This window comes from Stenotrophomonas cyclobalanopsidis (assembly GCF_008710035.1).
Taxonomy (GTDB): domain Bacteria; phylum Pseudomonadota; class Gammaproteobacteria; order Xanthomonadales; family Xanthomonadaceae; genus Stenotrophomonas; species Stenotrophomonas cyclobalanopsidis.
The window spans coordinates 109,001-164,587 of record NZ_VYKI01000004.1 but is presented as its reverse complement, the minus strand read 5'-3'; the positions used below and the strand labels follow the sequence as shown (position 1 = coordinate 164,587).

General features: G+C 67.4%; 51 protein-coding genes and 1 pseudogene. 18 read left to right on the top strand and 34 right to left on the bottom strand.

What is annotated here, in order from left to right:
* Positions 1-52: 52 nt before the first annotated feature.
* The 3 genes from FJU31_RS05225 to FJU31_RS05215 are packed head-to-tail and all read right to left on the bottom strand — an operon-like array spanning position 53 to position 2,461.
* Positions 53-706 carry a hypothetical protein gene (locus FJU31_RS05225; protein WP_150453792.1) on the bottom strand — a complete coding sequence of 218 codons (654 nt, stop codon included), beginning with the start codon at positions 704-706 and terminating at the stop codon, positions 53-55.
* Positions 706-1,884 (bottom strand): glutathionylspermidine synthase family protein, encoded by a 1,179-nt coding sequence (locus FJU31_RS05220; protein ID WP_150453791.1) that lies wholly within the window; start codon positions 1,882-1,884, stop codon positions 706-708. Before FJU31_RS05220 ends, FJU31_RS05225 begins: the two co-directional genes overlap by 1 nt.
* Before the next feature lie 7 nt (positions 1,885-1,891).
* On the bottom strand, positions 1,892-2,461 hold the full coding sequence (locus FJU31_RS05215) for a DUF1190 domain-containing protein (RefSeq protein ID WP_150453790.1): 570 nt from the start codon (positions 2,459-2,461) through the stop codon (positions 1,892-1,894).
* 370 nt (positions 2,462-2,831) lie between these two features.
* On the opposite strand from FJU31_RS05215, the gene ilvD reads away from it, so the two are divergent.
* Positions 2,832-4,670: a dihydroxy-acid dehydratase gene (gene ilvD, locus FJU31_RS05210; protein ID WP_150453789.1), complete on the top strand. Its 1,839-nt coding sequence runs from the start codon at positions 2,832-2,834 to the stop codon at positions 4,668-4,670.
* 55 nt (positions 4,671-4,725) lie between these two features.
* Here the strand turns inward: ilvD and FJU31_RS05205 are convergent, their stop codons facing one another.
* The gene (locus FJU31_RS05205) at positions 4,726-5,016 is read right to left on the bottom strand and encodes a hypothetical protein (protein WP_150453788.1); all 291 of its coding nucleotides are present in this window, start codon (positions 5,014-5,016) and stop codon (positions 4,726-4,728) included.
* A gap of 124 nt (positions 5,017-5,140) precedes the next feature.
* Here FJU31_RS05205 and FJU31_RS05200 point away from each other — a divergent pair, with 124 nt between their 5' ends.
* Positions 5,141-5,752 carry a hypothetical protein gene (locus tag FJU31_RS05200; RefSeq protein ID WP_150453787.1) on the top strand — a complete coding sequence of 204 codons (612 nt, stop codon included), beginning with the start codon at positions 5,141-5,143 and terminating at the stop codon, positions 5,750-5,752.
* A gap of 38 nt (positions 5,753-5,790) precedes the next feature.
* Here the strand turns inward: FJU31_RS05200 and dinG are convergent, their stop codons facing one another.
* From dinG to aroE, 3 genes are all read right to left on the bottom strand, one after another.
* Entirely contained in the window at positions 5,791-7,893 is a 2,103-nt protein-coding gene (gene dinG, locus FJU31_RS05195) for an ATP-dependent DNA helicase DinG (protein WP_150453786.1), read from the bottom strand.
* A gap of 258 nt (positions 7,894-8,151) precedes the next feature.
* On the bottom strand, positions 8,152-8,511 hold the full coding sequence (locus tag FJU31_RS05190; RefSeq protein ID WP_150453785.1) for a hypothetical protein: 360 nt from the start codon (positions 8,509-8,511) through the stop codon (positions 8,152-8,154).
* Between the two features lie 3 nt (positions 8,512-8,514).
* Positions 8,515-9,360, bottom strand: a complete 846-nt coding sequence (gene aroE / locus FJU31_RS05185) for a shikimate dehydrogenase (protein WP_150453784.1) — start codon at positions 9,358-9,360, stop codon at positions 8,515-8,517.
* A 48-nt stretch (positions 9,361-9,408) separates the two neighbouring features.
* Between aroE and FJU31_RS05180 the strand changes: the two genes are divergently transcribed.
* Positions 9,409-10,272, top strand: a complete 864-nt coding sequence (locus FJU31_RS05180) for a TolB family protein (RefSeq protein ID WP_150453783.1) — start codon at positions 9,409-9,411, stop codon at positions 10,270-10,272.
* A 97-nt stretch (positions 10,273-10,369) separates the two neighbouring features.
* On the opposite strand, the gene FJU31_RS05175 is transcribed toward FJU31_RS05180, so the two are convergent.
* The 4 genes from FJU31_RS05175 to FJU31_RS05160 all read right to left on the bottom strand — a co-directional run bounded on the left by FJU31_RS05175 (position 10,370) and on the right by FJU31_RS05160 (position 13,000).
* The gene (locus FJU31_RS05175) at positions 10,370-10,639 is read right to left on the bottom strand and encodes a gas vesicle protein GvpG (protein ID WP_150453782.1); all 270 of its coding nucleotides are present in this window, start codon (positions 10,637-10,639) and stop codon (positions 10,370-10,372) included.
* Between the two features lie 33 nt (positions 10,640-10,672).
* The gene (gene hemB, locus FJU31_RS05170; protein WP_150453781.1) at positions 10,673-11,662 is read right to left on the bottom strand and encodes a porphobilinogen synthase; all 990 of its coding nucleotides are present in this window, start codon (positions 11,660-11,662) and stop codon (positions 10,673-10,675) included.
* Positions 11,663-11,681: 19 nt separating this feature from the next.
* A complete protein-coding gene (locus tag FJU31_RS05165; protein WP_150453780.1) occupies positions 11,682-12,599 on the bottom strand; it encodes a bestrophin family protein in 918 nt (305 codons plus the stop codon).
* A gap of 152 nt (positions 12,600-12,751) precedes the next feature.
* Positions 12,752-13,000, bottom strand: a complete 249-nt coding sequence (locus tag FJU31_RS05160) for a hypothetical protein (RefSeq protein WP_150453779.1) — start codon at positions 12,998-13,000, stop codon at positions 12,752-12,754.
* A gap of 183 nt (positions 13,001-13,183) precedes the next feature.
* Here FJU31_RS05160 and FJU31_RS05155 point away from each other — a divergent pair, with 183 nt between their 5' ends.
* Positions 13,184-13,708 carry a hypothetical protein gene (locus tag FJU31_RS05155; RefSeq protein ID WP_246161217.1) on the top strand — a complete coding sequence of 175 codons (525 nt, stop codon included), beginning with the start codon at positions 13,184-13,186 and terminating at the stop codon, positions 13,706-13,708.
* Here the strand turns inward: FJU31_RS05155 and FJU31_RS05150 are convergent.
* The 9 genes from FJU31_RS05150 to FJU31_RS05110 all read right to left on the bottom strand — a co-directional run bounded on the left by FJU31_RS05150 (position 13,639) and on the right by FJU31_RS05110 (position 26,129).
* Positions 13,639-15,435, bottom strand: a complete 1,797-nt coding sequence (locus tag FJU31_RS05150) for a DUF885 domain-containing protein (protein WP_150453778.1) — start codon at positions 15,433-15,435, stop codon at positions 13,639-13,641. The genes FJU31_RS05155 and FJU31_RS05150 overlap by 70 nt on opposite strands.
* A gap of 172 nt (positions 15,436-15,607) precedes the next feature.
* Entirely contained in the window at positions 15,608-15,946 is a 339-nt protein-coding gene (locus tag FJU31_RS05145) for a hypothetical protein (RefSeq protein ID WP_150453777.1), read from the bottom strand.
* A gap of 64 nt (positions 15,947-16,010) precedes the next feature.
* Positions 16,011-16,193, bottom strand: a complete 183-nt coding sequence (locus tag FJU31_RS05140) for a hypothetical protein (RefSeq protein ID WP_150453776.1) — start codon at positions 16,191-16,193, stop codon at positions 16,011-16,013.
* A 297-nt stretch (positions 16,194-16,490) separates the two neighbouring features.
* Positions 16,491-16,850 carry a hypothetical protein gene (locus FJU31_RS05135; RefSeq protein ID WP_150453775.1) on the bottom strand — a complete coding sequence of 120 codons (360 nt, stop codon included), beginning with the start codon at positions 16,848-16,850 and terminating at the stop codon, positions 16,491-16,493.
* Positions 16,851-16,854: 4 nt separating this feature from the next.
* Positions 16,855-21,591, bottom strand: coding sequence for an RHS repeat-associated core domain-containing protein (locus tag FJU31_RS05130; protein ID WP_150453774.1), 4,737 nt, complete (start codon positions 21,589-21,591; stop codon positions 16,855-16,857).
* 228 nt (positions 21,592-21,819) lie between these two features.
* Positions 21,820-22,356 carry a DUF6869 domain-containing protein gene (locus FJU31_RS05125; protein WP_150453773.1) on the bottom strand — a complete coding sequence of 179 codons (537 nt, stop codon included), beginning with the start codon at positions 22,354-22,356 and terminating at the stop codon, positions 21,820-21,822.
* A 123-nt stretch (positions 22,357-22,479) separates the two neighbouring features.
* Complete coding sequence (locus FJU31_RS05120; RefSeq protein ID WP_150453772.1) at positions 22,480-22,989, bottom strand: cytochrome c oxidase assembly factor Coa1 family protein; 510 nt, start codon at positions 22,987-22,989, stop codon at positions 22,480-22,482.
* A gap of 25 nt (positions 22,990-23,014) precedes the next feature.
* On the bottom strand, positions 23,015-25,240 hold the full coding sequence (locus FJU31_RS05115) for a S9 family peptidase (protein ID WP_150453771.1): 2,226 nt from the start codon (positions 25,238-25,240) through the stop codon (positions 23,015-23,017).
* Between the two features lie 199 nt (positions 25,241-25,439).
* Entirely contained in the window at positions 25,440-26,129 is a 690-nt protein-coding gene (locus FJU31_RS05110) for a glutathione binding-like protein (RefSeq protein WP_150453770.1), read from the bottom strand.
* A 111-nt stretch (positions 26,130-26,240) separates the two neighbouring features.
* On the opposite strand from FJU31_RS05110, the gene FJU31_RS05105 reads away from it, so the two are divergent.
* Together FJU31_RS05105 and FJU31_RS05100 are read left to right on the top strand one after the other, a co-directional pair.
* Positions 26,241-26,867, top strand: a complete 627-nt coding sequence (locus FJU31_RS05105; protein WP_150453769.1) for a TIGR00645 family protein — start codon at positions 26,241-26,243, stop codon at positions 26,865-26,867.
* A 198-nt stretch (positions 26,868-27,065) separates the two neighbouring features.
* A complete protein-coding gene (locus FJU31_RS05100) occupies positions 27,066-28,070 on the top strand; it encodes an energy transducer TonB (protein WP_150453768.1) in 1,005 nt (334 codons plus the stop codon).
* Between the two features lie 77 nt (positions 28,071-28,147).
* Here FJU31_RS05100 and FJU31_RS05095 read toward each other — a convergent pair whose 3' ends face one another.
* Entirely contained in the window at positions 28,148-28,402 is a 255-nt protein-coding gene (locus FJU31_RS05095; RefSeq protein WP_150453767.1) for a hypothetical protein, read from the bottom strand.
* A 77-nt stretch (positions 28,403-28,479) separates the two neighbouring features.
* Here FJU31_RS05095 and FJU31_RS05090 point away from each other — a divergent pair, with 77 nt between their 5' ends.
* Complete coding sequence (locus FJU31_RS05090; protein WP_150453766.1) at positions 28,480-29,268, top strand: AraC family transcriptional regulator; 789 nt, start codon at positions 28,480-28,482, stop codon at positions 29,266-29,268.
* Between the two features lie 93 nt (positions 29,269-29,361).
* On the opposite strand, the gene FJU31_RS05085 is transcribed toward FJU31_RS05090, so the two are convergent.
* From FJU31_RS05085 to FJU31_RS05070, 4 genes are all read right to left on the bottom strand, one after another.
* Positions 29,362-30,546 (bottom strand): ABC transporter permease, encoded by a 1,185-nt coding sequence (locus tag FJU31_RS05085; protein WP_150453765.1) that lies wholly within the window; start codon positions 30,544-30,546, stop codon positions 29,362-29,364.
* On the bottom strand, positions 30,543-31,289 hold the full coding sequence (locus FJU31_RS05080) for an ABC transporter ATP-binding protein (protein WP_108766759.1): 747 nt from the start codon (positions 31,287-31,289) through the stop codon (positions 30,543-30,545). Before FJU31_RS05080 ends, FJU31_RS05085 begins: the two co-directional genes overlap by 4 nt.
* Entirely contained in the window at positions 31,286-32,824 is a 1,539-nt protein-coding gene (locus tag FJU31_RS05075) for an alpha/beta hydrolase (RefSeq protein WP_150453764.1), read from the bottom strand. Before FJU31_RS05075 ends, FJU31_RS05080 begins: the two co-directional genes overlap by 4 nt.
* Before the next feature lie 117 nt (positions 32,825-32,941).
* Positions 32,942-34,102 (bottom strand): GGDEF domain-containing protein, encoded by a 1,161-nt coding sequence (locus tag FJU31_RS05070; protein ID WP_246161216.1) that lies wholly within the window; start codon positions 34,100-34,102, stop codon positions 32,942-32,944.
* 225 nt (positions 34,103-34,327) lie between these two features.
* Here FJU31_RS05070 and FJU31_RS05065 point away from each other — a divergent pair, with 225 nt between their 5' ends.
* On the top strand, positions 34,328-35,485 hold the full coding sequence (locus tag FJU31_RS05065; protein ID WP_150453763.1) for a lytic polysaccharide monooxygenase auxiliary activity family 9 protein: 1,158 nt from the start codon (positions 34,328-34,330) through the stop codon (positions 35,483-35,485).
* A 63-nt stretch (positions 35,486-35,548) separates the two neighbouring features.
* On the opposite strand, the gene FJU31_RS05060 is transcribed toward FJU31_RS05065, so the two are convergent.
* Positions 35,549-36,298: a ferredoxin--NADP reductase gene (locus FJU31_RS05060; protein ID WP_150453762.1), complete on the bottom strand. Its 750-nt coding sequence runs from the start codon at positions 36,296-36,298 to the stop codon at positions 35,549-35,551.
* A gap of 84 nt (positions 36,299-36,382) precedes the next feature.
* Between FJU31_RS05060 and FJU31_RS05055 the strand changes: the two genes are divergently transcribed.
* From FJU31_RS05055 to FJU31_RS05035, 4 genes are all read left to right on the top strand, one after another.
* Entirely contained in the window at positions 36,383-37,351 is a 969-nt protein-coding gene (locus tag FJU31_RS05055; protein ID WP_188115453.1) for an ABC transporter ATP-binding protein, read from the top strand.
* On the top strand, positions 37,348-38,157 hold the full coding sequence (locus FJU31_RS05050; protein ID WP_150453760.1) for an ABC transporter permease: 810 nt from the start codon (positions 37,348-37,350) through the stop codon (positions 38,155-38,157). The genes FJU31_RS05055 and FJU31_RS05050 overlap by 4 nt, the downstream gene beginning before the upstream one ends.
* A 392-nt stretch (positions 38,158-38,549) precedes the next feature.
* Positions 38,550-39,488 (top strand): 2-dehydropantoate 2-reductase, encoded by a 939-nt coding sequence (gene panE / locus FJU31_RS05040; protein ID WP_150453759.1) that lies wholly within the window; start codon positions 38,550-38,552, stop codon positions 39,486-39,488.
* Complete coding sequence (locus FJU31_RS05035) at positions 39,488-40,402, top strand: NAD-dependent epimerase/dehydratase family protein (protein WP_150453758.1); 915 nt, start codon at positions 39,488-39,490, stop codon at positions 40,400-40,402. Before panE ends, FJU31_RS05035 begins: the two co-directional genes overlap by 1 nt.
* Before the next feature lie 118 nt (positions 40,403-40,520).
* On the opposite strand, the gene FJU31_RS05030 is transcribed toward FJU31_RS05035, so the two are convergent.
* Both FJU31_RS05030 and FJU31_RS05025 read right to left on the bottom strand, forming a co-directional pair.
* Positions 40,521-41,318 carry a TatD family hydrolase gene (locus FJU31_RS05030; RefSeq protein WP_150453757.1) on the bottom strand — a complete coding sequence of 266 codons (798 nt, stop codon included), beginning with the start codon at positions 41,316-41,318 and terminating at the stop codon, positions 40,521-40,523.
* Positions 41,319-41,380: 62 nt separating this feature from the next.
* Complete coding sequence (locus FJU31_RS05025) at positions 41,381-41,854, bottom strand: hypothetical protein (protein ID WP_150453756.1); 474 nt, start codon at positions 41,852-41,854, stop codon at positions 41,381-41,383.
* Between the two features lie 89 nt (positions 41,855-41,943).
* Between FJU31_RS05025 and hrpB the strand changes: the two genes are divergently transcribed.
* Both hrpB and FJU31_RS05015 read left to right on the top strand, forming a co-directional pair.
* On the top strand, positions 41,944-44,448 hold the full coding sequence (gene hrpB / locus FJU31_RS05020) for an ATP-dependent helicase HrpB (protein ID WP_150453755.1): 2,505 nt from the start codon (positions 41,944-41,946) through the stop codon (positions 44,446-44,448).
* 209 nt (positions 44,449-44,657) lie between these two features.
* On the top strand, positions 44,658-45,047 hold the full coding sequence (locus tag FJU31_RS05015; protein ID WP_150453754.1) for a hypothetical protein: 390 nt from the start codon (positions 44,658-44,660) through the stop codon (positions 45,045-45,047).
* Positions 45,048-45,114: 67 nt separating this feature from the next.
* Here FJU31_RS05015 and FJU31_RS05010 read toward each other — a convergent pair whose 3' ends face one another.
* Both FJU31_RS05010 and FJU31_RS05005 read right to left on the bottom strand, forming a co-directional pair.
* A complete protein-coding gene (locus FJU31_RS05010; RefSeq protein ID WP_150453753.1) occupies positions 45,115-45,654 on the bottom strand; it encodes a pseudouridine synthase in 540 nt (179 codons plus the stop codon).
* 81 nt (positions 45,655-45,735) lie between these two features.
* Positions 45,736-46,593 (bottom strand): class I SAM-dependent methyltransferase, encoded by an 858-nt coding sequence (locus tag FJU31_RS05005; RefSeq protein ID WP_150453752.1) that lies wholly within the window; start codon positions 46,591-46,593, stop codon positions 45,736-45,738.
* Positions 46,594-46,762: 169 nt separating this feature from the next.
* Between FJU31_RS05005 and FJU31_RS05000 the strand changes: the two genes are divergently transcribed.
* Complete coding sequence (locus FJU31_RS05000; protein WP_150453751.1) at positions 46,763-47,719, top strand: aldo/keto reductase; 957 nt, start codon at positions 46,763-46,765, stop codon at positions 47,717-47,719.
* A 112-nt stretch (positions 47,720-47,831) separates the two neighbouring features.
* On the opposite strand, the gene FJU31_RS04995 is transcribed toward FJU31_RS05000, so the two are convergent.
* Both FJU31_RS04995 and FJU31_RS04990 read right to left on the bottom strand, forming a co-directional pair.
* On the bottom strand, positions 47,832-48,737 hold the full coding sequence (locus FJU31_RS04995; protein ID WP_150453750.1) for an NAD(P)/FAD-dependent oxidoreductase: 906 nt from the start codon (positions 48,735-48,737) through the stop codon (positions 47,832-47,834).
* Positions 48,727-49,182 carry an Rrf2 family transcriptional regulator gene (locus FJU31_RS04990; protein ID WP_150453749.1) on the bottom strand — a complete coding sequence of 152 codons (456 nt, stop codon included), beginning with the start codon at positions 49,180-49,182 and terminating at the stop codon, positions 48,727-48,729. The genes FJU31_RS04995 and FJU31_RS04990 overlap by 11 nt, the downstream gene beginning before the upstream one ends.
* A gap of 183 nt (positions 49,183-49,365) precedes the next feature.
* Here FJU31_RS04990 and FJU31_RS04985 point away from each other — a divergent pair, with 183 nt between their 5' ends.
* Positions 49,366-51,486 carry a methyl-accepting chemotaxis protein gene (locus tag FJU31_RS04985; RefSeq protein ID WP_150453748.1) on the top strand — a complete coding sequence of 707 codons (2,121 nt, stop codon included), beginning with the start codon at positions 49,366-49,368 and terminating at the stop codon, positions 51,484-51,486.
* A gap of 71 nt (positions 51,487-51,557) precedes the next feature.
* Here the strand turns inward: FJU31_RS04985 and FJU31_RS04980 are convergent, their stop codons facing one another.
* Positions 51,558-52,460, bottom strand: coding sequence for a LysR family transcriptional regulator (locus FJU31_RS04980; protein WP_150453747.1), 903 nt, complete (start codon positions 52,458-52,460; stop codon positions 51,558-51,560).
* A 105-nt stretch (positions 52,461-52,565) separates the two neighbouring features.
* On the opposite strand from FJU31_RS04980, the gene FJU31_RS04975 reads away from it, so the two are divergent.
* Together FJU31_RS04975 and dkgB are read left to right on the top strand one after the other, a co-directional pair.
* The gene (locus tag FJU31_RS04975) at positions 52,566-53,780 is read left to right on the top strand and encodes an MFS transporter (protein WP_150453746.1); all 1,215 of its coding nucleotides are present in this window, start codon (positions 52,566-52,568) and stop codon (positions 53,778-53,780) included.
* Between the two features lie 86 nt (positions 53,781-53,866).
* Positions 53,867-54,676: a 2,5-didehydrogluconate reductase DkgB gene (gene dkgB / locus FJU31_RS04970; protein WP_150453745.1), complete on the top strand. Its 810-nt coding sequence runs from the start codon at positions 53,867-53,869 to the stop codon at positions 54,674-54,676.
* Between the two features lie 82 nt (positions 54,677-54,758).
* Here the strand turns inward: dkgB and FJU31_RS04965 are convergent.
* A pseudogene (locus FJU31_RS04965) lies at positions 54,759-55,451 on the bottom strand (alpha/beta fold hydrolase); the annotation flags it as partial.
* Positions 55,452-55,587: the final 136 nt, after the last annotated feature.

Here is a 55,587-nt window from a genome sequence, read left to right as displayed (position 1 = left end):
ATTCCTGTAGAGCCGAGCCTATGCTCGGCTGCCGGCCAGCGGCCGGCACTACCTACTCCTGCAGCAAACGCCGGTGCAACCGCTCCACTGCACGCTGCAGCAGCACTCGGTTACGGGCCAGCTTCATCCACTGCGGCAGGCGCGAGAACATCGAGGCGTTGTGCACAACGCCATGCTCGCGCAGGGCCGACGTCGCGTACTCATGCAGCACCTGCAGGTGCTCGGCGTTGTAGGCCCACAGCAGGCCTGCGCGTGTGGGCTCGACCAACCGCAGCGGCAGGCCGAAATGCGGATCTGCCGGCTCTCCATCGCGCAACGGGCAAACGCTGACCTTCACCTCGCTGGTGCGCCCGCACTGCGCGCACTTGGCCGGCAGTACCTCCGGCACGGCCGTGGAGGCCGACGGCCGATGCTGGTGCACGCACACCCACTGGTGACCGCAATAGCCGCACGGGCGGCGGCCATCGATGCGTACCGCGCCCACCCAGGCACCGCTGTCCAGCGCCACACTGCAGCCGGTGCAACGGAAGCGCGCCGTCCAGTGGTGAGGCTGCCAGCTGGCAACCACCCAGCCCGGCGTGTCACAGCGATGGCAGCGCACCGCCACGCGCCCGGCGAAGGCGTGCAGCGTGCGGCCATCATCGAAATGCCGCCCCGGCACCGGCGTCGTTCGCCCGCGCCGGCCCAAGGGCCGCCGCACCGCCATCAGACGTAGATCCGCGTCGGCGCCTCGTCCACGATCGCATGCGGCACGAAGCGCGCACTGTCGCGGGTGATCGCGCTGTCGTCCTCGCGGATGCCGATGCCGCAGGCGTGGTCGCCAATCACCCAGCTGCCGATCAGCGGGTAACCGCCTTCAAAGCGGGTGAGCGGGTGCGCACGCTGGATGATCGCCGGGCCTTCGTACGGGCCGTCGCTACGCTGGGTGCTGCCATCGGCCAGGTGCATCTCGATGTTGGCACCTTCGCGCGAGAACAGCGGCTTGCGCACCCAGCCTGAGGCCAGCGCGCTGCCATCATCGAAGTGCGCTTCCAGCAGGTTCGGGTGGCCGACGTTGCGCTGCCACAGCAGCGGCAGGATGCCCTTGTTGCTCAGCACCGCCTTCCACGCCGGCTCCAGCAGCTGGATGCCCGAACCGGGCAGCGCGCGACCAAATTCCTCGGCCATCAGGTCTTCCAGCGGGTACAGCTTGAACAGCGTGCCGATCACTGTGTCGTCAAGCGCTGTGAAACGGCCATCCACGGACAGACCAATATCCTCGATGGCGATGGCCTCGCCCTGCAGACCGGCCTGGGCGGCGCAGTCACGCAGATAGTCGACCGTGCCACGGTCCTCGTCCGAACTGCCCACGGCGCTGAAGTACAGCGGCGGCGGCAGGCGCGCGGCGAGCTCGCCGAAGCGCTCGACCAGGGCCTCGTGCATGCCGTTGAACTGGTCGGCGTGCTGCGGCAGGCGGCCGGCGTTGCGCTGGTCCTCCAGCCACTGCCACTGGAAGAAGCTGGCCTCGAACAGCGAGGTCGGCGTGTCGTAGTTCAGTTCGTACAGCTTGGCCGGACCGGTGCCGTCATAGGCCAGATCCAGGCGCCCGTACAGGTGCGGCTGGCGCTGGTGCCAGCTCTCGGCGATCCAGTCGCGGTAGTGCGCGGGGATCGCCAGCTGGTCCATCAGCCGCTCGCTGGCGATGACATCGCCGACCAGGTCCAGCGCCATCTGGTGCAGCTCGGCGCTGGGGTCTTCGATGTCCACTTCAATCTGGCGCAGGGTGAAGGCGTAGTACGCGCTTTCATCCCAGTACGGCTGGCCGTCGATGGTGTGGAAGCGGAAACCGGCTTCCTCCGCGCGCGCCCGCCAGTGGGCGCGCTCGGCAATGCGAATTCGCTGCATGGGTCGATCAGCCGCCGAAGCTGCCGCCGCTGCGGCGGGCGCTGGTGCCGCCGAAGCCGCTGCGGCTGGCGGTGACGGCGCGGTTCGGCTCGCTGCTGACCGGGGCCAGGCCGGCCTTGCCAGCGCCGATGCCGCTGGCGGTGTTCATGCCACCGGTGCCGCCCGGGGCCGGGCGCGCCCAGCCAGCGTTCTTGTCCTGGTAGGCCGGGGCCGAGGCCGGCGCCTGCGGGGCCAGGCCGCCGCGGTTGCTCAGCATCTGCGACATGAAGAAGCCCATCATCATCGGGCCGATGAACGAGGTACCGGCCGAGGTGTGCTGTTGCACGCACTGCTCGGGCTTGTAGTCCTGCTCACAGGCTTCCTTGCTGGCGTACTTCGGCGCGGCGTCGGCCGCCTTCTGCTGGGCCTCGGCAAAGGCGTTGCGGCACGAGGACGGATCGCCCGTCGCCTCGGTGCAGGCCTGCACGGAGGTGTACAGGCCTTCCTGCACCTGCACCTGCTCTTCCTTCTGGCAGGCGGTGAACAGCAGGGGTGCAGCGCTCATCAGCAGCAGCGCGGTGGTGCGGGAACGCTTCATGGCGTCATGCCTCGGAATCGGATCAGTGCCCCAATGATGCCAAATCCGCATCAACAACCGGAATCGGCAAAGTGGGAAAGATGAACGGAATTTCATTTTCGTTGACCACCGGGGTCAGAGCCCATCGCGCCGCGATGGGATCCGACCCCGGGCGACGCACCGCTCTGGTAGGTGCCAACCTTGGTTGGCACACCTCTGCGGCGACCTGCCATGCCCGGCGAGCGCAGCGGCCACATGCGGGTATTTCAAGGCCGCCGGGCATGGCCCGGCGCTACCGCTGCAAGCGACGAAGGTGGTTGCAGCAGCAACCGAAAAAATTGTCCATGATCAAGCGACCCCCACGTTGTACGGCCCGCCCGTTCCGCCAGCCATGCCTGAATACCGCTCCCGCACCTCCACCGCCGGCCGCAACATGGCCGGCGCCCGCGCCCTGTGGCGCGCCACCGGCATGAAGGACGGCGACTTCCACAAGCCGATCATCGCCATCGCCAACTCCTTCACCCAGTTCGTGCCCGGCCACGTGCACCTGAAGGATCTCGGCCAGCTGGTCGCGCGCGAGATCGAGAAGGTCGGCGGCGTCGCCAAGGAATTCAACACGATCGCCGTCGACGACGGCATCGCCATGGGCCACGACGGCATGCTGTACTCGCTGCCCAGCCGCGAGATCATCGCCGACTCGGTCGAATACATGGTCAACGCGCACTGCGCCGACGCGCTGGTGTGCATTTCCAACTGCGACAAGATCACACCCGGCATGCTGATGGCCGCCCTGCGCCTCAACATCCCGGTGGTGTTCGTCTCCGGCGGCCCGATGGAAGCCGGCAAGACCAAGCTGTCCGAGCACAAGCTGGACCTGGTCGATGCGATGGTCATCGCCGCCGACGAAAGCGCCAGCGACGAAAAGGTCGCCGAGTTCGAGCGCAGCGCGTGCCCGACCTGCGGTTCCTGCTCGGGCATGTTCACCGCCAACTCGATGAACTGCCTCACCGAAGCCCTGGGCCTGTCGCTGCCCGGCAACGGCTCGACCCTGGCCACCCACGCCGACCGCGAGCAACTGTTCCTGCGCGCCGGCCGCCTGATCGTCGAACTGTGCCACCGCTGGTACGGCGGCGAAGAAGAGAGCGCGCTGCCGCGGGGCATCGCCACCCAGGCCGCGTTCGCCAACGCGATGACCCTGGACATCGCCATGGGCGGCTCGACCAACACCATCCTGCACCTGCTGGCCGCGGCGCAGGAAGCCGAAGTGGACTTCGACCTGACCCACATCGATGCGCTGTCGCGGCGGGTGCCGCAGCTGTGCAAGGTGGCGCCGAACACGCCCAAGTACCACATGGAAGACGTGCACCGCGCAGGCGGCGTGTACGGCATCCTGGGCGAACTGGCGCGTGGCGGCCTGCTGGATACCCGCGTGCCGACCGTGCACAGCCGTACCCTGGCCGACGCCATCGAGCGCTGGGACGTGGCGGTCAGCGGCGAATCCAGCGTGCACGACTTCTTCCGCGCCGGGCCGGCCGGCATTCCCACCCAGGTGGCTTTCAGCCAGGCCACGCGCTGGCCCACGCTGGACGTGGACCGCGCCGAAGGCTGCATCCGCAGCGTCGAGCACGCCTACTCGGCCGAAGGCGGCCTGGCCGTGCTGCGCGGCAACCTGGCCGTCGATGGCTGCGTGGTGAAGACCGCCGGCGTGGACGAGTCCATCCACGTGTTCGAAGGCAGCGCGCGCGTGTTCGAGAGCCAGGACGCGGCCGTGGCCGGCATCCTGGCCGACAAAGTGCAGCCCGGCGACGTCGTGGTCATCCGCTACGAAGGCCCGAAGGGCGGCCCGGGCATGCAGGAAATGCTCTACCCCACCAGCTACCTGAAATCGAAGGGGCTGGGCAAGCAGTGCGCGCTGCTGACCGACGGTCGTTTCTCCGGCGGCACCTCGGGCCTGTCGATCGGCCACGTCTCGCCGGAAGCCGCCAGCGGCGGCACCATCGGCCTGGTGGAAGACGGCGACCGCATCCGCATCGACATCCCCGCCCGCCGCATCGACCTGCTGCTGGACGACGCTACCCTGGCCCAGCGCCGCGCCGACGCCGATGCGCGCGGCTGGAAGCCGCGTGCACCGCGACCGCGCAAGGTCACCAGCGCGCTGAAGGCTTACGCCCTGCTGGCCACCAGCGCCGACAAGGGCGCGGTGCGCAACACCGCCCTGCTGGGCGATTGAATTGCCGTGGGGTCGGATCCCTTTCGCAGAAAGGGCTCCGACCCCGGCACAGCATTCAGATCACGCAAGGCTCGCCATCAAGGCGGCACGCCCCTGCTGAAATGTGGATCGAACCGCCGGACTGCAGCTCAAACACTACGCGGATGAGACCTTCGGCGCGATCTTCGCTCGCCGTCACGTCGTTGATCGATGCACTCGGTCCCCAGGGTTCGCTCCTGTCCAGCATCACGTGCTCCACCGCATCGAACTGCATACGGCGCTCGGACTGAGTTGAATCGCGCAGAACGAGTTCAAGCGTGGCGGCGATCCAGTCACTGTGGGTCGCGATGATGGTCCAGTCGTGCATGTGGCTTCCCTCCGCGTGTTCAGTCGCGTCATGGTAATTCGATCTTCGAGGTTGCCGGCCAGCGGCCGGCACTACCCGCGCGATCTGCTACGGTGTCCGGGTACTCACCGACATGGAGGTTGTGATGACGTTGCTTTCGCTTGCCCTGGCCGCCGCGTTGGGCGCCCCGCCCGAACCATCGAAGGCGCCGGACTGCAGCTACGACCGCGATGCGATGCTGGCGATGGAACCGGATGCGTTCGACCAGGATCTGGAAGGCGGGTGGCGCCCGTTGGCCGAGCGTGATTGCCAGCGCGAAGCGGCCGACCTGCTTGCCGCCTACAGCGCCCTGCCCAAGGCGGCGGGCCACACCACCATCCTCTGGCATGAAGGGCAGATGCGCGCCGAGCTTGGGCAGACGGCCCAAGCAATTGCGCTGATGCAGCGCACCTACAAGCCAAAGGATAAGGATCCCGGCTACTGGAATGCCTATGTGGACGGCACGGTCGCGTTCCTGCAGCGCGACCGTACAGCGCTGGAAAAAGCGCGCGCAGCGCTGATCGCGATTCCCACCCCGGAGCAGATCGCCGGGGCGCTGAAGGATGGGCGCTATCACTTCACCACCGCCGGCGGGCAACAGGTGGATGCGCCTTGGCCGCCCAACCTGGACGTGCTGGATGGCTTCCTGCGCTGCTTTGACCGCGACTACCACCAAGCGATGGGCAACCCGGCCTGCCGGAATCCGGAAGGCGGTTGAGGCATTCGCCGGGCATGGCCCGGCGCTACCAGAGCACTTCAGCCGATCACGCGCTTGAACGGCGGCAGCGCGTCGATGATGCGCTTGCCGTAGCGGCGGGTCAGCAGCCGCGAATCGAGGATGACCACGCGGCCGGTGTCGGTGGACGTGCGGATCAGGCGACCAGCGAACTGGGTGAGCGTGCGCAGCGCGTGCGGGATGGCGATCAGGTTGAAGGCGTTCATGCCGCGCGCTTCCACCCATTCGCTCAGCGTGGCGGTCTGCGGGTCGGTCGGCACCGCGAACGGCACCTGGGTGATGACCACCGTGGTGCAGGCTTCGCCGGGCAGGTCCAGGCCTTCGCCGAAGGAGTTCAGGCCGAACAGCACCGAGCCTTCGCCGGCGGCGACGCGGCGCAGGTGTTCGTCGATCAGCCGGGTCTTGGACATGTCGCCCTGCACCAGCACCTGCTTGCGGCGCGCGGCCGACATCAGGCCGGCCACCTTCTCCATCTTCCAGCGCGAGGTAAAGAGCACCATCGAGCCCTTGGCCCAGTCCAGCTCCTGGTCGAGATAGCGCGCCACTTCGCGCGGATGGCCTTCGCGGTCATCGGGCGTGACCGGGAACTTCGGCACGATCAGCTCGGCCTGGTTGGGCAGATCGAACGGCGAGGCCAGCGAGACCATCTCTGCGTCGGGTGGAATGCCGTTGTCGATGGCCAGCGACTGGAAATCGCCACCGCCGGTCAGCGTGGCCGAGGTCATCACCACCGAATCCACCTGATCCCACAGCAGCTTGCGCAGCACGTGCGCGGCCGATACCGGCGAGCCATGCAGCACCAGATCGCCGTCGCGGGTGGCGGTGACCCAGCGCGCGGTGGGCGGCGCGCCGTCCTTGTCCTCGCGGCGCCAGGCCTGCCACAGGTTGTACTGCTGCTCGATCATTTCCAGCGCCATGCCGAGGTTGCGCTGCAGGCGCTCGCGCGCGGCGTCGTCCGGCTTGCCCTTGGCCACTTGTGCCGTGGCAGCGTGGGCCCAGTTGTAGAGGCTGCGGGTGTCGTCGGCCAGCGCTTCGATCGGCTCGCGCCAGGCCTCGGGCAGGCGCCCGTTGGCGGCGCGCCACATCGGGTCTTCGTCAGCCGGGGCCGGCATCCACACCGCTTCGACGTGGTCGCGGAAGGCGCGCAGCTGCTTGGCGACGTTGCTGGCCACGTCGATGGCCTCGTTCGGCAGCAGGTTGCCCAGGCGGTCCTTGTCGACCGCGCGGTAGGCACCGGCAATCAGGATCTGCAGGCGGCCGGTGCGCTTGGCCATGTCATCCAGCGCCAGGCTGGCGGCGCCCTGGTCGATGGCCACGTTGCCGATGTGGTGGCCTTCGTCCAGCACCAGCAGCATGTCCGACGGCGCGGCGATCATCGGCTGGCCGTTGTCGCTGTCACCAATGGACAGCGCCGACAGCAGCAGCGCGTGGTTGGTCACCACGATCTGCGCATCGCGCACGGTGTTGCGTGAGCGCAGCACCGCGCACTGCGCCGAGTACGCGCAGCGGCGCCCGGCACAGGCCGAGGCGGGCGTGGTGATGCGGCTGCGCAGGCCGGGGCTGATGGTTTCCGGCGCGTTGTCGATGTCACCGTCCCACGTGCCGCTGGTAAAGGCATCGGACAGGCGCTTGGCGATGTCCATCTCGATGGGCGCCAGCGGCCGGTCGTACAGCGGCGCTTCGTCCTCGAACATGCCGCCCTGCGCGCCCTCGCCCTGCGCTTCAGCGGCATTGCGCGTGCACAGGTAGCGGGTGCGGCCCTTGGCCAGGGCCACGGTCGCTTCCAGGCCGGTGGCCTTGAGGAAATTGGGAATATCGCGCTCGACCAGCTGCGACTGCAGGGCTACGGTGCCGGTGCTGATGACCAGCTTCTTCTTGCTGGCCAGGGCGATCGGTACGCCGGCGGTGAGGTAGCCCAGACTCTTGCCGACGCCGGTCGGTGCCTCGACCACGCCGACACCGCCACTGGTGGACAGCGCACGCGACACCACGCCGATCATCTGGCTCTGCGAGCGACGGGTGGAGAAGCCGGGGGTGTTGGCCTGCAGCGTCGTATACGCCTTGCGGATCGCGTCCTTCAAGGCGTCATCGAGCTTGCGCGGGGCGGCGACAGTTTCGGTCACGCCGGGAACTACCGTGGCTGGATCAGGCCGGCCATTGTCGCATGGCCGGCCACCGGGACCGAGGCGCGGGCGCTGAACAGGGTCAGCGGCGTCGGGGCTTGGCGGTCATGGGTTGCATTGACGCGCCGGGCAGGGGCGAATGCGGCGTTGCCAGCCCACCGCTCTGGTAGGTGCCAACCTTGGTTGGCACCTACCAGAGCGCCGACCAAGGTCGGCCTCTACCAGAAGCAGCCGTAACCTGGCGCTACCGCGCCGGCGTTATGCGGCAGGCGGCAGCGGCGGCCGCTGGCGCAGCACGCGCACCAGCGCCCAGATCACCAGCACGATGCCGAAGGCGCTCAGCAGCGACAGCACGAACTGCACGCCACCCAGCACCGCGCTCATCGCCGAGATGGCGGTGAAATCGCCGTTGCTGACCATCCACAACGGCACCACGTTGGCAACCACGCCGCCGAGGTTGGCCACCAGCAGCAGCACCAGGCCCCCCAGCGCACCGCTGCGGGCGGCATCACGCGGCGCGCCCACCACCCAGACCAGGCCGACGCACAGCGCGATCAGCACCGGCAGGCGCACGCCGATCATGCTCAGCACGCTCAGCAGCAGCGAGGAGCTGTCCATGGCTCAATCCTGGCCGGCAAACGCGCCGGCACCGGCACGCAGCTGCTGGTAGACCTCGTCCGTCTGCGGGCGCACGCCATGCCACTGCAGGAAGCTCTCGGCAGCCTGCTCGACCAGCATGCCCAGGCCATCGACGGTATTGCGGCAGTTGGCCGCGCGCGCCCAGGCCAGGAAGGCGATGGCGGCCTCGCCGTAGTTCAGGTCCACCGCGGTGGTCATCGAATTGACCAGCGACAGCGGCAGCTTGAATTCCACGTCGCGGTCGCGGCCGGCCGAGGTGGCGTTGAGGATCAGTTCGAAATCGCCCAGGTCGCGCAGGTCTTCCCAGTAGCGGCTGAGCGCGCGGCCCGGCTCGCCCATGGCGTCGATCAGTTCGTCGGCGCGTTCCGGCGTGCGGTTGACCACCACCAGCTCGGTGATGCCGGCATCGAGCAGCGCCGGGGCGACGCTGCGTGCCGAACCACCTGCGCCGATCAGCAGCACGCGGCGGCCGCGCAGGTCCAGGCCGTGGCGGTCGGTCAGGTCACGCACCAGGCCGATGCCATCGGTGGTGTCACCGTGCCAGCGGTCGCCCTTGCGCAGCAGGGTGTTGACCGAGCCGGCGCGGCGCGCGCGCGCGGTCAGCGTGATGCACGCCGAGAACGCGGCTTGCTTGTGCGGCGAGGTGACATTGGCGCCGACACCACCTTCAGCTGCGAAGGCATCCAGCCCGGCCAGGAAGGCGTCCGGGGCCAGGTCGATCGCGCGGTAGTCGATGCTGATGCCTTCCTGGCGACCGAACGTCGCGTGGATCAGCGGCGACTTCGAGTGGGCAACGGGGTGTCCGAAGACGGCGTAACGATCGGTCATGGAATCCTCAAGCTGGCTAGACTGGTGCACTTTCGTGCAAGGACCCGGATGATGCGCATCACCCCGACCCTGCTGGTGCTTGCCGCCAGTCTACTCTCTGCCCCCGTGGCGATGGCGTTGAACGAGTACGGCATCGAGGGCATGGGCGTGGTCTCCACCCGCGCCGACGAGGGCCGGGCGACGATCAGTGCTGACGGCCAGCGCATCATCTTCGCCCGCCGTGGCGAGGCGGGCTGGGGGCTGTGGCAGGCACGGGTGGTGGACGGCCGCTGGCAACAGGCCCAGGCCCTGCCGGTGGACGTGGCCGGCGAGGCGCTGGACCCTTTTTTCAGCCGCGATGGCCACTGGCTGTTGTTCGCCGCCGGCCGCGAGGGGAACTGGGCGCTGTACCGCGCAGCGGTGGCCGCCGATGGCAGCGTGGGCCGGGCGCAGGCGCTGGCCGGCAAGGACGGCAGCCGTGCCGAGCGTGGCGCGGCCCTCAGCGCCGATGGCCGCCGGCTGCTGTTCGCCCGCGACCAGGGCCGTGGCGCGGGCTGGGATCTGTTCGTGGCGCAGTTGGATGCGCAAGGCGTGCGCGGCGCCGCCGTGGCCCTGACTGCTCTCAACACGGTTGCTGACGAGACCGACGGCGATTGGCTGGGCAATGACGGCGCAGTGGTGTTCAGCCGTGGCAACGGCGAGGCCGCGCAGGTGATGACCAGCGCCTGCGCCTGGACCGGTGCCGCGCTGCAGCCGCTGGGGCTGTCGTTCAACCAGAGCGGCGGCTGGACCGGCGCGCCGGTGGTCGACAACGCCAAACCGGGCGAGATGATGGTGGCCAGCAGTGCGGCAAGGGCACCGCGCGCCGGTGGCGTGGATGTGTACCGGCTGGCGGTGCCGAAGGTGGTGGCCGTGGCCGGGTGCGTGCGATAAATCCACGCCATGCGTGGATGGCCGTCTGGTAGATGCCAACCTTGGTTGGCGACTACCGGGGATCCGACCCCGGGCATTGCCCCACCCGACGCAAGCGTCAGCGCGCCAACACCTGGGCGCGCTGCTTCTCGTAATCGATCTCGCTCAGCTGGCCGTTGTCCTTGAGGCGGTTCAGCGCGGCCAGCTCGGCCTGCACGCTTTCCGGAAGAGCCTGCTCACGGGCCACGTGGGCGGCGGCGGAGAGCTGCTCCGGCGGGCGCCGGCTGGCACGCCACGCGGCAATGAACACGCCGACAATGACCGCGCCGAACACCAGTGTTCCGGTGCCCCAGATCAGCCATTGCACCCATCCCATTTCCGGTCCCATCGCGTGTTCCTCCGTCCGTCGTGATCGCTATTGTCAGCGCTCGCGCAGCCAACCCGCCACCTGCGGCGCGAAATAGGTCAGTACGCCATCGGCACCGGCGCGCTTGAAGCCCAGCAGCGATTCCATCACGCAGGCGCGTTCGTCCAGCCAGCCGTTGGCGAAGGCGGCCTTCATCATCGCGTACTCGCCGCTGACCTGGTAGGCGAAGGTCGGCACGCCGAACTTTTCCTTCACCCGGCGCACGAGGTCCAGGTAGGGCATGCCCGGCTTGACCATCACCATGTCCGCGCCCTCTTCCAGGTCCAGCGCGATCTCACGCAGGGCCTCGTCGCCGTTGGCCGGGTCCATCTGGTAGGTCTTCTTGTCGGCCTTGCCGAGGCTGCCGGCGCTGCCCACCGCATCACGGAACGGGCCGTAGAACGCCGAGGCGTACTTGGCCGAGTAGGCCATGATGCGCACATTGAGGTGGTGCTCGGCATCAAGCGCACGGCGGATGGCGCCGATGCGGCCGTCCATCATGTCCGAGGGCGAAATGATGTCGGCGCCGGCTTCGGCATGCGACAGCGACTGCTTGACCAGCGCTTCAACGGTGATGTCGTTGAGCACGTAGCCCTTGTCGTCGATGATCCCGTCCTGGCCGTGCGTGGTGTAAGGGTCCAGGGCCACGTCGGTCATCACGCCCAGTTCCGGGAAGCGCGTCTTCAGCGCGCGGATGGCACGCTGCGCCAGGCCGTCCTCGGCCCACGCCGCCGACGCATCCAGCGACTTCTGCGAGCTGTCGATCACCGGGAACAGGTCGATCACCGGGATCCCCAGTTCCAGCGCCTCTTCGGCCACTTTCAGCAGCTCCTCGATCGACAGCCGCTCCACGCCGGGCATCGATGGCACAGCGGTGCGGCCGGCCAGCTCGTGCACGAACACCGGGTAGATCAGGTCATCGGTGGTGAGTGTGTTCTCGCGCATCAGGCGGCGCGAGAATTCGTCATGGCGCATGCGCCGCGGGCGGTAATGGGGGTGAGGCATGGCAGGCTCCGGGGAGTGGCTATTGCAACAGGTAGCCCTGCGGCAGCAGGGGTTCGGGCAGGGGGCGTTCGCCGAGCGCGTCGAGCTGGTCGATCTCGATGGTGCGCACCATGGCGTCCAGTGGCAGGTCGTTCGGCTCCAGGCCGAAGGGCTCTTCCATCTCCTCGCCCAGCTGGTCCAGGCCGAAGAAGGCGTAGGCCAGCACCGCCGACAGCACCGGCGTGCCCCAGCCCAGCGAACTGGCCAGGCCGAACGGCAGCAGCACGCAGAACATCCACGCGCAGCGGTGCAGCAGCAGGGTGTAGGCAAACGGCAACGGCGTGCTGAGGATGCGCTCGCAGCCGGCCTGGATGGAGGACATCGCGTGCAGGCGGTCCTCCAGCTGGGTGTAGAGGATCGGCTCCAGCTCGCCGCTGCGCAGGGCCTGGGCCAGCTCGGCGGCGATCATCGACAGCAGTGCGTCGGGCACGTTCTCGCGCTCGGCCAGCTGCTCGCCCTGCGGCTTGTCCAGCCACGGCAGCGCCACCCGGGCCACGACGCGCCCGCGCAGGCGGGCGGCCAGGGCGTGGGCGAAGGCGGTGGTGAGGTAGGCGATGCGACGGCGGCGGCCGCTGTCATCGGCCAGCAGCAGGTGCACCTGGCGCGCCAGCGAACGCGATTCGTAGATCAGCTGGCCCCACAGCTTGCGGCCTTCCCACCAGCGGTCATAGCAGGCGCTGTTGCGGAAGCTGAGGAAGATCGACAGGACCAGGCCAAGCAGGGTGAACGGGGTGACCGAGACCCGCTCGATGCCGATGGGCGGGGCCAGTTCGACCACCGCGGCCACGGCGATGGACAGCACCAGGATGGCCAGCACCTTCGGCGCGATGGCCGGCACGATGGAGCCACGCAGGATGTACAGCAGTTGCCAGCCGCGGGGACGGGGACGAATGATCATGGAGGCAGCCGCGCCGGACGCGGTTTCACAGGCGCGCGGGGGGCTTGCGCAGCCGCTGATTGTACTCCGCTGCCCCATGCCGGGCCGTGGGCCTGCGACGCCCGGTCGCACCCATGGGCGCGACTCAGCGCAGGTTGTTCAGAGCATGCCGCTCAGAGCACCCCACCGCCCAAGCTCAGGCGGATGATGCCGACCACCACCACGATGCCGTTCAGGACCAGCCCGGTCTTGGCACGGCCGCGCTTGCTGGGATGGGTGAACAGGATACCCAGCGCGGCGATGACGGCCCCCACCGCCGCGAACGGGATCAGGAACCAGTTGCCCCAGCCCAGCAGCGGGATCAGGGCCAGGATCATCCACAGCAGCGCCACGATGCCCCACAACAGACTGATCACACCCATGCCCAGCTCCCCTCAGATCGGTTCCTTCGCCAACATTAGCCTGTCTTGTGGCTGCCGCCTACCGCCGTTGGCGACACACTCACCCGCCCCGTGCCAGCATGCGGCCATGCCCCGGGCGACGGTGTTGGCGCCGATTCAGAGTCCCCGGCCGATGATCCGAACTGTCCTACAGGGGTAAACGCCATGAACATCCGTTGGCTCGCTCTGACCGCCATGCTGCTGGCCGCTGCCGGTTGCGCCAGCACCTCCAAGGTGATGCTTGGCCGCGCGCGTGCGCCGATCGACCCGGCGCAGGTGCAGATCTATTCCACCCCGCCGGCCGGTTCGCTGGAGATTGCCCAGCTCGAATCGTCCTCGGCCGTGGGGTTTGGTACCCAGGGGCAGACCGACGCGGCCGTGGCGCGGCTCAAGCGCGAAGCGGCGGCGCTGGGCGCCAACGGCGTGATCCTGATGGGCGTGGGCAGCAGCGGCTCCCCGGTGGGCATGTCGGTTGGCGCCGGCAGCTACGGCTCGCACGTGGGCGGCGGCGTCGGCATCGGTATTCCGACCACGCAGAAGCGCGCGGCCGGCGTGGCGATCTGGGTGCCGAACCCGGAGGCGCCGGCGCGGTTGCCGACGCAGACGATTACCCCGCAGCGCTACCGGTATTTCGGCACGAACTGCTGCTGCACCGCTTCGGCCAGCTGGTCCGGCGGCAGCAGGCCCTGATCGAGCAGGAAGTTGTTGAACGCCATGCGGTCGAACTTCGCGCCTAGTGCCAGCTCGGTCTGCATGCGCAGTTCGAGGATGCGGGTGTAGCCGTAGAAATAGCTGCCCGCCTGGCCCGGCATGCGCACCATGTAGCGGTCCAGTTCCTGGGTGGCCATCGCCTTGGACAGGCCGACCTGCTCGATCAGCACGCGCTCGCCGTTGGCACGGTCGGTCAGGCCCAGGTTGAGCATCGGGTCGAGCATGGCGCGGGCGGCGCGCAGCAGGCGGAACTGCAGCGCGATCATCTGCCCGTCCAACGGCTCGTACGGCACCATCTCGGCTTCGGCGTACAGCGCCCAGCCTTCCACGTTCACCGAATTGAACGCGAACATCGTGCGGGCCAACGACACGCCACGCTCGACCATCGCGGTGAACTGCAGCTCGTGGCCGGGGCGGCCTTCATGCGCGCTCAGCGTCCACGCCGCCGCACCGAAGTTGAAATCGTCGTACTGCGCGCCCGGGCCCGCGGCCGGGTTGCCCAGCGGCAGCACGAAGGTGCCCTGCTGCCCGGTGTTGTTGACCAGCGGCGCCGGCAGGAAATGCGGGGCCGGGCTGGCGGCGCTCTCCGCCGCCGACCCCAGGCGCATCTGCATGGCGCGCTTGGGCACGTCGACAATGCCGTGTTCGCGGATCAGCGGATCGATCGCGTCGATCACCTTGCGGTAGTGGCCTTCCAGCTGATCGTCGGCGATCTTGTCGGCCTTCAGCGCGCGGATCACCGCCACCGCGTCGCTCGGGTCGGCGACCTTCAGGCCCTTCTCCTTCGCCACCATCGGCGCCAGCTGCTGCATCGCCGAGCGGGTTTCCATGAATTCCAGCTGCGCACGCTGCATCAGCAGCTTTGGATCGATGTCGATGCCGACCTGCTTGAGCTGGAACGCATACAGCGGTGCCGGCAGGCGTGCGTCGGTGCGCGCCTTCGGCAGCACTTCCTTGCGGGTCCAGGCGGCGTAGTCCTTCATCTGCGTGGCCAGGGCCTTCATCGCCTCGTCGGCGCCTGCCAACTGGTACTTCTTCAGCAGCGACTCGATGCCGGTGATGTAAGTCTCGACGTTGTCCAGCGACTGCTGCACTTCGATCTGGGTCGGCTGCAGCAGCGCGCTGTCGCCCCGGCGCTCTTCGTAGCGCTGGCGGGCCAGCGTGGTGAACGCGGTGCCGCCCGGCTGCAGGCCCGCGTAGGCCCTGAGGCGATCCAGCGCCTTGGCGCGGCGCTCGGTCGGCACCTGGTCGGACAGTAGCAGGTTGAGGCCGCTGAACACCGTCTGCGGTGCATCGCTCCACGGCAGCAGGTACTTCTCGTTGAGCTCGCTGCCTTCGATGTTCTGGTCGGCAGCGTGGATCATGATCGCCAGGTCCTGGCGGACATTGGGATCCTTCTCGGTGGCCAGCTTCGCCTTCAGCTCGTCGCGGGCCTTGGCCGTCGCGGCACGGAAGCGCTTGCCGTTGTCGGGGCCGAGGTCGGCCACCTTGTCGTCGTAGCCGGGCACGCCGAAGAAACCCGTCTGTTCCGGCTGGAACGGCCCCTGCGCATCGAGCAGGATCTGCGCCAGTGCATTGCTGCGGGCCACCCAGGCCGGGCTGGCGGGGGTGGCCGCCTTGGCAGCCGGCGCGGCCAGGGCCGGCGGGGCGGACAGCAGCGGGGCGGCGGTCAAGGCCAGGGCAACGGCAAGCGCGATCGGCTTCATGGGACACTCCGGGAAAGGGTTGTCCGCAACTTACGCGCTCAGGGCGATGGCGACAATCGGCTGGAGGTCACGGGCGGGCAGGCAGCAACCGCTCTGGTAGATGCCCACCTTGGTGGGCGGTTTTGGAGGGGGCCCCACCAAGGGCGGCCTCCATCAGGGCAACGGCTATCGATCAGCTGCAGCGTTCGCCGGCTTTGGCAATGACGGCCGCACTGGCGTTTTTTGCCTTCAGCCGCTGAAGCAGTCCGTCGCACGCCAGACGCTCGCCTGGCTTTTCCGCGTAGATCAGAAGTTCGCCGGCACGGTTTACGCCATCCAGGTAGAGCACTCTGCATTCACCGGCACGGTTATGGATTTTCATGGCGCGAATTTCTGCGATCTGCTTGTCGATACTCGGCGCGCCCTCGCACATCCCACCGTAATAGGCGCCGCTCAGGATCGCGAAGACGGGCTTTGTCTGCAGCTCACCCAAGCGATCACTGCTGTTGCAGGCCGCCAGGGCTGACGCCATGCCAAACATCATGAGAAGTTCGCGTCTCATATGGATCCCGGATACACGGCAGGGCGCAGGCCAGTCAAGCGTTCGGCCTGCGCTCGTAGCTGTAGTTGGGATCCCGCACGGCACGGACGATCTTGCTTCGTGCGTGCCTGACTGCGCCGGGGAACCAATCCAGCACATACAGCACCAGCCAGATCACTCCCGCCCAGACCCATTCAACCGTGGCAATCGCCCACACCAAAGGCAACGCCGCCAGCATTAGCAGTATCTGCGTGCACACCAGATAGAGCGAGTGGATGCAGAAGGTGGGTCAGACCGCAGGATGACGCCACACCCGGCACACGGTGTCTGCGCTTGGCGCTTGTCTGCAGAATGTCGTTGTAGGTGAAGGGCAAGATTCTGGAGCGCTGCCAACATCGTTGCCGCCTTCATCGTTCCGCTGCTGCCGCCGCTCAGTACCAAGGAATCGCTTGTCGCGTGTTCAGCACTGGACACACGCCAGGGATTGGATTTCGACTCTAACCTTCCTTACCGGTGAACGCGAAAACGCAGAAAACTATAATTCCGTCACTTCGAAAGACCAGACGCCCTTGACGAGACAGGCAATTTCGGCCCCAACTGATGCCTCAATAAAAACCATCGAGTCACCCTGAGGAAAATCTTCGGGCCCAGCATAGGCCAAGCCCAGAAGATGACAACTTCTCCGAAATTCAAACGACCCGTCAAATGAATAGAAAACTTTCAGGTCAAGGACAACATTCTGCAAGCCGAAACCGTCGACCGCAACTTTCCGTACACCATCGATCACAAGATCATATTTCTTTTTAGAAAATTCATCTGACAAATGGACAAGCATCTTCTCAGGATTTTCCACACTTATGCCGATTATGGAAAAATCATGGATTGAATGAAGCATAAAATTACCTCTTAGGCCAATCACTTACGGGCACACCAGGCTTTCGAACTCTATTCTCCCACTCATGAGAATGAGGATTTCCCTGGCCATGATCGTGTCCGCGATCGACGTCAAATTTCGGGCGACCGTCTTCTCCATAATAGCGTGACTGTTTGCCTGTTGGATGATCAGACCATGTATTTGGTTCCCCCTCCCCCGGCAGCCCTCTCTGGTCCGGCACCGGACAGTCCGTTTCTCCTTTTTTTTCACTTAGCGATAGCCACGGCAGGAGAAGATCCAATCGCGCCCTAGATGCAGCCATCAGCACATCGGCAAGTAGACTCTTCGCAATTCCGTCGGTGTTTATTTGAATCCTTGGGTAGTCACTGATCCCGTAATTTGGGAGATCCGGATCTTGTTGCTGGTAGTAATCTCCGTCCCCGTAGTAGCCACCTGATGGCGGGAATCGTGCGGCCTGGCCTGCTGTTGACCGCAGCCCCAGAGGGTCCGTTCTGGATGCCGGATTCGACTTCGAATAAGAGAACAGCGTGATGCCCCCTCGCAACCCAATCGGATCACTCTGCGAGTACCTACCCACCACCGGGTCATACTCCCGCTGGTAGTTGTAGAACAACCCACTCGCATCCGTCGCCTGCTGCCCCGGGAAACGCAGTGCCAACTCGAACGCCACACCATCGCCGTCGGGATCATTGGCCGGCGCCTGGTCGCCAAACACCTCGCTCTTGTTGCTCCACTCCCACACTGCAACATCCCGCACCGGGTCGATAACCACGCGCGGCGTACCCAGGTGATCGGGCTGGATGTAGTCCAGCTCTGGCACACCCGTGCTGGGTACATTGATCAGCGCCACCGGGTAGTTATCCAACCAGATCGCCTGCTGTTGGGCCTGGCCCGTAGCCGAGTAGTTGCCCAGCCATTGCCCGGCTTCGTCGTAGACCGTGATCTGGGCATTTCCGCCTTCAGGGGCACGCAGTACCCGCTCGCCGCGGTGGTTGTAGACGTAGCGCTCAGCCACCGTCCCGCCCAACTTGACCGCACTCATGCGATTGGCGTCGTTATAGGTGAACGCTTTGCTACCAATGCTGGTTGTGTTGCCTGCAGCATCGTAGCCACGCGCTTCGCCGCCCACCGCCACCAGATGATGGCTGTCAGCCGGGTAACTGTAGGTCGAAGTACCCGCCGACGTGGTCAGCGAGGTGCGATTGCCGGTGGCGTCATAGCCATAGGTTTCAATCGGCGTGCCCGTCGTACCGTCCTGGGTCTGGGTCAGGCGACCCAGCGTGTCATAGGCGTACTTCGCAAGCACGGCTGAACCGGTGCCGTTCTTCAACGCGGTGATCGAGCCCACGGCGTCATAGCCAAAGCCCAGGGACAGGCCACCGGCAGCCGGGTCGTGCACAGCCTGCGGGCGATAGTCCAGATCCAGTGGGCGCTGCAACTGGCGGCCGTTGCCGTAGGTCCAGCCGGTGGCTGGGCCGAAGGCTGCATATGTGACTCCATTGACCACCACCTGCCGCGCCTGCCCCGGCCGGGTCAGGCCGATCTGGCTGATGCGGCCCAGCGTGTCGCGCACGTAGTCAGCCACGCTGCCATCCGGATAGGTCAGCGATGCGAGGCGACCGGACTTGTTGTACGCGTAGCGCAAGGTGCTGGCGACGCCATTCACGGTCTGCACCTTGCGGGTGACCTGGCCGAAGCGGTCATGGCAGTACGCCGTGCGCCCACCGTCATGCAGCACTTCGGACAACCGGCCCTTCGCAAAGCGCTCGTCGCTTGCACACACCGCCGGGGCCACGTCGTAGTGATAGCCCACATCCATGTTGGGGTCAGGGTAAGCCACGCCCACCAGACGATTGAGCGCGTCATAGCTGTAGGTGGCGGTAATGCCACGCGCGTCAGTGCGGGTCTTGCGGTTTCCTGCACTGTCCACGGTGAAACCGGTACTGCCGCTGTCCGGGCTGACCTGTGCGGTCAGGTCACCGAAGGCGTTGTACGCATAGGTGGTGTGCAATCCTTTGGGATCAGTCACCTGAGTAACCTGGTCCAGCGCGTTGTAGCTGGAGCGGGTCTCCGCAGCCACACCACCGACATCCTGCAGGGTCAATGCCAGGCGATTGAGCGGATCGTACTGCTGGCTGGTGACACGCTGCAGGGCATCAGTGATCGACTGCGGGTTGCCGTTGGCATCGTAGGTGAAGCCGGTGGCGTGGCCGCCGGCATCCTTCAGGACCCTCAGCTGGCCCAGCGTGTTGTAGACGCGGGCCAGGGTACGGCGCAGGGTTCCATTGGCATCAATGGTGTCTTCCTGCAGGCGGTTCCCCGCGTCATCCAGGGTGTAATGAATGGTGTTGCCCGCACTGTCAGCGATATCGGTCAATCGCTGGGCAGCATCATAGACATAGGTCACGCTGCTGCCATCGGGCTCGATGATCTGCTGTACCTGGCCGGTAGGCCAATAGCTGATCTGGGTGGATCGATCCTCGGCGGTGGTAGCACCGCGTACCGTGACCGAGGCCAGCCAGCCTCGGGCATGATAGGTGTACGCCGTAGCCACTCCATTTGCTTCCTTCAAAGACAGCGGTCGGCCGAGCGCATCGTAGGCCAAGGTTTCGACGGTCTGGCCCAGCGCATTGGTCACGCTGCGCAGGTCGCCCTTGCGGAAATCACAGGCGCCATTGGTCGCGCACCCCACGTCGTCTGCGGTGTAGTAGGCATAGGTGGAGACATCTGCCACATCGCTGCGTGGGCCGTCGACGCTACGCAGCAGACCGACCCGCGGGCATTCCGGGCCTTCTGCCTCGCAGTAAGTCTGCGTGGTGACGCGGGTGTCGCCGCTCTCGGCATCCCGCACAGTGACGGTGATCGGCTGAAGACGCGCATTGCGCGCAATGCGGATCTCACGATTGCCCACAATCTGCTGCACCACGCGATTGCTGTCCATGGCGACACGTGTCTCGCTGATGCGCTGATCCGGAGTTCCGGCCGCTTCCGTGGTCTTGGTCACGCTGACCGCGCCTGCTGCCGCATCGCTTGCCTCTGCATAGGAGTAGCTGGTGACAACTCCACGGCGGTCGGTCACCGACTGCAGCCGACGCCGGAAATCTGAACCTTCCGGAAGATAAGTACGACCGACGCTGCCGTTGCTCTCTGTGATGCCCGTGACTTTGCGTGGAAGACCACTGGTGCTGCTGGCAGTCAATGCGTACGTGCTCTGCTTACCAAGCGCATCGGTGACGATGGTGCTGCCGGTTGCGGTGTATTGCAGGCGGACACCATCGATGCCGACGTCTGCCTGACTGCAGTCGCCGGAGTGACGGCTGCAGACAACACGCCCTTGGGCGTCATAACCGAACCAGCTGTAGCGACGGCTGTCTTCGCTTGTAACGCCAGTCAGATAGCCCGGGAAGCGGGCATCTTCGTAGTGGTAGGTACGGTTGGTGCCGTCTGCATAGACCGCGCTGATCAGCTCACCTGTTGGAGAATAGGTGTAGCCCACAACGGACTGCCCGGCAATGATCAGTGCGGAGATCAGCGCATCGTTACCGGGCACGAGGTACTGGACATCCACCCGCCTGCCGGTTGAATGGGTGATGCTGAGCAGGCGACCGCGGCTGTCATGAACGTAAGTAAATGACGTGCCGTCCTCGTAGTCGCGACGCAGCATCAGGCCCGTGGTGTCGAACAGGATGCGCTCTGCGGTACGCGAGAGTTGCCAATTGGCACCCTGCTGTACCACCCGGTCGCCACTGCCATCATTGGCTTCGTAGTAGCTGCCCCGCTTGGGAAACGCGACGTGCGTGCCGTCCTCGCCGACCAGCCCCACCTTTACTTCGGTGCCGGGGGGAAAACTGGTGTTGTCCACGCCTGCGGTCAAGCGCAGGTTGTGCGAATGTGTCCAGCCCGTGCCCAGCGCACCTCCCGGCGTGCTGGTCAGTGAATGGTAGTGACGACGAAGATTGATCCAGCCCAGATCAAAATCCAGTTCGGGCTGCGTCTTATCACCCGTGGTCGGGTCACAGGGATTGCCGCGGGCATCACATTGCTTCGGAATGACAGGACTGTAGTACCGGCGCGTCATCGCCGCGTTGCCGGCCTCCAGCGCAGGTGACATGCCACACATCTGCAGATCCTCGCGCCACTTCATGACCGCAGAACTTGTGTTCGGGCACTTCACCTCTCGCGTGCGCTGCGCATAGCGCGGGGCCGTCAACGGCTCGCAGGTCGAGCTCCCCGCATTGAACGAATGGTAGGAAACAGTTGCCGTTGCCTCTTCACCCACGTTGCTGCCATCGGCGCCGCCGCCTGCACCACCGCCGGGGATTCCGGCCCAGGCTTGGGACAGGGAAACCTGTGGCGACGGACAGGCAGGTTCCTTGGGGACGGAAAGCTTGAGTGCGTCGAACAGCGCTTCTTCGGAGCTGTACACCTGGCTGTCGTATCGGTAGCTCCAGTCGGTCTTGATCAGCTTCGCGGGTTTGATCGCATAATCGTAGATGACCTTGTCAGCGAGAACAGTGCTACCTCGCACTTCCCAGCTGAAGCTGCCGTAGTTCTGGTATGCGGCGTAGCGGGCTTCGATATCCTTCTGCACCAGCTTCTCCGTTGCGCGGGGCTGGTTGCCGGACGCAAACGCGTACCATTGCTTCTTCACTTCCTGCGCGCTTGTGGCAGAAGGCAGCGCAGCTCCCAACGCGACAAGCATCGGAACAGCGCACGATAGTGTCTTCATTCGCTCCAACATCCCTGTTCTCCTTCCTGGACGAACACAGCGCCGGCTGGGAACGAGAACGGGGCGGATACCTGACCACGTTCTACTTCGGATCGTCCCTGGTCCGGAATGCACTGTTACCGATGGGAACGTTATGGCTGAGGCGGCTTACCTAATCAAGTCGAGGCCTGTGTATACACCACGATTTCCGATTTTTCCTACACGGACCAAGGATCTTCACGTTCAAAATTGAGATGGATCTCACATTACGGTCGAGTCCAGGGCACATCGTGGAGACCCGCACTCCTCCTTGGCGACACTTTCAAGACCGTCATGAGTTATGCGGAAATTAGCGCAGCCGCATGCAATCAGGCGCATGCCTGAGCAGCGCCGCGCACAGTCTCGGTATGCGCGTTCTAGACTGGGTGGGCCGTACGTTGGACCCGCCGCCAGACGTCTGTCCGGCATCGCGTTCTTCCAGATCAGACCAAGCAGGTACCGAAATGCTGTATCCCGTTCTGCCAGATGTTCGACCCTCGCGATTTCGGTTTCGCCGTGGGCGATCAGAAAGTCCTCCAGCGGCCCAGCCGCGAGATTGGAAAGCAGCGAAGTATCCAGATCCATCTGCCTGACAGCCTGGATGAACATCCAGCCTTCAGCCGGGTCGCGCCGGATGATGTCATCGACTTGATCCAGCGTTTCCACAAGTGAATTCCGCTCGCGAACACGTATTGCAAGTCGGTTGAACTGGACCCGGGCTTCGGCAATTTTTGCGATGCGCGCTTCGTCAGAGGTCATTTGTCGCTTTATAGTGCTGGAGTCGATTGACGGTCGACTCTGCCCGGCCAGCAAGCCAGAACCCCGCGCTGCGCGCGATAGTCGACTGACAGTCGACTCTACCGCCATTGCATCAAGCTGCGATCACAGTGTGAGGGGGCAGTCGCCGCGCTCGCGACACGCCTGCAGCGCGCATTCGCCTGCGGCTTCTGCATCATCCAGCGCGGTCAGGTCGAAGGTCTGCTTGTCCTCGCCCAGCACGTACATCACCGGGTAGTCCCACACGTCGTCGCGGCGGATGCCGGTCACGAACAACCGTCCCTGCCCCTGCGGCCCGCCCAGGGCCACGGTGAGGGCGACATCGCGCCGGCCATCGTAGGCCGTCTGCATGCTGCCCAGCGGCATCGCGTCGGCACGCAGCGGCTCACCGAGCACCCGCACCAGTTCGATGCTGCAGCCGGCACGGCGCATCGCCTCGCGCATCGGCGGGCTTTCGTGTGCGGCCTCGCTCCAGCGCAGCACGCTCCAGGCGATCATGCCGCACAGCGGGCCCAGCAACAGCACCACCGACAGCGGCATGGCCCAGCGCCAGTGACGGCGCCACCAGCCAGGGCTGGCAGCGCGGTGGCCGGGGATCGGCGGTGGCAGATGCATCGGCGGGCTCCTTCCCGTGGGTCTGTCAGGGCTTCAGGCAGCGGTCCAGGAAGGCCTCGGCGACGCGGTAGCGGTGCAGCGCATCGGCACCGGACAGGCCGTGCTTGGCGCCGGGGTAGGTCATCAGCTCAAACGGCTGGCCACGCTTCTGCAGCGCGCTCATCAGGCTGGTCGAATTGGTGAACAGCACGTTGTCGTCGGCCATGCCGTGGATCAGCAGCAGCGGCGAGCGCAGGCCCTCGATGTGGGTGAGCACGCGCGCTTCGCGGTAGCCGGCTTCATTGCGCTTGGGCAGGTCCATGTAGCGTTCGGTGTAGTGGCTGTCGTACAGGCCCCAGTCGGTGACCGGTGCGCCGGCCACGCCGCAGGCATAGCTGTCCGACGCCTTGGCCAGCAGCATCAGGGTCATGTAGCCGCCGTTGGACCAGCCCTGCACGCCGATGCGCGCCGGGTCCACCCACGGCTGCTGCTTCAGCCAGGCTACGCCACGCAGCTGGTCGGCCACTTCCACCGTGCCCTGCTTGCCGTACAGCGCGCCGCCGAAATCACGGCCGCGGCGCGGGGTGCCGCGGTTGTCCAGCGAGAACACCACATAGCCCTGCTGGGCCAGGTACTGGTTGAACAGGTGGTCGCCACGGCCGGGCCAGCTGTCGGTGACGGTCTGGCTGGCCGGGCCGCCATACACGTACACCGCCACGGGGTAGCGCTTGGACGGGTCAAATCCGGCCGGCTTGATGAGGCTGTAGTTCAACGGGGTCTTGCCGTCGGCGGCGGTGAGCGTGCCGAACTCGATCGGGCGCTGCGCGTCGCGGTAGCGCGCATACGGGTGCTTGGGATCGGCCAGGTCATTCTCGAGCAGGGTGGCGATCTTCTCGCCGTTGGCCCAGAACAGTTCGATCTGCGGCGGCGTGGTGCTGTTCGACCAGGTATCCACGTAGACGCTGGCGTTGCGCGCGAAGCTGGCGGTGTGCATGCCCGGCGCCTTGGACAGGCGCTGCGGCTGGCCGCCCTGCAGCGACACGGCGTAGATCTGGCTCTCGCGCGCCGAATCCATGCCTGCACGGAAGTAGGCCTTGCCGGCCTTCTCGTCGACAGCCAGCAGTTCGTCCACCGACCAGTCACCGTGGGTCAGCGCGGTGGTCTTGCCCTGGGCATCGATGCGGTACAGATGCTGGAAGCCGGTGCGCTCGGATGACCACAGCACGCTGCCATCCTCGAGGAAGCGCAGGCTGTTGTGCAGCGGCACCCAGGTCGGGCTGGTCTCGTGGGCGAGCACACGCTGGCGGTTGGAATCGAGCGCCACTTCCACCAGGTCCAGCAGCTTCTGGTCGCGCGACTGGCGCTGGAAACTCAGGTGCTGCGCATCGCGCCAGTCGACGCGGGCCAGGTAGATGTCCTGTTCCTTGCCCAGGTCGATCCAGCGTGGCGTGGCGGCGGCAGTCGGCGCGATCACGCCCAGCTGCACGCGCACGTTGGCATCGCCCGCAGCCGGGTAGCGCTGCTCGACCACGTCGGTGCGGTCGGCGTAGACCTCGTAGCGCTTCTGCACCGGCACCGGCGCTTCGTCGATACGGGCGAAGGCAATGGCCAAATCATCCGGCGCCCACCAGTAACCGGTGTGGCGGTCCATTTCCTCATCGGCGACGAACTCGGCCACGCCGTTGCCGATGGTCGCGCTGCCGTCGGTGGTCAGCTGCAGCTGCTTGCCGCTGGCCAGGTCGATCACCCACAGGTTGCGGCCGCGGATGAAGCTGACGAAGCCGCCCTTCGGCGACAGCTTGGCATCGGTGGCGAAGCCTTCGCCGTGGGTCAGCTGGCGCACGGCCGCTGCGCCCTGCTGCTTCAGGTCGTACAAGTACAGCTCGCCGCCCAGCGGGAACAGCAGGCGCTGCGCGTCCGGCGACCACTGGTAATCGACGATGCCGGTCATCGCGGCGATGCGCTGGCGCTCGCGGCGGGCCTTCTCTTCGTCGCTGAGGGTTTCGGTGCCGGGCAGCACCACCTTCGAATCGACCAGCAGGCGGGTCTGGCCGCTGCCGATGTCGTAGCTCCACAGGTCCAGCTGGTTGCGGTCGCTGTCCTTGCCGCGCAGGAAGGTGACGCGCGAGCCGTCCGGGGCCACCTTGGGCTTCATCAGGGTCGGGCCGGACAGCGGCAGCGGGCCGGTGATGGCTTCCAGGGTGAGTTTTTCAGCGTGGGCGGCAGTGGTGGTGGCGAGCATGAGGGCGAGCGAGGCGAACAGATGGCGCATGGAAGGTCCCGGCAAACGGCAGGTCCGTCACGCGCCAGGCGCGCAGCGGTCGTACCCCCATCCTAACCAAGCCGGTCTGCGAAGGCAGCATGACCTTCTGCCCATGGCGCAGACCGCCGGGCACGGCCCGGCGCTACCAATGTTGAGTCGGGTAGCACCGGGCCATGCCCGGCGAGCATGGCGGCCTGCAGCGGATGGGTCAGCGCTGGCCGAACAGGAGCTTGCGCTCTTCCTCGCTCATCGGCTTGCCGGCGTTGGGGTTCACCTGCTTGCTCAGGGCATAGGCGCGCTGGGTGGCCGGGCGCGCGGCGATGGCGTCGTGCCAGCGCTTCAGGTTGGGGAAGGCGGCGAAATCGACCGGAATCTTGTCGTAAGCGCCAATCCACGGGTAGCTGGCCATGTCGGCGATGGTGTATTCATCACCCGCCAGGAAGGCGTGATCGGCCAGGCGCTTGTCCATCACCCCGTGCAGGCGGCGCACTTCGTTGTCATAGCGCTCGACGGCATAGGGAATCTTTTCCGGCGCGTAGACGTTGAAGTGGCCCATCTGGCCGCTCATCGGGCCCAGCCCGGCCATCTGCCAGAGCAACCATTCCAGGGTGGTGACGCGGCCGCGCGGGTCGCTGGGCAGGAACTGGCCGGTCTTTTCGGCCAGGTACAGCAGGATCGCGCCGGATTCGAACACGCTCTGCGGGGCGCCGCCATCGGCCGGGGCATGGTCGACGATGGCCGGCATCTTGTTGTTGGGCGAGATGGCCAGGAATTCCGGCTTGAACTGGTCACCCGAGCCGATGTTGACCGGGTGGATGCGGTATTCCAGGCCGGCTTCCTCCAGCAGCAGGGTGACTTTGTGGCCGTTGGGGGTGGGCCAGTAATACAGGTCGATCATGGCGTCGGCTCGGGGTTCGGAAGGAACCTGAAGTCTAGTGCGTGCGTTGGCTTGGCACCGTCATGGAGGCCCGGTAACCTCGCCTCTCCCTCGAAACGCAGCATCCCCCGCATGAGTGCAAACCGCCTGCCGCCCTCCCCGCTGTCCAACCTGATCTTCGCCTCGCGCTGGCTGCAGCTGCCGCTGTACCTGGGCCTGATCGTGGCGCAGTGCGTCTATGTGTTCCTGTTCGGCAAGGAACTGTGGCACCTGATTTCGCATTCGGCCTCGATGGGCGAGCAGCAGATCATGCTGATCGTGCTGGGCCTGATCGACGTGGTGATGATTTCCAACCTGCTGGTGATGGTGATCGTGGGTGGCTACGAGACCTTCGTGTCGCGTCTGCGCCTGGAAGGCCACCCGGACCAGCCGGAGTGGCTGAGCCACGTCAACGCCAGCGTGCTGAAGGTGAAGCTGGCGATGGCGATCATCGGCATCTCCTCGATCCACCTGCTGAAGACGTTCATCGGCACCGGCGCGCTGGGCGGCATTCCGCTGTGCCCGCCGGAGCGCATGGCCACCGCTGCCGCCAACATCGGCGAGCAGACCTGCGCCACCCTCACCGCCGACGGCGTGCTGTGGCAGACCATCATCCACTGCGTGTTCATCCTGTCGGCGATCGGCATCGCCTGGACCGACAAGCTGATGTCCGGTGGCCACGACAAGGCCGACAGCCACGGCAGGACTGCCGAGCATTGACCTGACGAGGCGATGGCGACACCCGGTGTCGTCATCGCCTCTGGCCGACCCTTGTACGCAAGGGCCGGCGGGATGCTAGATTGCATCCTCGCCGTTGCCGGCGGCAGCGTCGGGAAACGCCAGCCGCCACGCCCGGACCCCGGTCCCGGCCATGCAGATCCACGGCTTACGTAACGTCGTCTTCTAAAGGGGAGCAGGATGTCGCACGTCACAACGATCGCTGCCGCGCGCCGGTGGATGCCGGTTGCCATGGCACTGGCACTGGCTGCCTGTTCGGGCAAGGAAGAAACACCGGCACCGGCCGCCGCGGGCGCTGCCGCACCGGCCACCACGCCTGCCGCACCGGCCGTGGCGGCCAAGGTACAGTCGATGGGCACCGAACAGCTGCGCGATTCGGCCAGCCGTGCCCTGGCCGAGAACCGCATGTACGCGCCGGCCGGCGACAACGCCATCGAGTACTACCTCGCCCTGCGCGACAAGACGCCGGACGACGCCTCGGTGAAGAGCGCGCTGACCGACCTGCTGCCCTACACCCTGATTGCCGCCGAACAGCATCTGAGCCGCGAGGACTTCGCCGAAGGCCAGCGCCTGGTGGCCCTGATCGAGAAGGTGGACCCGTCGGCGCCGGCCCTGCCGCGCCTGAAGGAAGGCCTGGCCAAGGGCGTGCAGGTGGCCGCCAAGCGCACCGAGGACGAGACCGCCAAGGTCAAGAAGGACGCCGAGGACCGCGCCAAGCAGCTGGTTGAACAGCAGCGCCTGGCCGAGCAGCGCGCCAAGGAAGCCGACGCGGCCAAGCAGATTGCCGCCCAGCAGGATGCGGCCCGCCGCGACAGCGAGCGCCAGGACGCCGAACGCCAGGCCGCCGCGCGTCGCGATGCCGAACAGAAGCAGCAGCAGGCCGCGGCCCAGCAGGCCAGTGCCGCGCGCGCCGCCGCTGCGACCGCCGCGCCAACCCTGCGCCCGGTCAGCACCCCGGCCCCGCGTTATCCGGCCGAAGCCCTGCGCTCGGGCACCTCGGGCGAAGTGCTGATGGAAATCACCGTCGGTACCGACGGCTCGGTGACCAACGCCCGCGTGCTGCGTGCGACGCCGTCGCGCGTCTTCGACCGCGAAGCGCTGAACGCCGTGAAGCGCTGGCGCTTCGAACCGGTCGGTGCCCCGGTCACCACCCGCCGCACCCTGGTGTTCGCCCCGGGCGGCTGACCAGGCCCCCGGTAGCGCCGGGCCCTGCCCGGCGAGACACCCCCACAAGGCCTGGAGCGATCCGGGCCTTGTTTGTTTCAGCGCTCGCCGTCGATCAGCTGCTGCAGTGCCGGATCACGCGCCGTCAGTACCTGGAAGAGGCCGAGCGCGTGCAATGCCGGCAGCAAGCTGCGCAGATCGGTCTCGGCGGCAGCACGGGTGGCATCGCTGCCTGTCGGATCCTGCCAGTCGCGGACGCTGGCGAGGAAGGCGCCGACGCTGCCCTTGCGCACGGTCAGCCCGTTCACCTGCACGTCGTCCTGCTGGTCGGGAAGGATGTCCTGCGGTTTCATGGGAAGCGCTCCCTAGGGCTGGACGCCCAGTGTCAGGCTTGCGGCACGACCGTTCTGCCGTATAACTGCCAATTGATATGGCAAACCAGCCAACCCCGACATCCTTGATCGAACCCGCACTGGCTGACGCTGGCAGCGGGCCGTGGCTGCTGGGCGCGCAGCTGGCAACGACAGGACCACGCCGCACCGTGCGGCACCGGCACGCACGCGGACAGTTGCTGGGTGCACACCACGGCCTGCTGCGCATTGAAGTGGGTAACCATCATTGGCTGTTGCCTGCCGGCCACGTCGCCTGGGTCCCGCCTGATCTACCGCACGCACTGGCCAGCATCGGTGCCTTCGATGGTTGGAGCCTGTACTTCAGCACTGCGGCCTGCATCGCATTGCCAGCTGCGCCGCGTGTGTTCCAGCCCAGCGTATTGCTGCAGGCGGCTGTACCGCGCGCCCTGCAGTGGCCGCATGGCGCTCTGGAAGATGCGCAGCTGAGGCTGGCGGGCGTGATTGCCGACGAGATTGTCAGCAGCACGCCTCTGCCGCTTGCGCTGCCACAACCGCGCGACCGTCGCTTGCGACGCATTGCCGCCGCGCTGGCGCGCGCACCGCATGACAACCGCAGCGTTGAAGACTGGGCGCTTGCCAGTGCGCTGTCCGACCGCAGCCTGGCCCGCCATTGGCTGGCCGAAACAGGCATGACGCTGGGCCAGTGGCGGCAGCGCCTTCGGGTGCTTCTGGCGCTGCCGCATCTTCTGGCAGGGAAAGCGGTCATCGAAGTCGCGTTGTCGATGGGCTATGACACGCCCAGTGCGTTCATTGCCGTGTTCAAGCGCGAAATGGGGGTGACGCCGGCGCGGTATGGCGTGCGGTGAAGCCCGTCATGGCGGATTGGAAAACAACGAGGCCCGGAATGACCGGACCTCGCTGCACATCCGCCGGGCGTGGCCCGGCGCTATCAGTTGCGATCAGCCGGAAATGGCCAAGCGCTCCTGGTGGTAGCGGCGCACGGCGGCGAACCACAGGATCGCGGCCAGGCCCAGGCTGGCGCCCAGGTACACCGCCCAGATGGTCGGGGTGATCACCTCGTGGCGGATCACCTTCAGCAGCATCTGGTTCTGCGACAGGAACGGCACGGCGTACTGCCACAGCTGGCTCTTCACCGGGTAGGCCATCAGCGCATAGCCCGGCAGCATCGGCATCAGCACCAGCCAGGTCATGTGGCTCTGCGCTTCCTTCATGCTCTTGGCCGCGGCCGACAGGTAGGTCAGCAGCGAGGTGCCGATCAGCAGCATCGGCAGCATCACCAGCAGCATCTGCACCATCGAGAGGATGTTCATGTTGAGCTGGCGCCCGACATTGCCCGAGGCGAACTGGGCGCTGACCTTGAACGCGACCAGTGTCAGCAGCAGCGATACGAACCCGACCACGCAGGCGGCGCCGATCTTGCCGCTGACGATCGCGCTGCGCGAGCCGGGCGTGGCCAGCAACGGTTCCAGCGATTGCCGCTCACGTTCGCCGGCGGTGGTGTCCATCACCAGGTACGCGCCACCGATGAACGAGGTCAGGGTCAGCAGCACCGGCAGCAGCATCGACAGCATCATGCCGCGCTTGGCTTCGGTACTGGCCATGTCCTGGGTGGCCATGTCGAGCGGTCGTGCGACCTGCGCATCGACGCCTCGGGCCATCAGGCGCAGCGCCCCCACCTGCCCGTTGTAGGTGGACAGCGCCGCCTGCAGGCGCGCCGTGGGCACCTCGGCGGCACGCCGCGTGCTGTCACGGATCACCTCCACCAGTGCCGGCTTGCCGTCGGCCCAGTCCTTGCCGAAATCGGCGCTGATGCGCAGCGCCACGTCGATGTCCTGGGCACGGATCGCCTCGGCCAGGTCATCCGGTGCCGCGGTCGCGTTCAGGCCCTGCGCGGCGAGGAAGCGGACCAGGTTCGGGGCGTGCTCGGCACCGATGGTGGGGATGGCCAGCGGTTGCTCGATCTGCGTGCGGAAGCGGCTCTCCGACAGCTTGCCCATGCCCAGGATCAGCAGCGGGTACAGCAGCGGGCCGAACAGCAGGGTCAGCGCCAGGGTGCGGCGGTCACGCGAGAGGTCGCGCAGTTCCTTGCGCATCACCGTCATCAGGGTCGACATCATGCTCATGCGTGCAGGCCCTCTTCGCTGCCGATCAGTTTCACGAACGCATCTTCCAGGTTGGTTTCGCCGGCCTGCGCGCGCAGTTCGTCGGCACTGCCTGCGGCCATCACGGTGCCCTTGGCGATGATGACGATGTGGTCACACAGCGCACCCACCTCCTGCATGATGTGGCTGGACAGGATCACGCAGCGGCCTTCCTCGCGCAGGCCCAGCAGGAACCGGCGCAGCGCGCGGGTGGTCATCACGTCCAGGCCGTTGGTCGGTTCATCAAGGATGACGTTTCGCGGGTCATGCACCAGCGCGCGGGCGATGGCGGTCTTGGTGCGCTGGCCCTGCGAGAAGCCATCGGTCTGGCGGTCGAGGATGTCGGCCATGTCCAGCGCGTGCGAGAGCACTTCGATGCGTTCGCGGATGCGCTGCGCAGACAGGCCGTGCAGTTCGCCGAAGTAGGTGATGTTCTCGCGCGCGGTCAGGCGCTTGTAGACACCGCGTGCATCGGGCAGCACGCCCAGGTGGCGGCGCACCTCGATCGGATCGCGCGCGGCGTCGATGCCATCGACGGTGATGCTGCCCTGGTCGGGCGTCATCAGCGTGTACAGCATGCGCATGGTGGTGGTCTTGCCGGCGCCGTTGGGGCCGAGCAGTCCGGTGATCTGGCCATCGGCGGCGCGGAAGCCGACGTTGGCCACCGCCTGGACGCGACCGGTGCGGGTGTCGAAGGCCTTGTGCAGGTTGTCGGCGACGATCATGGGGTCCATCCGTTGAACGAGGTGAACGCCGGCACGTGGCTCAGCGTGTCCAGGCAGCTGGCATCGAGCGCCTTGGCTTCGTTGGCATCGATGAACTGGCCCAGCAGGCGCGGCATGCAGCCGGCGGTGAGGGTGCCGTGGCCCTGGCCGCGGGCGACCAGTGCACGGCCGTTGGGCAGGCCCTTGAGCACCTGCTCGGCGTAGCGCGGCGGGGTGACCGGATCCAGCTCGCCGGACAGCAGCAGCACCGGCAGCTCGCTCTTCAGCGGTGCGGTGAGCGTGGCCGCAGCCGGCTGGTGCGGCCACACCGGGCAGGCGGCGAAGAACGCACGCGCCGCTTCCGGGCCGAACAGATCATCATCGCTGGTGGCCGGTGCCTGGTAGCGCGGTGCATCCTCGCTGCAGATGACCGACCACTGCATGCCACGGTTGATCTGGAAATCCATGCTGCGGGTCGCGCCGCGTGCCAGCGAAGCCAGCGGTGCGTAGCGGCCCTGTGCAGCTTCATCCAGCACCAGCGGCAGCAGCGAGGAGTACTCGGGCACGTAGGAGAAGGCGAAGGCCAGGCCGACCACGCTGTCCGGGGTCAGCACGTCCTGGCGCGGCGCGTTGGTGCCCGGGTCACGGTAATCGACGGTGACCGGTGTGCGGCGCAGGGTGTCGACCACGCTGCGCAGCTGGGTGCGGGTATCGACCGGGAAGCGCTTGCTGCACGCGGCATCCTTGCGGCACTGCACGGACTGCAGGGTGATGGCGTTGTCGAAGGTGTTGGCGAACTCGCCGCCGACGACCAGATCGTTGGGCACGACGCCGTCGATGACCAGGCTGCGGGTGTGCTGCGGGTAGGCGATCGCGTAACGCTGGGCTACGCGGGTGCCGTAGGAGCCGCCGACCAGGTTCAGCTTGTCCGCGCCCAGCGCCTGGCGCACCGCGTCCAGATCGGCGATGGCCTCGGCGGTGGTGTAGAAGCGCGCATCGGCGCGCCCCTGCAGCGATGACGCGCACTGCTGCGCGTAGTCGCGCAGCAGCGCCTCGCTCGGCGCTGCGTCCTCGTCCATCTGCAGCACCTTGCTGTCCGCGCCCAGGCAGCTGAGCGGATTGGAACCGCCGGTGCCACGCTGGTCGATCAGGAACACGTCGCGCTGCTTGCGCACCTGGCGCAGGGCCGTATCGACGATGACCGCCACTTCGCTGGCCGCCTGGCCGGGGCCGCCGGCGAGGAAGAACACGGGATCCGGCTGGCTGTTGCCGCTGTCATCCGATTCCAGCCAGGCAATGCGCAGGTCGATCCTGCGGCCCTCGGGATGGGCGCGGTCTTCAGGCACCTGCAGCGTGCCGCACTGGGCTTCGACGTTGGCGCTGGCGCCGACCGTGGTCAGCGTGCACGGACGGAACTCGATCGCCCCGTAGCGCTGGCTCGGGGTGTCATTGCCGTCGGCAGCACCGGGGGCGGTTGCACTGCAGCCGGCCAGCATCGCGCCGGCAAACAGCATGCTGGCCGATCGCCTGGCCAGTCGGAAAGGGTGTTTTTGCATCGTGCTTGATTCCCCTGGAGGACGTTCCTGTCGACCACGACGCAGCGCCGCGGCAGATGTGACCCACTTTCGAACAAACTTACACGGCCCCGGCGCTGGCGGCGATGGGCAACCGCGCTAGGCCGTTTCGGCAGCCGCCACCAGCCGGTCGCGGCCTTCGGCCTTGGCCCGGTACAGCGCGGCATCGGCGCGGGCGATCAGCCCGGCCAGATCGCTATGGCCGTCATCCATGGCCAGGCCGATGCTGGCGGTGACCGCCACCGGACCGGTGCCCAGCGGCGCGGGCCGTTGCTGCAGTGCATGACGGATGACCGTGGCCAGACGCTCGGCTTCGCCGGCGCTGCCGGGCAGCAGCAACAGGAATTCCTCGCCGCCATAGCGACTCAGCAGGTGCACGTGGCTGCGTGCGCAGTGCTCCAGTACGCCGGTGAGATGCTGCAGCACCTGGTCGCCGGCCAGATGCCCCCAGCGGTCATTGATGGCCTTGAAGTGGTCCACGTCCAGCAGCAGCACGGCCAGCGGGCGTTGCAGGCGGCGCACCTGCTGCAGCTGACCGGTCCCGTCGGCCAGCACCGCGCTGCGGTTGAGCAGGCCGGTGAGGCCATCGGTACGGGCGGCGCGGCGCAGGTCCACCAGCAGGCGTTCGAGCAGCAGCAGGACCAGCGCGAAGCAGCGCGCCAGTTCCAGCATCATCCCGGCCAGGTAGGTGAGGAACATCGGCGAGCCCGCGCGCATGATGTCCCCACCCGCATCGGTAGCCGCCGGCAGGAACAGGCGCGCGAGGTAGACCACTGCTTCGGCGAGGAACACCGCCGCCGCCAGCCGGCAGCTGATGCGCTGTGCCGGCGGTGCATGGCGCAGCAGCAGGGCGGCGATCCAGCCGTTGATGATGATCGCGAACACGCTGGCCACGTGCAGGCGCACCTCCAGGCTGGGCCATGGCACCAGGAACAGGAAGATGCCGGCCATGAAGGCCGCGACCAGGCCCAGCGCGCGCCACAGCGGCATCGGCTGCCCCAGGTGCAGGGCCATGCCGTGCAGCATCAGTACGCTGGAGGCCGCCAGCGCCGCATTGCCGCCGAGGATGGCCGGCATCTGGGGCAGCCCGGGGCGCAGCCCCATCAGGATCACGCCCAGGGTCAGCAGCCACAGGCTGGCCGTCCACAAGCGCAGCACCGGCTGACCGCGCAGCACCACCAGCAGCAGCGAAAAGCCGGTTGCAATGCCAATGCACAGCAGCAGGCCAAGTACACCGATGGTGGGAAGATCCAGGGACATGCGGTCCGTGCGTGCCGGCCATTGCCTGCATCCTAGCGCGTTCTGGCGAAGCCGCCGCCGCAGAGGCGGCCGCGCAGATGCCCGCAGCGGGCGGAGTTTGAGGCGCACTTCGCATGGAAACAGCTAACGCGTTCGCATTCGTGCACTTTTAGGACCATTTGCATGGCAGGGGCGACACCTGACGCGGAGACTGTCCCCTCTTCCACACGTCCAGGGACGTACCCCATGCAAACACGCCTCCTGCTCGCCGTTGCCGCGACGCTGTCCGCAGGGCTCTTACTGCCCGCCAGCGCGCAGGCGCACGGTACGCTGTCCAAGCCGATGAGCCGCGTCTACGCCTGCTACCAGGGCAATCCGGAGAACCCGACCAACCCCGCCTGTGCCGCCGCCAAGGCCTTGGGGGGGGCGCAGCCCTTCTATGACTGGGCTGGCATCAACCAGGCCAACGCCAACGGAAACCACCAGGCGGTGGTGCCCGATGGCCAGCTGTGCAGCGGCGGCAACAGCAAGTACCGCGGCCTGGACCTGGACCGCAGCGACTGGACGACGTCACCGATCCGCGCCGATGCCAACGGCCGTTACACCTTCGAGTTCCTGGCCCCGGCACCGCATGCCACCCGCGAGTGGACGTTCTACGTCACCCGCGATGGCTGGAAGGCCAGCGACGGCCTGCGCTGGTCGGATCTGGAAGCGTTCTGCACCCTGGGCGACGTGCCGCTGTCCGAAGGTGGCGTGTACAAGCTGGATTGTCCGCTGCCCAAGCGCTCGGGCCAGCACGTGATCTACAACACCTGGCAGCGATCGGATTCGCAGGAGGCGTTCTACACCTGTGCCGACGTGCGCTTCGAAGGCGGTGACGTGACCCCGCCACCGCAGTGGCAGGATGCTGGTGCAGTGACCGCACGCGGCGCGCTGGAGGTGGGCACCACGGTCTCGCTGCGCGTTTTCAATACAGCGGGCAACGATGTGGAGCAGGTGGACGTGGTGCTGGCCAGTGGCCAGACCGCACCGACGCAGTGGCCGCTGGTGCTGGCCCGCAAGGTCAATGCCAGCGCTGCGCAGGCGCGGGTGGGCATCCTGCGCGATGGCGTGATCACGCCCGTGGCCTCGGCCACCGAGAACCGCGTGTACCTGCGTCCGGGGCATCGCTTCCAGCTGGATACCAAGGTGCCTGATCCGGTGGATCCGCCCGGCGGCGACTATGACTACGTCTACCCGGCGGGCATCGGCAGCTATGTGCCGGGGCAGACCGTGGTGAAGGGCACTGACGGCAAGCTGTATGCCTGCCGCCCGTTCCCGGAAGGCGCGTGGTGCAACATCAACGCCGAACCGTACCGCCCCGGCGTGGGCTCGGCCTGGCGCGATGCCTGGATTCCGTACTGAGCCGACAGGTCTGGAGCGGGAGGTGCCGGCCAGCGGCCGGCACTACCGCGCCCGTGGCGGGCACTACTTGCTGCTTACGTACTTCTCGCGGCGGATCTGCGAATTGCCGAACCCGGCTTCCTTCAGCGCCTCGGCGCAGGCATCGACCATGTCCGGGTTGCCGCACAGGTAGGCGATGTCGGTGGCCGGGTTAGGGGTGAAGCCTGCCAGGGCCTGCTGCACGTAGCCGTGGTGCACGTCCGGGTGCGGGTCGGCCGGCAGTTCGCGCGACAGGCACGGTACATAACGGAAGTTCGGGTGTTTTTCGGCGAAGCTGTAGAAATCTTCGCTGTACAGCAGCTCGCCCGGGCTGCGCGCGCCCTGCAGCAGGACCACCTGCACGCCGCGCTCGGCCATGGCCGTTTCCAGCAGCGGCAGCATCGACCGGTACGGGGTGACGCCGGTGCCGGTGGCGATCAGCAGGTAGCGGGCATTGTGGTCGCCGGGGTTCAGGCAGAAGCGGCCGTACGGGCCGGACGCACTGACCTGGCCGCCGAGGTCCAGCGCCTCGAACAGGGCCGTGGCGGCGCCGCCGGGCACGAAGCTGACGGCGATATCCACCGCCTCGCCCGGGCCCAGCGCGTGGTCATGGATGGTCGCCAGCGAGTAGCTGCGCTTGGTTTCGGTGCCATCGGCATAGCTGAAATGGACCTGGATGAACTGGCCGGGCTGGAAATCCAGCGGCTGGCCGTCATCACGCACGAACTGGTAGTGGCCGACCGTGGGCGCCAGCATGCGGCGGCCGACCAGCTTGATGGGGAATTGGACAGGCACGACTTTTCGGGACAGTGTGTAGCCGGGGCAAGCCCTCGGGGTCTTCTATAATAGCCCCTCCCCGCCCCTCTCCAGCGCCAGCCCATGGGCGCGAAGGCTTCGAGCTTGGCTTCCCTGAACGATACGGCGCCCGCCCTGCGCGTGCGCGACCTGCGCAAGACCTATGACAACGGCACCCAGGCCCTGAAAGGGGTTTCCCTGGAGGTCGCCCCGGGCGATTTCTTCGCCCTGCTCGGCCCCAACGGCGCCGGCAAGTCCACCCTGATCGGCATCATCAGCTCCCTGGTCAACCTCAGCGAGGGCCAGGTGGAAGTGTTCGGCAGCGACCTGGTGCGCAACCGCAGCGCCACCATGCGCCTGATCGGCCTGGTGCCGCAGGAAATCAACTTCAACCTGTTCGAGAAGCCCTTCGACATCCTGGTCAACTACGCCGGTTTCTATGGCGTGGCCCGCGAGGAAGCGGAGAAGCGCGCCGAAGAGGAACTGAAGCGCGCGCACCTGTGGGAAAAGGCACAGGTGATGAGCCGCACCCTGTCCGGTGGCATGAAGCGCCGCCTGATGATCGCCCGCGCGATGATGACCCGCCCGCGCCTGCTGATCCTCGACGAGCCGACCGCCGGCGTGGACATCGAGATCCGCCGCGACATGTGGCGGGTGCTGAAGGAGATCAATGCCGCCGGCACCACGATCATCCTCACCACCCACTACCTGGAAGAGGCCGAGTACCTGTGCCGCAACCTGGCCATCATCAACCACGGCCAGATTGTCACCCAGGGCCCGATGCGTTCCCTGCTGGCCAAGCTCGATGTGGAAGGCTTCCTGCTGGACATCGACGGTGACCTGCCCGCGCAGCTGCCGGTGATCGAGGGCGCGACCCTCACCGCGCCGGACGCGCACACGCTGGACATCGACATGCCGCGCGCCATGGATCTCAACCGCGTGTTCGCCACGCTGAACGAGTCCGGCATCCGCGTGCGTTCGATGCGTACCAAGAGCAACCGCCTGGAGGAACTGTTCGTGCGCCTCACTGGCAACCAGGAGACTTCCGCATGAGCGGCACCCCGAATACGCCCGCTGCGCCGATCACCGACGCACAGCGCAACCGCATCGCCCTGATGACCATCGTGCGCCGCGAAGTGGCGCGCATCATCCGCATCTGGGGGCAGACCCTGGTGCCGCCGGCGATCACGATGACCCTGTACTTCCTCATCTTCGGCCGCCTGATCGGCTCGCGCGTGGGTGACATGGGCGAGTACAGCTACATGGAGTTCATCGTGCCGGGCCTGGTGATGATGAGCGTGATCCAGAACAGCTACGGCAACATCAGTTCCTCGTTCTTCGGTGCCAAGTTCGGCCGCCACGTGGAAGAACTGCTGGTGAGCCCGATGCCGAACTGGGTGATCCTGTGGGGCTATGTGGCCGGTGCGGTGCTGCGCGGCCTGATGGTCGGCGTGATCGTGCTGATCATCGCCATGTTCTTCACCCCGGTGCGCATTCCGCACCCGCTGGTGACGCTGACCACGGTGGTCCTGGGCGCGACGATCTTCTCGCTGGCCGGCTTCATCAACGCGGTGTACGCCAAGAAGTTCGATGACGTAGCGATCGTGCCGACCTTCATCCTGACCCCGCTGACCTACCTGGGCGGCGTGTTCTATTCGGTGAAGCTGCTGCCGGGCTGGGCCGAGGCGGCCACGCACGCCAACCCGATCTTCTACATGGTCAATGCGTTCCGCTACGGCCTGCTGGGCAGCAGCGACGTGCCGGTGTGGGTGGCCTATGCGCTGATGCTCGGCTTCGTGGTGGTGCTGACGGCGCTGGCGCTGTGGCTGCTGCGCCGTGGCGTGGGCATGCGCAGCTGAGGGGTGCCTGCAGGGCCTGCGGCCCTGCACCCGCTATACATCAACGTCAAATGCTCGCATTCCTTGGGATGGCGGGGTGGGTCCGGATGCGGGGGACGCCGTAAATCCGTCCATGGAGGCTCGGTCGCGCCATCCATGGCGCTCACGCCCCCGCAACCGGACCCACCCCGCCTTCGACAGTTGGCCGGTGGCCAGTAGATCCACGCCATGCGTGGATGAGGCGTAAACCTGTAGAGCCGAAGGCAGCGGCAGGAGCCGCAGCCAACGTCGCGTGCGACGGCCCGAAGGGTGCCGGTCAGGACGACCGGCATAGCCCATGCTCGGCTCTTTTTTTGCCTGCAATCTCCGGCACAATCGCTGGAAGACTTCCCCCAGAAAACGGTGAACGTGCAATGCGCATCCTGATTCTCGGCGCCGGTGGTACCGGCGGCTACTTCGGCGGCCGCCTCGCGCAGGCCGGCGTGGACGTGACCTTCCTGGTGCGCCCGGCGCGCGCGCGCCAGCTTGAACAGGACGGGCTGGTCATCCGCAGCCCGGCAGGCGATGCCAGCTTCCCGGTGCAGTACGTCACCGCCGAGGCGCTGCCGGCGCTGGCCGCCGCACAGCCCTTCGACCTGATCATCCTCAGCTGCAAGGCCTACGACCTGGACAGCTCGATCGATGCGATCGCACCGGCGGTGGGCGCCCACACCAGCGTGCTGCCCATCCTCAACGGCCTGCACCACTACGGCGCGCTGGATGCACGCTTCGGCCGCGAGGCCGTGCTCGGCGGCCTGTGCTTCATCAGCGCCACCAAGGTGCCCGATGGCGCGGTGCTGCACCTGGGCAAGCCGGCCAAGCTGACCTTTGGCGAGCGCGACGGCGGTGCGATCTCCGACCGCGTGCACGCCTTCGCCACTGCCTGTGCGCAGGCCAACCTGGACCACCTGGCCAGCGAGCAGATCGGCCAGGAACAGTGGATCAAGTACACCTTCCTGACCGCGCTTGCTGCGGCTACCTGCCTGCTGCACGCGGACATCGGCACGATCGTCGCCACCGATGATGGCGAGGCCATCGTGCGCGGACTGTACGACGAGTGCCTGGCCGTGGCCGAGGCGGCCGGTGAGCCGGTGCCGCAGGCCGCGCAGGACACCGCGCGCGGCACCCTGACCCAGGCCGGTTCTGCCCTGAAAGCCTCGATGCTGCGCGATCTGGAAGCCGGCCAGCAGGTGGAAGCCGCGCATATCGTCGGTGACATGCTGGTGCGCGCACGCACCGCCGGGCAGGAAGCACTGCTGCTGCAGGTGGCCTACAGCAGCCTGCAGGCCTACCAGGCGCAGCGCAGCGCGTGATGGCATCGCCCGCGCCACTGCCGTCGCCGGTGCTGATCCTCGGCATGGGCTGGAGTGGACGCGTGCTCGCCGCGCAGCTGCAGGCACGTGGCGTGCAGGTGACGGGTACGGTGCGCGATCCGTCGTCGACAGCCGACGATGGGCTGCGGCGGCACTGCCTGCATGCCGATGCCGGGCCGTCAGCGGCGTTGCTGGAGGCCGTCGCACAGGCGCAGGCGATACTGTGCAGCGTGCCGCCGGATGCGCAGGGCGATCCTGCACTGCGCCAGCTGCTGCCCGCGCTGCAGGCCAGCCCGGCGCTGCGCTGGGTGGGCTATCTATCCTCGACGTCGGTCTATGCCGATCGGGCCGGTGGCTGGGTGGACGAGAACAGCGAGGCCGATGCCAGCGAAACCGCCGGCGTGCAGCGCCGCTTGGCCGAGACGCAGTGGCGGGCCTTGGCCGACGTGCGTGGCATCGCCTCGGCAGTGTTCCGTCTGCCGGGGCTGTATGGCCCTGGCCGCAATGCGCTGCTGCAGTTGGCCGAAGGGCGCGCGCGCCACGTGGTGCGGCCCGGACTGGTGTTCAACCGCTTGCATGTGGAGGATCTGGCGGCGGTGGTCATGGCGGCGATGCGGCGGCCCACGCGTGATGGACTGTACCTGCCTGCCGATGACGCGCCGGCGCCACCGCAGGATGTGCTGGCATTTGCTGCGCAGCTGGGTGGGTTCACGCTGCCACCGGCCGTGGCCTGGGATGACCCGGCGGTGAGCGCAACGCTGCGGCGCTTCTACGCCAGCAACAAGCGCATCGACAGCCGCGGTACGCGCGAGGCGTTGGGGTGGGCGCCGACGTTTGCAACGTATCGGGAAGGGCTGGAGGAGCTGGCCGCTTCGCTCGCCGGGCATGGCCCGGCGCTACCGCGCGAACTCTGATTCCCACCGCTGCGCTCGCCGGGCATGGCCCGGCGCTACCGCCCTGCGGCCAACGCTCTTGTAGAGCCGAGCCCATGCTCGGCTTGCGGCAGCCGAGCATGGGCTCGGCTCTACTGGATCAACCCACGTCGGGCAGGCGGAAGAAGGTGCGCGTCGCGGCGGTGGCATTGGCTGCGGTCACGGCCACGTCTTCGCCACGGTCGCGGGCCAGTTCCTCGACGATGTGCGAGAGGAACATCGGTTCGTTGCGGCGGTCCTTCGGCATCGGCTTCAGGGTGCGCGGCAGCAGGTACGGCGCGTCGGTCTCGATCATCAGGCGGTTGGCCGGGATGTTCTTCACCAGCTCGCGCAGGTGCGCGCCACGACGCTCGTCGCACAGCCAACCGGTGATGCCGATGTACCAGTCCTGGTCCAGGTAATCGAACAGCTCGTCACGTTCGCCGGTGAAGCAATGCACCACCGCGGGGCCGAGGCGGCCTTCGAAATTCTTCATCTGCGCCATGAAATCGGCATGCGCATCGCGCTGGTGCAGGAACAGCGGCTTGCCATTGTCCGCGGCCAGCTGCAGCTGGCGCTCGAACGCGCGGTGCTGGGCCGGGCGCGGCGAGAAATCACGGAAGTAATCCAGCCCGCACTCGCCCACCGCCACCACTTCCGGGTGCGCATGCAGCGCGCGCATTTCGGCGTCGCACTCCTCGGTGTACTCCACCGCGTGGTGCGGGTGCACGCCAGCGGTGGCGTACAGGAAACCCGGGTGCTGCCGGGCCAGCTGCACGGCCAGCGGCGAGTGCTCGCGGCTGGCGCCGGTGATGACCATCTGCACCACGCCGGACTGCCGTGCGCGGTCCAGCACGGCGTCGCGGTCGCGGTCGAAGGAGTCGTGGGTCAGGTTGGCGCCGATATCGATCAGATGCATGAGGGCTACAGAACAGTATTCGTGCACATTGTAGCCCGCCGCCCCGGTGGTCATTCGGCGGGTCATCGCGCACGGCGGTCGTGGCGCTCCCAGCGCTCCGGCAGGTTGAGCGCAGCGCAGGGCTCGCACACCAGGTCCCCATTTCGTTGGCGGACGAACCGCATCCCTGCGTCGGGGCGCGCTGCGCAGGACTGGCGCGATCCACCACCGACCAACAGACGGAAGCCGTCTGGATCGTGGCACACGCTCAAGGTATTGAAGGTTGGCCCCATCCTGCTGCGCGCGAACTGGCCGAGGAAGATGAAAGCCTGGTCGCCGGAGAGCTCCAGCGAAGGAAAGTCCGGCGAACGCAGAATGCCCTGTTCGTAGGCACGCCGGACCGACGGTTCATCGCTCATGCCCTGCGGCAGGTAGCGCTGCTGAACGTCCGCGCCCAGCAGGCGCGCCATCGGGTGGGCAGTGTCGGACGGCGCGGCGCTGGCACTGTTGAACGTTGGCAGCAGCAGGAGTGAGGCAAGCAGGAAGCTGGGACGCATGGGCAGGCCGGAAGCAGGGCGCGCTACCAGAACACCCCCAACCTTGCAGGGTCAAGCCACATCGGCGCCGGGACGCTTATCCTTGGAGCATGAAACCAGCTGTTTTCCCGATCTACACGCTGCTTCCGCAGGTCCTGGACGCACTTCGACAGCACTCTCGATTGGTGCTGGAAGCGCCACCTGGCGCCGGCAAGACCACCCAGGTGCCGCTGGCCCTGCTCGATGCGCCGTGGCTGCAGGACCGGAAGATCATCCTGCTGGAGCCGCGCCGAGTGGCCGCACGCAGCGCCGCGTTGTTCATGGCGCGGCAGCTGGGCGAGGAGGTGGGCGGCACCGTCGGCTACCGCATCCGCTTCGAGAACAAGGTCTCGGCGCGTACCCGCATCGAGGTCGTCACCGAGGGCATCCTGACCCGCATGCTGCAGGACGACCCCATGCTGGAAACGGTCGGCGCGATCCTGTTCGATGAATTCCACGAGCGCCACCTCAGTGGCGATCTCGGCCTGGCCTTGGCGCTGGACGTGCAGTCGCAGCTGCGAGACGACCTGCGTCTGGTGGTGATGTCGGCCACGCTGGACGGCGAGCGCCTTGCCCGCTTCCTCGATGCGCCGCGCCTGAGCAGCGAAGGCCGCAGCTACCCGGTAGCGGTCAGCCATTTTCCGGCGCGCCGCGATGAGGCGCTGGAACTGCAGGTGCGCCGCGCGGTGCAGCAGGCACTGGCCGAGCATCCCGGCGACCTGCTGGTGTTCCTTCCCGGCCAGCGCGAGATCGCGCGCGTGCAGGCGGGCCTGCAGGAATCGCTGGATGGCAGCGTCGAGGTGCTGGCGCTGCACGGCGAGCTGCCGGTGGAACAGCAGGCACGCGTGCTGCAGGCCGCCAGTGATGGCCGCCGCCGCGTGGTGCTGGCCACCAACGTGGCCGAATCCTCGGTGACCCTGCCCGGCGTGCGCGTGGTGATCGACAGCGGCCAGGCGCGCGAGCCGCGCTACGACCCCAACAGCGGCTTCACCCGGCTGGACGTGGTGGCCATCGCCCACGCCTCGGCCGACCAGCGCGCCGGCCGTGCTGGACGCGTGGCCGAGGGCGTGGCGTGGCGGCTGTGGCCGCAGTCGCAGCGGCTGGAGCCGCAGCGGCGCGCCGAGATCGACCAGGTGGAACTGGCCGGGCTGGCACTGGAACTGGCGGCCTGGGGCAGCAGCGACCTGCGTTTCGTCGATCCACCGCCGTCCGGTCCGATGGCCGCCGCACGCGAACTGCTGCAGCGGCTGGGCGCACTGTCGGACACCGGCGCGATCACCGCACTCGGCCGCCGCGTACTGGCGCTGGGCACCCACCCGCGCATGGCGGCGATGCTGCTGGCCGCGCCCGATGCGCGCGCACAGGCGCTGGCCGCCGATCTGGCCGCGCTGCTGGAAGCACGCGATCCGCTGCGCCAGGGCGGTGATGCGCTGGCCGCACGCTGGCGTGCGCTGGCCGCGTTCCGCAATGGTCGTGCGCCGTCCGATGCCAACCGCAGTGGCCTCGCCGCCATCGATGCGGCCGCCAAGCAGTGGCGCCGACGCCTGCGCTGCGAGGCGACGCCACCCAGCAGCATCGAAGCGCATGAGCTGGGTGATCTGCTCGCCCACGCCTTCCCCGACCGCATCGGTTTCCAGCACCCCAGCGATCCGCTGCGCTACCTGCTGGCAAACGGCCGCAGCGCGCGCCTGCATGAACTGAGCGACCTGCGCGGCGAGCCGTGGCTGGTGGTCAGCGAGCTGCGCTATGAGGCACGCGATGCCCTGCTGCTGCGCGCCGCGCCGGTGGATGAAGACGCGTTGCGCGCGGCATGGCCGCAGCGCTTCATCACCGAGGACACCGTGCGCTGGGACAGCGAGCGCCGCGCCCTGGTGGCTCTGCGCGAGACGCGCTTCGATCGCATCGTGCTGGACAGTCGCTCGGCCGGCCGCGTCGACCCGCAGCATGCCGCGCAGGCGCTGACCGAGGCGGTGGCCGAGCTCGGTCTGTCCGCACTGCCGTGGACCGAGGGCCTGCGCCAATGGCAGGCGCGGGTGGAGTCGCTGCGCCGCTGGATGCCCGAACTCGGCCTGCCCGACTGCAGCGACGGCGCCCTGCTCGCCACGCGCGCGCAATGGCTGCAGCCGGCCTTTGCCGGCAAGACGCGGCTGGATGCCCTGGACGAGGGCAGCTTCGGTGAAGCACTGAAGTCGCTACTGGAATGGTCGGAGCGGCAGCTGGTGGAGCGCCATGCGCCGACCCGCATCACCGTGCCCTCGGGGCTGGAACGACCGATCAGCTATGCGCTGGACAGCGAGAGCGGCGAGCCGCTGCCGCCGGTGCTGGCGGTGAAGCTGCAGGAACTGTTCGGCTTGGCCGACACCCCGCGCATTGCCGATGGCCGCGAGCCGCTGACCCTGCACCTGCTATCGCCCGGTGGCCGCCCGCTCCAGGTCACCCAGGACCTGCGCAACTTCTGGGAAAACACCTACGCCGAGGTGAAGAAGGAAATGAAGGGCCGCTACCCGCGCCATCCATGGCCGGACGACCCGTGGACGGCGACGGCCACGCACCGGGCCAAACCGCGGGGAACCTGACGGATTCCGGTAGCGCCGGGCCATGCCCGGCGGCGCTGCAACAGATCCGCCGGGCATGAGATCCGCCGGGCATGGCGCGGCGCTACCGTGGTTTCCTGCCTGATCCTGAATGGACCCGGTAGCGTCACCTCATCGACGGCCCTGACTGACATACCGTTTACAGGCAGCACGACACACTGGACTTCGACCCGAGGCAAAGGACCCCACGCATGAGCAAGCTGACTGTTATCACCGACCGCGCCCTGGAGCGTGCCCTGGAACTGGCGCACAGCGCCGGCGACGGCCTGAAGAGCGCTGGTGGCAGCCTGCGCCATTTCGGCCCGCAGGCCAGCGACTGGATCAAGACCGGCGCCGCCGTGGGTGCGGTGAAGACCGGCAGCAAGGTCGCCACCAAGCTCGTGCGTCGCAACCCGGCCGTCGCCATCACCGCCGCTGCGGTGGGCGTGGGCCTGCTGGGCTACGCCCTGTACCGCAAGCAGCAGAAGAAGAAGGCCGCCAACGGCCAGGTCGTGAACGGGCAGGCCAAGCGCATCAACGCGCGTGACCGCCGCAACGACACGGTGGTGGATGAGCACAGCGACATCGGCAGCGATGCCTGAGATCGGCCTGTGGGTCGGATCCCTTCCGCGGGAAGGGCTCCGACCCTTTTCGTTTCTGCAGTCCTGCTCAGCCGATCTGCCGCCACTGTCCCGGCTGCAGGTCATCCAGCCTGTAGGGCCCCATCGACACGCGCACCAGGCGCAGGGTCGGCAGGTCCACCGCCGCGGTCATCCGCCGCACCTGGCGGTTGCGTCCCTCGCGGATCGTGATGGCCAGCCAGCTGTCCGGCACGGTCTTGCGGAAACGCACCGGCGGATCTCGCAGCCACAGCTCCGGCGCCGGATCGAGGCGTTCGATCTTCGCCGGTAGAGTCGCCCCGTCGTTCAGTACCACGCCACCGCGCAGCTGCTGCAGCTGCTCGTCGCTGGGCGTGCCTTCCACCTGCACCCAGTAGGTCTTGTCGGCCTTGTGCCGGGGGTCGGTCAGCTTGTGCGCCAGCGTGCCGTTGTCGGTCAGCAGCAGCAGGCCCTCACTGTCATGGTCGAGCCGGCCAGCGGCGTACACGCGCGGCGGCAGGCCGAAGCCGGCCAGCGTCGGCCGCGGCGGCACGCTGCGGTCGGTGAACTGGCAGAGCACGTTGAAGGGCTTGTTGAAGGCGATCAGCATTGCGGAAACGGCAGGCGGCGGGGTGATGCATTGTCCCACGCCGCGCTGCCCGCTCGCCGGGCGGGGCCCGGCGCGACCGGTTTACGGCTTCACGAACCGCAGGGTCATGCGGTCGCTTTCGCCGATGGCCTGGTACCTGGCGTCGTCGGCCTTGTCATGCTGGTTGGTCGGCGGCAGGGTCCAGACACCGTTCGGGTGGTCCTTGGTATCGCGCGGGTTGGCGCTGACCTCGCTGCGCGCGTCCAGCTTGAAACCTGCGGCCTCGGCCATGGCGATCACCTGCTGCTGGCCCACGTAGCCGGTGTCGTCATCATCGGCGACGTCGGCCGTGGCGCGGTGCTCGACCACGCCCAGCACGCCGCCCGGCTTCAGCACGTTGAAGAAGCCCTGGAACATGTCCTGCGCCTGGCCGGCCTTGCGCCAGTTGTGCACGTTGCGGAAGGTCAGCACCACATCGGCCGAACTGGCCGGGCCGAACACCGGCTTGGCCGGGTCGTAGCCGACCACGGCGGCCTTGTCGAACTGGGCCGGCGCACCTGCGAACTTCTTTTCCAGTCCGTCGCGGCTGCGCTGCTGGTAATCGCGGCCACGACCTTCCGGCACGGCCGCCGGATCGACCACGGCGGCGATGTAATGGCCCTTGTCACGCAGCAGCGGCGCCAGGATTTCCGAGTACCAGCCGTTGCCGGGGGTGATCTCGATGACGGTCTTTTCCGGTGCGACCTTGAAGAAGGCCAGCGACTGCGCCGGATGGCGGTAGTTGTCGCGTTTCACATTGGCGGGGTCGCGGGTCGATGCCTTCACTGCGGCATCGATGGCCGGCGAGACCTGGATCTTCGCCGGCGCCACCGTGGCCGGTGCAGCGAATGCGGGAACAGCAACGAGCAGGGCCGAGGCAAGCAGCAGGCGGCAGCTATGCAGGGAAGAGGCAGCGATCATCGGGGCGATTCCAGCGGAAGATGCGGCGAGACTAGCAGCCGCCGCGTGCAAGGCGTTCACAAAACGTTAGTCACGCGCCAGCGACGGAACACTGTTTTGTGTTCGACGCCGCAGCGCGGTCACACAGCGCGTTCTATGCTGCAGGACTACCCCCAAGGAGTCCGTGCCCATGACGGCAACCCGCGAACTGGGCCGTTCCGGCCTGCATGTACGTCCGCTCGCCTTCGGTGGCAACGTGTTTGGCTGGAGCGCCGATGAGAAGGCCAGCTTCGCCCTGCTCGATGCCTTCGTCGATGCCGGCTTCAACCTGGTCGACACCGCTGATGTCTATTCGGCCTGGGTGCCGGGCAACGAAGGCGGTGAATCGGAAACGCTGATCGGCAAATGGTTCGCGCGCAGCGGCAAGCGCGACAAGGTGGTGCTGGCGACCAAGGTGGCGAAGTGGGCCGAGCGCCCCGGCCTGACCCCGGACAACATCAACGCCGCGGTGGAAGATTCGCTGCGCCGCCTGCAGACCGATGTCATCGATCTGTACCAGGCCCACGAGGACGATGAATCCACGCCGCTGGAAGCGACGCTGGCTGCGTTTGGCCGGCTGATCGAAGCGGGCAAGGTGCGCGCCATCGGTGCGTCCAACTACAGCGCCACGCGCCTGGCCGATGCGCTGAAGGTGTCCACCGATTACAGGCTGCCGCGTTATGAAACCCTGCAGCCGGAGTACAACCTGTACGACCGCGCCGGTTACGAGAAGGAACTGGAACCGCTGGTGCAGCGCGAACAGATCGGCGTGATCGGTTACTACGCACTGGCCAGTGGTTTCCTCAGCGGCAAGTACCGCACGCCGGCCGATGCCAGCAAGAGCCCGGCGCGCGGCGAGAACGTGGTCAAGCGCTACCTGAACCCGCGTGGCCTGCGCATCCTGCAGGCGCTGGATGACGTGGCCAGCAAGCACAACGCCAGCGCCGCGCAGATCGCGCTGGCGTGGCAGATCGCACGGCCGTCGATCACCGCGCCGATCGTCAGCGCCACCAGCGTCGAGCAGCTGCACGACCTGCTGGCGGCCGCCAGTGTCGGCCTGAACGTGCAGGACATCGCCCAGCTGGACGCGGCCAGCGTCGAGGGTTGATGGCAGCATCCACGCATGGCGTGGATCTACTGCGGGGTCGGATCCCTTTCGCAGAAAGGGCTCTGACCCCAAGGGCGCCGACCAGGGTCGGCATCTACCAGAGCCGCTGGGCTCAACGCGGCACGCTGTCCTCGCCCACCAGCGCATGGTGCACGCCGATGCCCGCGCGCACGCCTTCGGCCATCGCCAGGGTGATGTTGCCGACCGTGGTCGCGTCGCCCGCGGCGTATACGTTCGCCACCGAGGTCTGCTTCATCATGTCGACCCCAAGCAGCACGCCCAGCGGGCTTTCCACCAGCGCGCAGCCGAGCTGCTGCACCAGTGGCGTGGCCATCTGCTGCATCGCCGGCACGAACAGCGCACGCTGGGCGATGCGGCGGCCATCGGCCAGTTCCACTTCCAGCCACGTCGGCTGTTCGCCCTGCACGCCCACCACCGGGGTGCTCTCGATCTGCACGCCGCGCTGCTGCATGGCGGCGTGCTCTTCATCGCTGATCGGCAGTCCCTGGCTGAAGAAGGTGACGTTGCCCCAGTCGGCGAACAGCGTCGCCTTGGCCGCCGACATCGGGTGGCCACCGAGCAGGCCAATGGCACCGCCGCCGACTTCGTAGCCGTGGCAGTACGGGCAGTGCAGCACGGTGCTGCCCCAGCGTTCGGCCAGGCCCGGCAGCTCGGGCAACCGGTCGGCAATGCCGGTGGCCAGCAGCAACTTGCGCGCGGCCAGCACCTGGCCATCGGCGGTACGCACCTCCACGCCCTCGACCGTGGATTGCGCGTGCACCACCTCACCCTGCAGCCAGCGCACGGTGGGGTAATCGAGCAGCTGCTGGCGCGCATTCTTCAGCAGCTCGGCGCCGCTGATGCCGTCCTGGCCGGGCACGCCGTGCGAGTGGCTGGCGGCGCGATTGCGCGGCAGGCCGCTGTCGATGATCGTGACCGGGCGGCGCGCGCGGGCCAGGATCAGGCCGGCGGCAATGCCGGCATAGCTGCCGCCGACGATGAGGACATCAGGATTCATGGTGACCTTCCAGGGAACGGTGATGGGCAAGATGGCGGGCGAAGTCGGCGCCCAGCTGGTCCAGGGTGATGGCCTGCAGGCGCGCTTCGAGCAGGCGCTGGGCCTCGCGCGCGCCGTCCTGCAGGGCCTGGTTGACCAGCTGCTGGATCGGGCAGCCACCGCCGTTGTCGCGCTGGCCGACCTGCACCAGCGGTGGCGCGCCGACCGCCAGGTAGATGTCGTGCAGGCTGATCTGCGCTGCGTTGCGCGCCAGCTGGCTGCCGCCACCGTGGCCGCGCGTGCTGCGCACCAGCCCGGCTTTGTGCATGTGCGCCAGCAGGCGGCGGATCACCACCGGGTGGGTCGGCAGGCAGGTCGCCAGTTGTTCGGAGGTGCGCGGGCCTTCCTGGCCGACCAGGTGGGCCATCACGTGCAGGGCGTCGGAGAGCGGGTTCGCGGATTTCATGTAACTACGATAGTTACATTTAAACCGTCTGTCGAGGGTCCACTTTCGTTCCATCTGGACACATTCGTCCTGTAAAACATTTCCTTCACCTCTCTAAACAAAACGATAACGTGACCAGATTGGCACTTCAGAGCCCTCAAGCAAGGTCGATACCGCATCGCACCCCTTCCAAGAATCCGCCCCATGAACGCCTCCTCCCGTGCGCCGCGGCTGCAGTCGAAGCTGCTTGGTGCTGTGTCCGTTGGCCTGGCCATCGTCCTGCTGTGCGCCCTCGCCGGCCTGGCATCGGCATGGCTGAAGCTGTCCACTGAAGCCCCCGCAGAGGTCGCCCACAGCCGCGATGCCGAGCGCCTGCAGCGCGAGTTCCGCGGGCAGGTGCAGGAATGGAAGAACGTGCTGCTGCGCGGCCACGACGAGGCGCTGCGCCAGCGCCACCTGCAGGCCTTCGATGACGAAGGAAAGCTGGTGGAGAAGCTGGCCACGGGCCTGGCCACCAGCCCCGATGCGCGCACCCGCGACATGGCGCAGGCCTTCAGCAGCCTGCACGCGCAGCTGCAGAAGGATTACCACGCCGCCCTGCAGGCGTTTGCCGAGGCCGGCTACGACCCGTCCGCCGGCGACAGCCTGGTGCGCGGCAAGGATCGACCGGTGGCCGCGGCGCTGGATGCACTGGGCACGCACGCCGCCGAGGTGGCCGAGGCCGCCGTCAGCGCGCGCTCGCATCAAGCACGCCGCACCCTGGTGGTGTGCGCGGTGCTGACCATCGCCGCGGCGATGCTGCTGCTGCTCGGCCTGGGCTGGTGGCTGCGGCGTGCGGTGGTGCAGCCGGTGCTGGCGGTGGAAGCGGCCGCGCGCGCAGTGGCCGCCGGCGATCTGGATCATGTGGTGCAGGTGCGAAGCCGCGATGAGATCGGCCGCCTGGCGCAGGCCATGCAGGCCGTGCAGGGCACCCTGCGCGACGTGCTCGCCGCGCAGGCGGCGATGGCTCAGGCGCATGATGCCGGCACCATCAGCCACCGCATGCAGGCCGGCGACTTCCCCGGCGCGTATGGACGCATGGTGGCCGACACCAACGCACTGGTCGACGCGCACATCCAGGTGAAGATGCGCGCGGTCAGCATCATCGGCCGCTACGCTGTAGGCGACCTGAGCGAGGATATGGAGGCGCTGCCGGGTGAGAAGGCGATCATTACCGACACACTGCACACCGCCAAGCAGAACCTTGGTGCCATCAACGGCGAGATCCGCCGTCTGGCCACGGCGGCGGCGGCAGGCGATTTCAGCCAACGCGGCGACAGCGCAAGCTTCGAGCATGATTTCCGCGCGATGGTCGATGGGTTGAATGAGCTCATGCACGCTGCCGATCACAATCTGGCCGAGGTCTCGACGATGCTGCGGGCGATTGCCGATGGTCGCCTGGGTGCGCGCATGCATGGCGATTTCCAGGGCGTGTTCGCGCGCATCGCCGGAGACGCAAATGCTACGGCAGCGCAGCTGGCGACGATTGTTACCGACATCAAGCACACCTCGGGCAGCATCCATTCGGCCGCCGCTGAAATTGCGGCTGGCAACAACGATCTGTCGCGCCGTACCGAACAGCAGGCAGCGAATCTGGAAGAGACCGCCGCATCGATGGAGGAATTGACCTCCACCGTGCGCCAGAACGCCGAGCACGCGCGCCAGGCCAACCAGCTGGCGATCGGCGCGCACGGCGTGGCCTCGCAGGGCGGTGAAGTGGTCGGCCAGGTGGTGGCGACCATGGGCGCGATCGAGGCGTCATCGCGGCAGATTGCGGCCATCATCAGCGTCATCGATGGCATCGCCTTCCAGACCAACATCCTCGCGTTGAACGCGGCGGTGGAAGCGGCACGTGCCGGTGAACAGGGTCGTGGCTTCGCGGTGGTTGCCAGCGAGGTGCGCACGCTGGCCCAGCGTTCGGCGGCCGCGGCCAAAGAGATCAAGACCCTGATCGAGGCGTCGGTGGAACAGGTCGGCCACGGCGCGCAGCGCGTGCGCCAGGCCGGTGACACGATGGCCGAGATCGTCGCCTCGGTGCAGCGGGTGACCGACATCATGGCCGAGATTTCCGCCGCCTCGCAGGAACAGAGCGCGGGCATCGAACAGGTCAGCCAGACCATCATCCAAATGGATGGCACCACCCAGCAGAACGCCGCGCTGGTGGAAGAAGCGAGTGCCGCCGCGCGCAGCCTGGAACAGCAGGCCGACCGCTTGATCGAAGCGGTGGATGTGTTTGATCTGTCGAGTGCGTCGACGACGAAGGATGCCTTCGCGCGCGCGGCATGAGAGACCGCCGGGCGTGGCCCGGCGCGACCATCGCGAGGGATCTGTAGAGCCGAGCCTACGCTCGGCTCATCTCAGCGCAGGTAATCGCCCTGTGCCATCCCCTCGCCCAGATGATCGAGGAACGAGCTGATGCGCGCCGACACCGCAGTGTTGCGGTAATACACTGCGTGGATCGGCTGGTAGACATCCAGCGTCTGCGCGGCCAGCACCGGCACCAGGGTGCCGGCAGCGCGGTCGCGGTCGGTGACGAAGTCGGACAAGCAGGTGATGCCCACGCCTTCCACCGCCAACCGGCGCAGGGTTTCGCCGCTGGAGACGGCGATATCCGGGCGCACCAGCAGCTGCCCGTCGGCATCGCCCGGCAGCGGCCAGCGGTTCAGTGATTCCGGTTCGTTGAAGCTGAGCAGCGTGTGCTGGCCGAGCGCGGCCACGCTGGCCGGTTCGCCGTGCGCGGCCAGATAGGCCGGGCTGGCCACCAGCTGCAGCCGGCAGCGCCCCAACGCGCGCGCGTGCAGGGTGGAATCGGCCAGCGGGCCGATGCGGATGGCCAGGTCGGTGCGCCGCTCCAGCAGGTCGATGTAGCGCTCGGAACTGTTCAGTTCCAGCTGCACCTCCGGGTAGCGCGCGCGGTAGCTGGCCACCAGCGGCGCGATCACGTGCAGCACGAAGGGCATGGCCGCGTCCACGCGCAGCCGCCCGGCGGGGCGCTCGCGGCGGGCCGCCATCTGTTCCTCGGCCGATTCCACCGCATCGATGATCGCCCGCGCGTGGCGCAGGTAAGCCTCGCCCTCGGCGGTCAGGTGCAGGCGGCGGGTGGTGCGGGTCAGCAGGGTGGTGCCCAGCTTCTCCTCCAGCCGGCCCAGTGCGCGGCTGACGCCCGAGGGGGTCTGCCCCAGCTGCTCGGCGGCGGCACTGATCGAGCCGCTGTCGATCACCGCCAGGAAGGCCTGCATTTCGTCGAGGGTGGTCTTCATGGCGCCAGTATTGACCGGCAGGCAAGAGTGATTGGCGTGAAGACCGGTTTTTCGGCAAAGGTGCGCCGCGCACACTGCGCGCCTTCCTTACCTTCGGAGCCTGCCATGACCCGTGGCATTCCCCTCGCCCTGCTGGCGCTGACCCTCGGCGCCTTCGCCATCGGCACCACCGAGTTCGTCATCGTCGGCCTGATCCCCACCATTGCCGCCGACCTGCACGTCAGCCTGCCCTCGGCCGGCCTGCTGGTCTCGTTGTATGCCCTGGGCGTGGCCATCGGCGCGCCGGTGCTGACCGCACTGACCGACCGCGTGCCGCGCAAGCAGCTGCTGGTCGCGCTGATGCTGATGTTCACCCTCGGCAACGTCATCGCCTGGATGGCACCGGGCTACACCTCGCTGATCGTCGCCCGCATCCTCACCGGCCTGGCCCATGGCGTGTTCTTCTCCATCGGCTCGATCATCGCCACCGCCGTGGTGCCGAAGGAAAAGGCCGCCAGCGCGATCGCCATCATGTTCACCGGCCTGACCGTGGCGCTGGTGACCGGCGTGCCGCTGGGCACCTTCATCGGCCAGCACCTGGGCTGGCGCGCGACCTTCCTGGCCGTGGCCGGGCTGGGCGTGGTGGCCCTGCTGGGTGCGCTGCTGTTCGTGCCGCGCAACGTGCCGCAGAGCCCGGCGGCCAGCTTCCGCCAGCAGCTGGGCGTACTGGCCCAGCCGCGTCTGCTGCTGGTGTATGCGATGACCGCGCTCGGCTATGGCGGTACGTTCCTGGCCTTCACCTACCTGGCGCCGATCCTGCAGGACGTCACCGGTTTCTCGGCCAATGCGGTCAGCCTGGTGCTGCTGGTGTACGGGGTGTCGGTGGCGATCGGCAACCTGTGGGGCGGCCGCCTGGCCGACCGAATGGGCCCCGTTCCAGCGCTCAAGCGCATCTTCGCGCTGCTGGCCATGGTGCTGTTCGTGCTCACCTTCACCGCCTACAACGCCTGGCTGATGCTGCTGACCGTGCTGGCCCTGGGCGCGGTGGCGTTCGGCAACGTGCCGGGCCTGCAGGTGTACGTGGTCAAGCAGGCGCAGCGCTATGCGCCGCAGGCCACTGATGTGGCCTCGGGCCTGAACATCGCCGCGTTCAACATCGGCATCGCCCTGGGTGCCTCGCTGGGTGGCCTGGTGGTGGAGCACATCGGCCTGATGCACACGCCGTGGCTGGGCGCGCTGGTCGTCGTGCTGGCCTACGCACTGACCGTGCTCAGCGGCCGCCTGGACCGCCGCGATGGCGTCGACCATCGCGCAGAGGGCATCGCCATTGCTGCCCACTGACCGGCAACGCAATGCACCGTTGCCGGCATGCACACGGTCCCTGACCTACCCTTCCTGTTCACTCCTTTCCCCCCGTTGGAGCTTCCATGACTGTCCCCGCCTTTGGTCTTGGCACCTTCCGCCTGAAAGACCAGACCGTGATCGATTCCGTCCGCAATGCGCTGGACGTCGGCTACCGCGCCATCGATACCGCGCAGATCTACGGCAACGAAGCCGAGGTCGGCCAGGCCATCGCCGAATCCGGCGTGCCGCGCGACGAGATTTACCTGACCACCAAGGTGTGGATCACCGAGTTCAAGCGCGATGCGCTGCTGGCCAGCCTGCGTACCAGCCTGGAAAAGCTGCGCACCGATCACGTTGACCTGGCCCTGATCCACTGGCCCTCGCCGAATGAGAAGGTGGACGTGCCGATGGAGGAATACCTGCCGGCGCTGGCCGAGGCCAAGGCACAGGGCCTGACCCGCGAGATCGGCATCTCCAACTTCACCATCGCGCAGACCCGCAAGGCGATCGAGATCCTCGGTGCCGATGCCATCGCCACCAACCAGATCGAGATCCACCCGTACCTGCAGAACCGCCTGCTGGTGAAGTTCCTGCAGGACAACGGCATCGGCATCACCGCCTACATGAGCCTGGCTTACGGCGAAGTGCTGAAGGATCCGGTGATCCAGGCCATCGCCGGCCGCCACCAGGCCACCCCGGCGCAGGTCGCACTGGCCTGGGCACTGCAGCAGGGCTTTGCGGTCATCCCGTCCTCGACCAAGCGCGAGAACCTGGCCGGCAACCTGGAAGCGGCGGCGATCCGCCTGACCGACGACGACATGGCGCAGATCGCCAAGCTTGATCGTGGCCAGCGTCTGGCCAACCCGGAAGGCATCGCCCCGGCCTGGGATTGAGGAACGGCCGCCGGGCATGGCCCGGCGCTACCGGATGACGGTGGGTAGCGCCGGGCCAAGCCCGGCGGATCCAACAGGCCAGCAAAAGCCACCCACGCATCGCCGCACTCACCTCATTCGGCTTTTCCATCGGTGCCAGGTGCCCGCAGTCGGGCACCACCACCAGCTGCGAATGCGGCACCAGCGCGTGCATTTCCTTGCTCACCGCCAGCGGCGTGATGCGGTCGTTCGCACCGCACACGATCAGCAGCGGATCGCGATAGGCGGCCAGCACGTCATGGCCGTCGCGGCGTTCCAGCCCGCTCTGGCGCAGGAACACTTCCGCGCCCAACCGTGCGGTCATGTCGCGCACCCGCTGCACCAGCACGTAGTCGTCCAGCCGTGACGCATCGATGTAGCTGCGCATCAGCGCATCACCGAAACCATGGAACCTGCCGGGCAGGCGCACGCTGGCACGCTGGCTGCGGCGCTGTTCGGCGCGCTCGGGGGAATCGGCGTGGATCGTGGTGTCGACCAGCGCCAGCTGCAGCACCCGCTCGGGCGCGGTGCGCAGGATCTGCTGGGCGACGAAGCCGCCCAGCGAGAAACCGGCCAGGGCGAAGCGCTCGGGCGCCTGGGCCAGCACGTCGTCCGCCACCGCCTGCAGGGTCTCGCCACGGGTCTGGTCGCCCACGGTGCAGTCGGCGATGTCGGCCAGATCGGCCAGTTGCGCGCGCCACAGCTCGGCGTCGTTGAGCAGGCCGGGGAGCAGCAGCAGGGGGATGCGATCGGTCATGGGGGTATTGTCGCGCGGCGGGGTGGGTGCGGCCATGCCGTAACGGGCGATTACGCGGTAGAGTCGAGGGGGGGGGGGCGGGGGTGGGGGGGGGGGGGGGGGGGGGCCGCGCGGGGCGGGGCGAGGCGCCGACGAG

Bases quoted from the DNA above. Each gene is read 5' to 3' on its own strand.
- hemB (WP_150453781.1), bottom strand. From the start codon at position 11,662: ATGCCTCACCCCCATTACCGCCCGCGGCGCATGCGCCATGACGAATTC.
- FJU31_RS05075 (WP_150453764.1), bottom strand. From the start codon at position 32,824: ATGCAAAAACACCCTTTCCGACTGGCCAGGCGATCGGCCAGCATGCTG.
- FJU31_RS05160 (WP_150453779.1), bottom strand. From the start codon at position 13,000: ATGGGTGTGATCAGTCTGTTGTGGGGCATCGTGGCGCTGCTGTGGATG.
- FJU31_RS05220 (WP_150453791.1), bottom strand. From the start codon at position 1,884: ATGCAGCGAATTCGCATTGCCGAGCGCGCCCACTGGCGGGCGCGCGCG.
- hrpB (WP_150453755.1), top strand. From the start codon at position 41,944: ATGAAACCAGCTGTTTTCCCGATCTACACGCTGCTTCCGCAGGTCCTG.
- FJU31_RS05165 (WP_150453780.1), bottom strand. From the start codon at position 12,599: ATGATCATTCGTCCCCGTCCCCGCGGCTGGCAACTGCTGTACATCCTG.
- FJU31_RS05175 (WP_150453782.1), bottom strand. From the start codon at position 10,639: ATGGGACCGGAAATGGGATGGGTGCAATGGCTGATCTGGGGCACCGGA.
- FJU31_RS05120 (WP_150453772.1), bottom strand. From the start codon at position 22,989: ATGCATCTGCCACCGCCGATCCCCGGCCACCGCGCTGCCAGCCCTGGC.
- FJU31_RS05150 (WP_150453778.1), bottom strand. From the start codon at position 15,435: ATGAAGCCGATCGCGCTTGCCGTTGCCCTGGCCTTGACCGCCGCCCCG.
- dkgB (WP_150453745.1), top strand. From the start codon at position 53,867: ATGACTGTCCCCGCCTTTGGTCTTGGCACCTTCCGCCTGAAAGACCAG.
- FJU31_RS04985 (WP_150453748.1), top strand. From the start codon at position 49,366: ATGAACGCCTCCTCCCGTGCGCCGCGGCTGCAGTCGAAGCTGCTTGGT.
- FJU31_RS04980 (WP_150453747.1), bottom strand. From the start codon at position 52,460: ATGAAGACCACCCTCGACGAAATGCAGGCCTTCCTGGCGGTGATCGAC.
- FJU31_RS05085 (WP_150453765.1), bottom strand. From the start codon at position 30,546: ATGAGCATGATGTCGACCCTGATGACGGTGATGCGCAAGGAACTGCGC.
- FJU31_RS05190 (WP_150453785.1), bottom strand. From the start codon at position 8,511: ATGGACAGCTCCTCGCTGCTGCTGAGCGTGCTGAGCATGATCGGCGTG.
- FJU31_RS05025 (WP_150453756.1), bottom strand. From the start codon at position 41,854: ATGCGTCCCAGCTTCCTGCTTGCCTCACTCCTGCTGCTGCCAACGTTC.
- FJU31_RS05090 (WP_150453766.1), top strand. From the start codon at position 28,480: ATGGCAAACCAGCCAACCCCGACATCCTTGATCGAACCCGCACTGGCT.
- FJU31_RS05180 (WP_150453783.1), top strand. From the start codon at position 9,409: ATGATGCGCATCACCCCGACCCTGCTGGTGCTTGCCGCCAGTCTACTC.
- FJU31_RS05095 (WP_150453767.1), bottom strand. From the start codon at position 28,402: ATGAAACCGCAGGACATCCTTCCCGACCAGCAGGACGACGTGCAGGTG.
- panE (WP_150453759.1), top strand. From the start codon at position 38,550: ATGCGCATCCTGATTCTCGGCGCCGGTGGTACCGGCGGCTACTTCGGC.
- aroE (WP_150453784.1), bottom strand. From the start codon at position 9,360: ATGACCGATCGTTACGCCGTCTTCGGACACCCCGTTGCCCACTCGAAG.
- FJU31_RS05050 (WP_150453760.1), top strand. From the start codon at position 37,348: ATGAGCGGCACCCCGAATACGCCCGCTGCGCCGATCACCGACGCACAG.
- FJU31_RS05135 (WP_150453775.1), bottom strand. From the start codon at position 16,850: ATGCTTCATTCAATCCATGATTTTTCCATAATCGGCATAAGTGTGGAA.
- FJU31_RS05070 (WP_246161216.1), bottom strand. From the start codon at position 34,102: ATGTCCCTGGATCTTCCCACCATCGGTGTACTTGGCCTGCTGCTGTGC.
- FJU31_RS05080 (WP_108766759.1), bottom strand. From the start codon at position 31,289: ATGATCGTCGCCGACAACCTGCACAAGGCCTTCGACACCCGCACCGGT.
- FJU31_RS05200 (WP_150453787.1), top strand. From the start codon at position 5,141: ATGACGTTGCTTTCGCTTGCCCTGGCCGCCGCGTTGGGCGCCCCGCCC.
- FJU31_RS05030 (WP_150453757.1), bottom strand. From the start codon at position 41,318: ATGCATCTGATCGATATCGGCGCCAACCTGACCCACGACTCCTTCGAC.
- FJU31_RS05115 (WP_150453771.1), bottom strand. From the start codon at position 25,240: ATGCGCCATCTGTTCGCCTCGCTCGCCCTCATGCTCGCCACCACCACT.
- FJU31_RS05015 (WP_150453754.1), top strand. From the start codon at position 44,658: ATGAGCAAGCTGACTGTTATCACCGACCGCGCCCTGGAGCGTGCCCTG.
- FJU31_RS05010 (WP_150453753.1), bottom strand. From the start codon at position 45,654: ATGCTGATCGCCTTCAACAAGCCCTTCAACGTGCTCTGCCAGTTCACC.
- FJU31_RS05145 (WP_150453777.1), bottom strand. From the start codon at position 15,946: ATGGCGTCAGCCCTGGCGGCCTGCAACAGCAGTGATCGCTTGGGTGAG.
- FJU31_RS05035 (WP_150453758.1), top strand. From the start codon at position 39,488: ATGGCATCGCCCGCGCCACTGCCGTCGCCGGTGCTGATCCTCGGCATG.
- FJU31_RS05110 (WP_150453770.1), bottom strand. From the start codon at position 26,129: ATGATCGACCTGTATTACTGGCCCACCCCCAACGGCCACAAAGTCACC.
- ilvD (WP_150453789.1), top strand. From the start codon at position 2,832: ATGCCTGAATACCGCTCCCGCACCTCCACCGCCGGCCGCAACATGGCC.
- FJU31_RS05215 (WP_150453790.1), bottom strand. From the start codon at position 2,461: ATGAAGCGTTCCCGCACCACCGCGCTGCTGCTGATGAGCGCTGCACCC.
- FJU31_RS05000 (WP_150453751.1), top strand. From the start codon at position 46,763: ATGACGGCAACCCGCGAACTGGGCCGTTCCGGCCTGCATGTACGTCCG.
- FJU31_RS05125 (WP_150453773.1), bottom strand. From the start codon at position 22,356: ATGACCTCTGACGAAGCGCGCATCGCAAAAATTGCCGAAGCCCGGGTC.
- FJU31_RS05055 (WP_188115453.1), top strand. From the start codon at position 36,383: ATGGGCGCGAAGGCTTCGAGCTTGGCTTCCCTGAACGATACGGCGCCC.
- FJU31_RS05225 (WP_150453792.1), bottom strand. From the start codon at position 706: ATGGCGGTGCGGCGGCCCTTGGGCCGGCGCGGGCGAACGACGCCGGTG.
- FJU31_RS04975 (WP_150453746.1), top strand. From the start codon at position 52,566: ATGACCCGTGGCATTCCCCTCGCCCTGCTGGCGCTGACCCTCGGCGCC.
- FJU31_RS05100 (WP_150453768.1), top strand. From the start codon at position 27,066: ATGTCGCACGTCACAACGATCGCTGCCGCGCGCCGGTGGATGCCGGTT.
- FJU31_RS05005 (WP_150453752.1), bottom strand. From the start codon at position 46,593: ATGATCGCTGCCTCTTCCCTGCATAGCTGCCGCCTGCTGCTTGCCTCG.
- FJU31_RS05105 (WP_150453769.1), top strand. From the start codon at position 26,241: ATGAGTGCAAACCGCCTGCCGCCCTCCCCGCTGTCCAACCTGATCTTC.
- FJU31_RS04995 (WP_150453750.1), bottom strand. From the start codon at position 48,737: ATGAATCCTGATGTCCTCATCGTCGGCGGCAGCTATGCCGGCATTGCC.
- FJU31_RS05155 (WP_246161217.1), top strand. From the start codon at position 13,184: ATGAACATCCGTTGGCTCGCTCTGACCGCCATGCTGCTGGCCGCTGCC.
- FJU31_RS05140 (WP_150453776.1), bottom strand. From the start codon at position 16,193: ATGCTGGCGGCGTTGCCTTTGGTGTGGGCGATTGCCACGGTTGAATGG.
- FJU31_RS05130 (WP_150453774.1), bottom strand. From the start codon at position 21,591: ATGTTGGAGCGAATGAAGACACTATCGTGCGCTGTTCCGATGCTTGTC.
- FJU31_RS04990 (WP_150453749.1), bottom strand. From the start codon at position 49,182: ATGAAATCCGCGAACCCGCTCTCCGACGCCCTGCACGTGATGGCCCAC.
- FJU31_RS05205 (WP_150453788.1), bottom strand. From the start codon at position 5,016: ATGCACGACTGGACCATCATCGCGACCCACAGTGACTGGATCGCCGCC.
- FJU31_RS05065 (WP_150453763.1), top strand. From the start codon at position 34,328: ATGCAAACACGCCTCCTGCTCGCCGTTGCCGCGACGCTGTCCGCAGGG.